Origin of the sequence: Fibrobacter sp. UBA7003, assembly GCA_002449765.1 — a bacterium.
In the GTDB taxonomy this organism is placed as follows: Bacteria; Fibrobacterota; Fibrobacteria; order Fibrobacterales; family Fibrobacteraceae; genus Fibrobacter.
In genome coordinates this window covers 344857-402527 of the sequence record DJXN01000015.1, presented here as the reverse complement: position 1 = coordinate 402527, position 57671 = coordinate 344857, and the positions used below count along the sequence as shown (strand labels likewise).

The 57671-nt window shown below is 48.6% G+C and carries 45 protein-coding genes (2 of these 45 only partly in view); 16 read left to right on the top strand and 29 right to left on the bottom strand.

The genetic code is table 11. The annotated features are described in order from the left end of the window. The 3 genes from B2952_RS13800 to B2952_RS13790 form a co-directional block, all read right to left on the bottom strand. Positions 1-144, bottom strand: the start of a protein-coding gene (locus B2952_RS13800) for a hydroxymethylpyrimidine/phosphomethylpyrimidine kinase (RefSeq protein ID WP_290730514.1). The gene continues 606 nt to the left of window position 1, outside the view; only the first 144 of its 750 coding nucleotides appear in the window; the start codon lies at positions 142-144; its stop codon lies off the left edge, out of view. Positions 145-154: 10 nt separating this feature from the next. After that, on the bottom strand, positions 155-1459 hold the full coding sequence (locus B2952_RS13795) for an MgtC/SapB family protein (RefSeq protein ID WP_290730516.1): 1305 nt from the start codon (positions 1457-1459) through the stop codon (positions 155-157). 88 nt (positions 1460-1547) lie between these two features. After that, on the bottom strand, positions 1548-1748 hold the full coding sequence (locus tag B2952_RS13790) for a hypothetical protein (protein ID WP_173366857.1): 201 nt from the start codon (positions 1746-1748) through the stop codon (positions 1548-1550). Between the two features lie 163 nt (positions 1749-1911). On the opposite strand from B2952_RS13790, the gene B2952_RS13785 reads away from it, so the two are divergent. Together B2952_RS13785 and B2952_RS13780 are read left to right on the top strand one after the other, a co-directional pair. Further along, positions 1912-2805, top strand: a complete 894-nt coding sequence (locus B2952_RS13785) for an FISUMP domain-containing protein (RefSeq protein WP_290730520.1) — start codon at positions 1912-1914, stop codon at positions 2803-2805. Positions 2806-2909: 104 nt separating this feature from the next. After that, on the top strand, positions 2910-6047 hold the full coding sequence (locus B2952_RS13780) for a GH116 family glycosyl hydrolase (RefSeq protein WP_290733726.1): 3138 nt from the start codon (positions 2910-2912) through the stop codon (positions 6045-6047). A gap of 164 nt (positions 6048-6211) precedes the next feature. Here the strand turns inward: B2952_RS13780 and feoB (B2952_RS13775) are convergent, their stop codons facing one another. The 5 genes from feoB (B2952_RS13775) to B2952_RS13755 all read right to left on the bottom strand — a co-directional run bounded on the left by feoB (B2952_RS13775) (position 6212) and on the right by B2952_RS13755 (position 12904). Continuing rightward, positions 6212-8539 carry a Fe(2+) transporter permease subunit FeoB gene (gene feoB, locus B2952_RS13775; protein WP_290733725.1) on the bottom strand — a complete coding sequence of 776 codons (2328 nt, stop codon included), beginning with the start codon at positions 8537-8539 and terminating at the stop codon, positions 6212-6214. Continuing rightward, positions 8539-8778 (bottom strand): FeoA family protein, encoded by a 240-nt coding sequence (locus tag B2952_RS13770; RefSeq protein WP_072799394.1) that lies wholly within the window; start codon positions 8776-8778, stop codon positions 8539-8541. Before B2952_RS13770 ends, feoB (B2952_RS13775) begins: the two co-directional genes overlap by 1 nt. Positions 8779-8789: 11 nt before the next feature. Further along, positions 8790-9209, bottom strand: coding sequence for a metal-dependent transcriptional regulator (locus B2952_RS13765; RefSeq protein WP_290733724.1), 420 nt, complete (start codon positions 9207-9209; stop codon positions 8790-8792). Positions 9210-9370: 161 nt separating this feature from the next. Beyond that, positions 9371-10597, bottom strand: coding sequence for a hypothetical protein (locus B2952_RS13760; RefSeq protein WP_290733723.1), 1227 nt, complete (start codon positions 10595-10597; stop codon positions 9371-9373). A gap of 15 nt (positions 10598-10612) precedes the next feature. Next, on the bottom strand, positions 10613-12904 hold the full coding sequence (locus B2952_RS13755) for a TonB-dependent receptor plug domain-containing protein (protein ID WP_290733722.1): 2292 nt from the start codon (positions 12902-12904) through the stop codon (positions 10613-10615). A 126-nt stretch (positions 12905-13030) separates the two neighbouring features. Between B2952_RS13755 and B2952_RS13750 the strand changes: the two genes are divergently transcribed. From B2952_RS13750 to B2952_RS13740, 3 genes are all read left to right on the top strand, one after another. Continuing rightward, entirely contained in the window at positions 13031-14797 is a 1767-nt protein-coding gene (locus tag B2952_RS13750) for an ABC transporter ATP-binding protein (RefSeq protein ID WP_290733721.1), read from the top strand. After that, positions 14798-16546 (top strand): ABC transporter ATP-binding protein, encoded by a 1749-nt coding sequence (locus B2952_RS13745; protein WP_290733720.1) that lies wholly within the window; start codon positions 14798-14800, stop codon positions 16544-16546. It begins immediately after the preceding gene. A 101-nt stretch (positions 16547-16647) separates the two neighbouring features. Continuing rightward, positions 16648-17679, top strand: a complete 1032-nt coding sequence (locus B2952_RS13740) for a DMT family transporter (RefSeq protein ID WP_290733719.1) — start codon at positions 16648-16650, stop codon at positions 17677-17679. A 19-nt stretch (positions 17680-17698) separates the two neighbouring features. Here B2952_RS13740 and B2952_RS13735 read toward each other — a convergent pair whose 3' ends face one another. The 3 genes from B2952_RS13735 to B2952_RS13725 form a co-directional block, all read right to left on the bottom strand. Further along, positions 17699-18193 carry a helix-turn-helix domain-containing protein gene (locus tag B2952_RS13735; protein WP_290733718.1) on the bottom strand — a complete coding sequence of 165 codons (495 nt, stop codon included), beginning with the start codon at positions 18191-18193 and terminating at the stop codon, positions 17699-17701. 465 nt (positions 18194-18658) lie between these two features. After that, positions 18659-20857: a DEAD/DEAH box helicase gene (locus tag B2952_RS13730; RefSeq protein ID WP_290733716.1), complete on the bottom strand. Its 2199-nt coding sequence runs from the start codon at positions 20855-20857 to the stop codon at positions 18659-18661. Positions 20858-20868: 11 nt separating this feature from the next. Then, positions 20869-22518 carry a site-specific DNA-methyltransferase gene (locus tag B2952_RS13725; protein WP_290733714.1) on the bottom strand — a complete coding sequence of 550 codons (1650 nt, stop codon included), beginning with the start codon at positions 22516-22518 and terminating at the stop codon, positions 20869-20871. An 806-nt stretch (positions 22519-23324) separates the two neighbouring features. On the opposite strand from B2952_RS13725, the gene B2952_RS13720 reads away from it, so the two are divergent. Further along, positions 23325-24281 carry an ORF6N domain-containing protein gene (locus tag B2952_RS13720; RefSeq protein ID WP_290733712.1) on the top strand — a complete coding sequence of 319 codons (957 nt, stop codon included), beginning with the start codon at positions 23325-23327 and terminating at the stop codon, positions 24279-24281. Between the two features lie 59 nt (positions 24282-24340). Continuing rightward, positions 24341-24799, top strand: a complete 459-nt coding sequence (locus B2952_RS14180) for an ORF6N domain-containing protein (protein ID WP_349679813.1) — start codon at positions 24341-24343, stop codon at positions 24797-24799. On the opposite strand, the gene B2952_RS13715 is transcribed toward B2952_RS14180, so the two are convergent. The 9 genes from B2952_RS13715 to B2952_RS13675 form a co-directional block, all read right to left on the bottom strand. Further along, positions 24709-25368, bottom strand: coding sequence for a class I SAM-dependent methyltransferase (locus B2952_RS13715; protein ID WP_290733711.1), 660 nt, complete (start codon positions 25366-25368; stop codon positions 24709-24711). The two genes, B2952_RS14180 and B2952_RS13715, sit on opposite strands and share 91 nt — an antisense overlap. Before the next feature lie 8 nt (positions 25369-25376). Continuing rightward, positions 25377-26570 carry an alpha/beta hydrolase gene (locus B2952_RS13710; protein ID WP_290733709.1) on the bottom strand — a complete coding sequence of 398 codons (1194 nt, stop codon included), beginning with the start codon at positions 26568-26570 and terminating at the stop codon, positions 25377-25379. A 60-nt stretch (positions 26571-26630) separates the two neighbouring features. Further along, positions 26631-28103 (bottom strand): ABC transporter ATP-binding protein, encoded by a 1473-nt coding sequence (locus tag B2952_RS13705; RefSeq protein ID WP_290733707.1) that lies wholly within the window; start codon positions 28101-28103, stop codon positions 26631-26633. Between the two features lie 42 nt (positions 28104-28145). Then, the gene (locus B2952_RS13700) at positions 28146-28832 is read right to left on the bottom strand and encodes an energy-coupling factor transporter transmembrane component T (protein WP_290724057.1); all 687 of its coding nucleotides are present in this window, start codon (positions 28830-28832) and stop codon (positions 28146-28148) included. Continuing rightward, positions 28829-29443, bottom strand: a complete 615-nt coding sequence (locus tag B2952_RS13695; protein ID WP_290733705.1) for an MptD family putative ECF transporter S component — start codon at positions 29441-29443, stop codon at positions 28829-28831. The genes B2952_RS13700 and B2952_RS13695 overlap by 4 nt, the downstream gene beginning before the upstream one ends. A 129-nt stretch (positions 29444-29572) precedes the next feature. Beyond that, positions 29573-30964, bottom strand: a complete 1392-nt coding sequence (locus tag B2952_RS13690; RefSeq protein WP_290733703.1) for a hypothetical protein — start codon at positions 30962-30964, stop codon at positions 29573-29575. 227 nt (positions 30965-31191) lie between these two features. Further along, complete coding sequence (gene feoB / locus B2952_RS13685; RefSeq protein ID WP_290733701.1) at positions 31192-34155, bottom strand: ferrous iron transport protein B; 2964 nt, start codon at positions 34153-34155, stop codon at positions 31192-31194. Further along, positions 34155-34439 carry a FeoA family protein gene (locus tag B2952_RS13680; protein WP_290733699.1) on the bottom strand — a complete coding sequence of 95 codons (285 nt, stop codon included), beginning with the start codon at positions 34437-34439 and terminating at the stop codon, positions 34155-34157. The genes feoB (B2952_RS13685) and B2952_RS13680 overlap by 1 nt, the downstream gene beginning before the upstream one ends. Position 34440: 1 nt before the next feature. Next, positions 34441-34881 carry a metal-dependent transcriptional regulator gene (locus B2952_RS13675; RefSeq protein WP_072799375.1) on the bottom strand — a complete coding sequence of 147 codons (441 nt, stop codon included), beginning with the start codon at positions 34879-34881 and terminating at the stop codon, positions 34441-34443. A 425-nt stretch (positions 34882-35306) separates the two neighbouring features. Between B2952_RS13675 and B2952_RS13670 the strand changes: the two genes are divergently transcribed. The 6 genes from B2952_RS13670 (at position 35307) to B2952_RS13645 (ending at position 41294) form a co-directional block, all read left to right on the top strand. Continuing rightward, positions 35307-36329 carry a helix-turn-helix transcriptional regulator gene (locus B2952_RS13670; protein ID WP_290733696.1) on the top strand — a complete coding sequence of 341 codons (1023 nt, stop codon included), beginning with the start codon at positions 35307-35309 and terminating at the stop codon, positions 36327-36329. A gap of 145 nt (positions 36330-36474) precedes the next feature. Beyond that, complete coding sequence (locus tag B2952_RS13665) at positions 36475-38802, top strand: AAA family ATPase (protein ID WP_290733694.1); 2328 nt, start codon at positions 36475-36477, stop codon at positions 38800-38802. A 14-nt stretch (positions 38803-38816) separates the two neighbouring features. Beyond that, positions 38817-39899, top strand: a complete 1083-nt coding sequence (locus B2952_RS13660; RefSeq protein WP_290733692.1) for a hypothetical protein — start codon at positions 38817-38819, stop codon at positions 39897-39899. Further along, the gene (locus B2952_RS13655) at positions 39884-40495 is read left to right on the top strand and encodes a hypothetical protein (RefSeq protein ID WP_290733690.1); all 612 of its coding nucleotides are present in this window, start codon (positions 39884-39886) and stop codon (positions 40493-40495) included. Before B2952_RS13660 ends, B2952_RS13655 begins: the two co-directional genes overlap by 16 nt. Positions 40496-40506: 11 nt before the next feature. Further along, a complete protein-coding gene (locus B2952_RS13650; protein ID WP_290733688.1) occupies positions 40507-40884 on the top strand; it encodes a hypothetical protein in 378 nt (125 codons plus the stop codon). Then, positions 40884-41294 (top strand): hypothetical protein, encoded by a 411-nt coding sequence (locus tag B2952_RS13645; RefSeq protein WP_290733686.1) that lies wholly within the window; start codon positions 40884-40886, stop codon positions 41292-41294. The genes B2952_RS13650 and B2952_RS13645 overlap by 1 nt, the downstream gene beginning before the upstream one ends. On the opposite strand, the gene B2952_RS13640 is transcribed toward B2952_RS13645, so the two are convergent. The 9 genes from B2952_RS13640 to B2952_RS13600 form a co-directional block, all read right to left on the bottom strand. Beyond that, positions 41278-42315 carry an ORF6N domain-containing protein gene (locus B2952_RS13640; protein WP_290733684.1) on the bottom strand — a complete coding sequence of 346 codons (1038 nt, stop codon included), beginning with the start codon at positions 42313-42315 and terminating at the stop codon, positions 41278-41280. The two genes, B2952_RS13645 and B2952_RS13640, sit on opposite strands and share 17 nt — an antisense overlap. Before the next feature lie 279 nt (positions 42316-42594). Beyond that, positions 42595-43890: an McrC family protein gene (locus B2952_RS13635; RefSeq protein ID WP_290733682.1), complete on the bottom strand. Its 1296-nt coding sequence runs from the start codon at positions 43888-43890 to the stop codon at positions 42595-42597. Next, a complete protein-coding gene (locus B2952_RS13630) occupies positions 43890-46187 on the bottom strand; it encodes an McrB family protein (RefSeq protein ID WP_290733680.1) in 2298 nt (765 codons plus the stop codon). The genes B2952_RS13635 and B2952_RS13630 overlap by 1 nt, the downstream gene beginning before the upstream one ends. Before the next feature lie 263 nt (positions 46188-46450). Further along, entirely contained in the window at positions 46451-47110 is a 660-nt protein-coding gene (locus tag B2952_RS13625) for a hypothetical protein (protein WP_290733678.1), read from the bottom strand. A gap of 16 nt (positions 47111-47126) precedes the next feature. Further along, entirely contained in the window at positions 47127-47798 is a 672-nt protein-coding gene (locus tag B2952_RS13620; protein WP_290733676.1) for a hypothetical protein, read from the bottom strand. A gap of 159 nt (positions 47799-47957) precedes the next feature. Beyond that, positions 47958-50045: a heavy metal translocating P-type ATPase gene (locus B2952_RS13615; RefSeq protein ID WP_290733674.1), complete on the bottom strand. Its 2088-nt coding sequence runs from the start codon at positions 50043-50045 to the stop codon at positions 47958-47960. Positions 50046-50213: 168 nt separating this feature from the next. Next, positions 50214-50438: a DUF1490 domain-containing protein gene (locus tag B2952_RS13610; RefSeq protein WP_290733672.1), complete on the bottom strand. Its 225-nt coding sequence runs from the start codon at positions 50436-50438 to the stop codon at positions 50214-50216. 267 nt (positions 50439-50705) lie between these two features. Next, positions 50706-52964: a TonB-dependent receptor gene (locus tag B2952_RS13605; RefSeq protein WP_290733670.1), complete on the bottom strand. Its 2259-nt coding sequence runs from the start codon at positions 52962-52964 to the stop codon at positions 50706-50708. A gap of 169 nt (positions 52965-53133) precedes the next feature. After that, positions 53134-54459: a hypothetical protein gene (locus B2952_RS13600; RefSeq protein WP_290733668.1), complete on the bottom strand. Its 1326-nt coding sequence runs from the start codon at positions 54457-54459 to the stop codon at positions 53134-53136. A 323-nt stretch (positions 54460-54782) separates the two neighbouring features. On the opposite strand from B2952_RS13600, the gene B2952_RS13595 reads away from it, so the two are divergent. The 3 genes from B2952_RS13595 to B2952_RS13585 form a co-directional block, all read left to right on the top strand. Further along, on the top strand, positions 54783-55619 hold the full coding sequence (locus B2952_RS13595) for a helix-turn-helix domain-containing protein (protein ID WP_290733666.1): 837 nt from the start codon (positions 54783-54785) through the stop codon (positions 55617-55619). 128 nt (positions 55620-55747) lie between these two features. Beyond that, entirely contained in the window at positions 55748-57532 is a 1785-nt protein-coding gene (locus B2952_RS13590; RefSeq protein WP_290781652.1) for an ABC transporter ATP-binding protein, read from the top strand. Continuing rightward, positions 57525-57671, top strand: partial view of an ABC transporter ATP-binding protein gene (locus tag B2952_RS13585; protein WP_290733662.1) — the beginning only. Its footprint extends 1584 nt past the window's final position; only the first 147 of its 1731 coding nucleotides appear in the window; it begins with the start codon at positions 57525-57527; its stop codon lies off the right edge, out of view. The genes B2952_RS13590 and B2952_RS13585 overlap by 8 nt, the downstream gene beginning before the upstream one ends.

Genomic DNA, 57671 nt, shown 5'->3' with positions numbered 1-57671 from the left:
CTCGTTCTGTTCGGTTAGGGCCGTGCACACCGCCTGGCCGTACACGCCGAAATGCGCCATCGTCTTGATGTCGGCAACAAAGCCCGCACCGGCGCTTCCATCGAAGCCCGCCACAGTAAGCGCATGTATCAGTTTATCAGCCATGACCAACCCCCTAGACCATGTAATACCCTATCAAACCCGCGGTCAAAAGGCAAATCAGCACCACTGCAGGCAAAATCGGCTTGCGCATGGATTTCGCACCGAGCGCAAAAACGAGGGCCCCCTTGGTGAGCGTATTGGCAAGGCTTGCGAACAAAAGCGCAAGCACGAGTTCACGCACGCCGAGTCCCGACTTCAGGTTCATGTCGATAACGGAAAACGCCACCGCGTCCATCTCGGCGGCACCCCCCAGGAAGCTGCACGCAAGGAGCGCCCCCGAACCCAGGTAGACGCGAGCCGCATTCGCGACAAACATCACGCAGGTGAACACGATGCCGAATTTGATGGCGGGCAAAAGCTTGAACGGGTTCGAAAAATCCGTACTCTTCTGCCTGTGGTTGCGTGATTCCCGAATCTTGAGATAAAGCGCATACCCGAGCGCGGGCACCACCGGCAAAAGCAACGGCAGCAGCAAGGGCTTTGCCAGCGCACCGCTCAAGAAGATGCAGATAAGGTAGAGGCGCACATACATCACCGCCCAGCTGAGCACGATGCCGAGCGTAAAGTCCGAAGCGTAATCCTCGTTCTCGCGGCTGCGGCCCGCAAGATTGAGTGTAAGCGCGGTACTGCTCGCAAGCCCGCCCAGGAGTCCGGTAAGCCAGATTCCCTTGCCCGGCCCCACGACCTTGATGAGCACGTAGCCCACGAACCCGATGCCCGAGATAAACACGACGAACAGCCAGATCGTATGCGGGTTCAGCACCTCGAGTCCCGGCGGGCCGTAAGCCTGGTTCGGCAGGAACGGCAAAATCAAAGCCGAAATCACTGCGAACTTGACCGTTGCGAGGACATCCTCCTTCGAAAGTTTCTGCGCGAAAGCATGTAGCTGTTCCTTCGCCGACAGCACCCAGAGCATCACGACCATGATGATACAGGATTCAAGCAGGCGGCCGTACCAGCAGATTCCGCCGAGCAGGTAGACGATGACCAGAGCAACACTCGTCGTGATGCCGTCGCCCCCCACCGGAGTATCGCCCAGGCGCGCATCCGGACGACGGTGGCCTATCGCAAACGACACATGCATCGCCATCAGGAGCATGCCCACCACCACGAACCCCGTGATGAACGGAGCCGCGCCACCCATCTGGTCGGAGAGGAGGGCAGCCATGGCCCCCGCAAGCCCCACGAGCGTAAACGTACGCACGCCGGCCGGATGCCGATCCGACTGGTCCGAATACGTATGTTCGCGCTGCATGCCGATAATGAGACCCAAGCCTATCGCAGCCGCCAAACGGTAGAAGATGTTAAAGTCAAGCATAACAGTAATTTACACTCTACATCGCCCAAAGGGATCAAAAACCAGGCAAAAGAATGTTCGCCTTTGGAGTATTAGCCCCAAATCAGCCCTACTTGTGGTCGATTCCGGGGGGCGTCGTGAGGTAATAGATGACACACGGGATTACCACGCCAAACACGGTCACCCCCGCGGTCAGGTACACGAACCACTCCCTAACGGCAATGTCGGGCGGGACGAGGAATGTCTTGACCAGCGCGAACGCCACGATTACCAAAAGGCCGGGAATAAGGAACGACATCAGCTTGTTCATACCTTAAAAATAGCACAATTTTGCCACAAAAAGCGACAAAATGCAGGATTAGCCGATAAAATGAAAAAAATTCTGGGCGAAGATAACTTTTTTATTAAAAAAAGCTTATTTTTCAAGCAAGAGAAAATATATGTTTTCAACGATTCTACCAAGGAGTATTCACATGAATCTGAAAAAATTAGCCATGATTGCCATCGCTGGGACGATGGCATTCGGACTTGCCGCCTGTACCGAAGACTCAGGCACGAACGGCAGCATCGACAACGGAAACCACGGCAGCCTCCGCGACCGGGACGGTGACGACAACACTCCTAGCACAGTCGGCCCCAACGGCTATGACTACAAGGATAGCCGCAGCTACCGCGACTACACAGCCGACCTAACCGTCGGAAGCGTGAAGCACTCCGTCGTGCGCATCGGCGACCAGCTCTGGATGGGCGAAAACCTCAACGACCCAAGCGCAGGCCACTGCTACAATGACGACGAGGATTACTGCAAGCGTTTCGGAAGGCTCTACAGCTGGGCAGAGGCGATGAACCTTGACAATCGCTATAATTATGAGGACGCCACCCTCAAGATCAAGAACAAGCACCAGGGCATCTGCCCCGAGGGCTGGCGCATCCCCACCTCGAACGACTTCAAAAAAATGCTAGACTTCATCTTCTATGACTACGACCACGGCGATATCGCCCAGGACAACGGATTCGACGAGAATGATGACATCTCGGGCATCCAGTTGAAATCGACGAACTTCGACGCCTATGACGACGTGCTTTGGAATTCCAAGAATGGAGTCCCGGGCGAAGACACCTACGGTTTCTACGGTATCGGCACAGGCTATGGAGACACCTATCTCGGAGAGGACGACTACGGCGATACCGTCTACACCTATGAATATTCCGGAATCGCTGAATTTACGAAATTCTGGACGGCTACTCCCGTCGACGGAGCCGATGGCGCCGAAGTGTTCATCCTCACATTCGAAGACAGAACCATGTCCTCCTCTTGGGAATACAAGGAAGACCTTTACCCCGTCCGCTGCATGAAGGACTTCTAACCCGGGCCCCACAAGCATCTTTCAAAGGTTCCGCCCGCGCGGAGCCTTTTTTATTTTGTAATTTTATACTTGTAAAAATTTAACCCCAATTCATGGAATCTACTATGAGCATCAAAGATTACCTCGCCGGCGCCAAACAGGCCGGTTCCGTCCAGAAGCTGATGACCCCGGGCCTCGCCGTGGAATTTATCCAGCCCTGGTACACCCCGCTTTCTACGACCCCCTCTACCACGGGTATTGCTGTCGGCGGTATCGGCTCGACATTCACCGCCACGCCTGCCGGCACCACTCCCGTGATGAACGTGATGCCAGGCGTGCAGGTCCGCACCGAAAAGCCCGCTGACCTCCGCTTCAACAATTTCTTCTTCCGCGAATCCGTGATTGGCGCGAAGGCCGCTCTCGAAATCGGCGACTTCGCCGGCTTCACGCAGATGCTCGCCAAGTACCCGCTCGTGGACGCCAAGGGCGAAGCTCTCTTTACCGCCGCTGAACTGGCCAACCAGAAGAAGGCCGAGGCCAAGCTCAACAAGGCCATCGCCGAAAAGGATTTCTTCAAGAACAACAAGGCCGCGTTTGAACGCTGGCACATCGAATGGAGCGACCGCACCGCGGCTCTCTTGAACAAGGCCGGAGCCGAACTCAACCGCAGCGCCGTCATCGACTTCTTCAACGGTGTCGTGGGCGAAAAGGCCGTGCGCCAGGGCGCCCTCACCGCCGCCTGGGCAAACGACACTGAATTCCTGGGACAGGCCGGTTACGATGCCGCCAAGATGCAGTACGCCGCCCTCTACCCGGTGAGTGAAACCAAGTACGAAGGCAAGGGCGTGCAGATTACCAAAACCCAGTCCAGCTACGTGACCCCGGGTGACGAACGCCTCTCCAGCCTCCCCGTGAACGCCACCGTGTTCACTCTCGAAAATACCACCAAGGAAACCCGCGAAATCACGATCGTGCAGGTGCAGGACTGCATCGCCGGTTACATGGCCAAGAAGGACCGCCAGGGCGTTCAGGACTCGAGCTTCGTGCTCGTGCCCGCCGCACGTTTCCCGAAGGGCGTCAAGTTCAGCAAGCAGGCCAAGGACGGTCGCGAAGTCCGCGGTCTCGAATTTTACAACGAAAAGCCGCTCGCCGAAAGCGACTTCAACGGCTGCATGGGCGTATCCGTCGCCTGGAACAAGAAGGATAACCTGAACGTTTCCGTGAAGCCGATGTTCTACCAGGATGACGCCGCCTCTGTTTTGAAGGGCGCTCTCCGCAGCGGTCGCGTTTGCGAAGCCTGGGTTAAGAACGTTTACAGCGGTCGCGAAACCATGGCCGGTGCCGTCGCTGTTACCGCCGTCTTGAAGCCGAAGCAGAAGGTTTCTTTCCAGTTCAACCTGGTGCTCGACTTCCCCGAAATCAAGCTGAACAAGCTTACTTCCGCCAAGAAGTACACCGCCTTCTTCCCCGAAGCTTATGGCCGCGTGGGCGCCATCCTCGAAGAAGCCCTCGCCGCCGACAAGAACTTTGACGCTCGCCTCAAGGCATTCGAAGCCCTCGTTCCGAAGAAGGCCGTGGCCAAGCTCTACAAGACTGCCGCCAAGCAGGACGAATTCAAGAGCCTCGCCCTCAACACGCTCAGTTTCCTCGCCGAAGCCACCGTGTGGGACAAGGACGACCGCTTCCTCGTCCGCGAATGCGCCGACTATCCGTTCTTCAACTCCCTCGACGTTTACTTCTACGGCAGCTTCAGCCTGATGGCCCTGATGCCGCGCCTCGACGGTGTGGTGATGAAGCGCTTCGGTGATGCAATTCTCGCCGTGAACGACAACCGTCGCCGTCACCACGAATACGTGAACCACCCGTTCGCCGACCTCCCGGATTCGAAACTGGAAGGCCCGCGCGCCGTGCGTGGCGCCGTAATTCACGACCTCGGAAGCCCCTTCGACGCCGAACCCGATGCCTACGACTGGCACAACGTGAAGGAATGGAAGGATCTCGCTCCGAAGTACGTGCTGATGGTTCTCCGTCATTATGTGAAGACGCAGGATATCGAAAACCTGAAGGACTGCAAAGAAGCCGTCTACGCCGCCATGCAGTACCTCGAAAAGATGGTGAACGAAGGCGAAAACTTCCCGCTCACCCACGGTACCGACGACACCTTCGACAACCTCTCCAGCCACGGCATTTCCGTGTACTGCGGTAGCCTCTGGATTGCAGGCCTCCGCGCCGCCGCCAAGATTGCCGAAATCCTCGGCGATAAGGCTCAGGCCGACACCTGGAACGCCAAGGCCGACGCCGCCAACAAGGAATTCGATGAAGCATTGTGGGACGAAGCCGAAGGCTACTACCACTTCTTCGTGACTCCGATGGAAGCGAAGGATGTGGTTGCAGACAAGCTCCCGCAACTGGCCGACGCCATCAAGGACACGCTCGTTATCGACGGCACCAACGTGAAGGCCGCCCTCAAGACCATCAACGAATGGCTCAACTCGGGCGAAATCCCGAGCGACGTGGAACTTTCGAAGAACGAACTTCGCGGCCTCAAGAAGGCTTGGCTCACCGCCCAGTGCAAGGACGCCTTTACCGCCAGCTGGAATGCAAAGATTGCAAACGACTGCGACGATGTATTTGCCGACACGATGCTCGCCGACACCTACCTCCGTCTGCTCGGCCTCAAGCCCATCAGCGACGAGAAGAAGGCGAAGGCAAACCTGCTCCGCATATTCAACACGAACTACAAGGCCAACAGCCCGCTCATCGGTGCCGCAAACCTTGTGCGCAAGGACGGCTCACCGCTCGACGAATTCAACTTCCAGGCTCACGACGTGTGGATCGGCATCCAGTACAGCATCATGTGCGCCATGATGCACCACGGATTGGAAAAGCAGGCTGCTGACATGGGTGATTCCATGATCCGCAACCTCTACGAAGAAGCCCGTATCCCGTTCGCCGCACCGGAAGGATTCAACGGTTCTTGCCGCCTGCACCCGGAAGCCCTCGTGAAGGCATTCGGCCTCAGCGCTACCGCCGCCGACAAGATGCACAAGGAACTCCTGAAGAAGGGCGCCCTCCTTGCCGACAGCCGCATCAGCCCGAAGCTCCCCCGCAACCTGCCCGCCTTTACGAAGGCATTCGGCAGCATCGCGAAGGCCAACAAGGTTGAAACGAGCACGCTGTTCATGCTGCTCCACAGCACGGCCCTCAAGTACACCGCCGGTAAGTACTTTAGGCCGGGTATGGTGTTCGCCTTGCTTTACTAGTGTTTAGCTTCAGAGATGAGCTCGCACGCGAACAAGGACTTGGCCTTCGGCCTCGATTGTTTGTTTAGTGGTTTGTCTCTTCTGCATGATTACAGCAGCAAGCTCCGTTTTTTTCGGATATAAAAAAGAGGTGTCCCGAGCGGGACACCTCTTTTTATTCATTTCTACTCGAACACTTTCTTTTTGCGCTGGTCACGACCAATCAGCACGAGGCTCACGACCACACCGGCGAGCAGTGCCACCGAGGTGAAAATCCATGCGGTAGAATGTCCGCAGGTTACCTGGAAGAACAGCACCGAGAGGCTCCAGCCGATAACCGTCTGAAGCACCATCATGAGCGTTCCGTAAAAACGCCCGAGTTCGCGGAAGGCGGTTCCCATGGCGGCAAGGCACGGCACATAGAGCAAGATGAACAGCAGGTAGGCCAGCACCTGGAAGCGCCCCAGGTTGAAATGCGCCTGCATCGTCTTGTACGCCCCTTCGTTCCCGGCACTTTCGGATTCATCGATGGCATCCTTGACGCCCAGCGGGTTCGCAATCGAGGTAAAGACTTCTACCAGGTTCGCCGGGACACTTACGAGAGCCTCTTTCACCGTCGATTTCAGGCTAAAGCCTTCGTCCGCGGCAGTTTCTTCCGGGGCCGCGCTGGCATCCCCAGCCGTCGCAGAATTTTCAGCCGAGTCGCCCGTACCCTCGATGGCATACAGCGAGTTGAGCGTCCCGACAATCGCTTCCTTCGCAAAAAGCCCCGTAAAAAGCGCCACCGAAGCGGGCCAGTTATCGCGTTCAACGCCGAAGGGCTCGAACACGGGCGTAATCACCGTACCCACGGCACTCAGCACCGACTTTTCGTTGTTATCGTTACCAAAACTTCCGTCAGTACCGACGGAGCCCATAAAGCCGAGCACCGTCACCATAATGAGCACGACCTTGCCCGCGCGGAAAACGAATTCCTTGAGGCGGAGCCACGCGTGGCGGAAAAGGTTGCGCACCTTGGGCAAATGGTAAGGCGGCAGTTCCATGATAAACGTCGATTCCTTGCCCATGAAAACCGTATGGCGCAAGAGCAAACCGTAAATCAACGCAATCACGATGCCCGTCAGGTAAATCCCGAACACGAGCGTCCCCGCGCTTTCGCCGAAGAACGCCGCGCCAAACAGCGCATACACCGGGAGGCGCGCCCCACAACTCATGAACGGCACCAGGAACAAAGTAAGGAACCTTTCGCGCTTGTTTTCGAGCGTACGCGTACCCATGAGCGCCGGCACCGAGCAACCGAAGCCAACAATCATCGGCACAAACGCTTTTCCCGGGAGTCCGAGGAACCGCATAAAGCGATCCGCCACAAACGCCGCACGCGACATGTAGCCGGAATCTTCAAGGAACGAAAGGCAAAGGAACATAAAGAAGATGACAGGAATGAAAGTCGACACCGTCTGGATCCCCGTACCGATGCCGTTCGCCAAGAGCGCCACGACAACGCCCGGAGCCCCAATCTTCGTCAACAGTTCCGTCATGCCGTCCACGAAAATCCCACCGAACAGGATGTCGAAGAAATCAATAAACGCGCTGCCAACCTTCACCGCAAACCAGAACACCAGATACATGGCAATAAGGAAAAGCGGAATTCCCAAAATGCGATTCAGGAAAAGTTTATCGAGTTTGTCGGTTCGCGTGCTCGTATTGGTATTGTCGCGGATGACCGCCTTCGCGATGTCGCGGGCATAGGAGTAGCGGGAATCGGCCAGCGCGAATTCCACCTCTTCGCCCAAGTCTTCTTCAATCTTGTCATGCGGAATTTCGACACCGAGTTCGTCGGCAATTTCCAGCACTCGCCCGCTATGTTCCAGGTACTGCACCGCCGTCCAGCGCGGGCTTGCGCCGAGCTTTTCGGCTACGGGCTTGAGCGGCACCGAAATTTCTTCAATCAGTTTCTCGAGGACTTCGGAATGCTTGACCGCCTTCGGGAGCGGAAGCTCGCGGCTGTTATGCAGCAGCTTGTGCAAGTCGTTCACGAAGCCTTCGCAGCTCTTGGGCGAAACCGCCGTGAGGCCAATCGCCGTCACGCCGAGGATTTCTTCGAGCTTGTGCAGGTCCACATGAATGCCGCGACTCGCCGCGATGTCCATCATGTTCACCGCCAAGACCATCGGCACGCCCTTTTCCATCAGCTGGCTCGTGAGGAACAGGTTGCGTTCCAGGTTCGTGGCATCCAGAATGTTCACGACCAAGTCCGCTTCGCCCTTAAGCAGGTAATCGAGAGCGGCGCGTTCGTCTTCGGAATTCGCAAACAGCGCGTAGATACCCGGCAAGTCCACCACGCGAATCGTGTGGTTGTCGAGCTTGAACTGGCCTTCCTTCTTTTCGACAGTCACGCCAGGCCAGTTGCCCACAATCTGGTTCGAGCCGGTCAGCGAGTTAAAGAGCGCCGTCTTTCCGCAGTTCGGGTTGCCCGCAATCGCAATCGTGAAAACTTCTTTCTCGATAGGCATTAGACTCTCCTCAACTTGAGCACGTTGGCTTCTTGTTTACGGAGCGAAAGCCTGTACGAAAGCACGCTCACCTCGACCGGGTCGCCGAGCGGGGCCACCTGCAAAACCTGCAGCACCACGCCGCGCACAAGCCCCATCGATAAAAGCTTGGACTTGTACTGAGAATCACCCGTGTTGTATCCAATAATTTCGGCCTTGTCGCCTTTTTTAAGCTCCGAAAACTTCGGTTCGTTATTCATACACCAACGATTTACTTTTTCTTAGATTTAGCGGCGTTCGGCTTTTTCGCCGATTCATTGGGCGTGTTCACAAAATCCTCGATTTTCTCGAGAGTCTCCGCCGAAAGAATGTGTTCCATGCAGCAGGCATCCTTGTCGGCAATCGCCTCGGACACGCCAAGCTTGATCAAAAAGCTCTTCAGCAGAATGTGACGGTTCAGAATCTGGGACGCCACGAGCGCACCTTCCGAAGTGAGTTCGATACCGCTGTAGGGCTCCTGCGTCACAAGGCCGAGCTTCTTGAGTTCGATTACCGCCTTGGCAACCGACGGCATCTTGACCTTGAGCGCCGCCGCAATGTCGCGGACACGGGCAATCCCGTTCGCAAGGCGCAGCATGTGCACCATTTCCAAGTAGTCTTCAAGGCTCTGGCTTAACTTTACTTGTTCCATAGGACAGCTCCGATTAGACGAAAAACACACCTTATATATTAGTCAACGCTAAATTTAGAAAGCCTCGGCTAATTAGTAAAGGCTAATCTACGAAAAGAACGCCAAAAAGCCACCCCGCGGTTAAGCAGGGTGGCCTTATTGTATGGTGATTGGACTAAATCTTAGTCTGCCATCGGGACGATGTAGTAGGCGGTTCCGGTGGTCACGTCCATTTCCTTGGAGACCTTGCCACTAGCGATGTCGTAGCGGTAGATAGCGCCGCCCTTCTTGTCGGCATGGCCCAGGAGCACGCTCTTGCCGTCGGCATCCAGGTGAATAGACGGGGCAAACCACGGGATGGTCGGAGAAAGGTCCACTTTTTCGACAGTCTTCTTGTAAACATCGACAACCACAAACTGCCATTCGTAATTGTTGAAGTTGCTCGGGTCGGCAAAGCTGCCGAAGAATCCCATAAACTTGCCGTTCCCCATGTAGGTGCCGCCCACCATCAGGTTATTTTCATTCGTTTTCTTGCCATCGTATTCAGCATCGTGCATGCGGAAAACCCAGTCCTTGTCGAAGTCGGTTTTACCCTTCTTGATGCGGATCCAGCCTTCCTTGTAACCTTCAACGTAGCAGTAAGAGGCGTTGGAATAGAAATAGATATCGCCCTTTTCATCGACAAAGGACATGGTGTTGTTCATGTCGTCCATGCCGCCAACGGCTGCGACCTTGTCGCTAAAAATGGCCTTTTCGACTTTGTCTGTTTTCACGTCGATAATCACCACGGAGGCGCGCGGGCCCGCAATGAAATTGTTGAAGTCAACAAACTGGCTCAAGGTCAGGAACATCTTGCCGTCACGGATTACGGCGGAGCCCGGAACTGACGTCAAAGCGCCGCTTTCTTCATCAATGTACTCGGAAAGATCGATGGTTGCCGTGGTCTCGAGCGTCGTGGGGTCAAGGGCGGTAATGGCGTCGCCCATGGCCTGTTCCACATACATCTTGTTTTCGTCAACGAACTTCATCATGATGGCGCGGGTGCCCTGGAACTTGGCCGTGGCAGAGGCCTTCTCGGGCATGTTGCCGTCTTTGTCCAACTCATAGCGAGAAAGGGTGCTGTTCATGGCGTCGTCGGTAGCGAGCACGTAAACGGAGCCGTTGAAGTAAGCGACGCCACCTGCGTTCGGGGCTTCGATAAAGTCTTCGACAACCTTGGCCTGATCATCGGAAAGAGAGGCTGTTCCGACAAATTGAGAGGCGTCCATCATAAAGGAGAGCAGGTACTTGTCCCCCGAAGAAGAGCCGTTGTCGCCAGCGAAACTTGAGCTGGAGTCGTCACCGCAGGCCGCGAGCATCATTGTGGACGCGATTGCAGCAATCGTTATTTTGTTTTTAAAGAGGTTCATTTGGTTTCCTTTTTGTTATAGTGTAAACTTGACTTTGGTTGCAAAGGCGCGGCCGGGCTTGGATTCACCGTACTTGTCATACACCCGGACATCCATGAAGTTGCGGACTTCGAAATTCCAGGAGAGCGTGTTGGCGAGAATGGAGTATTCCACGCCTAAATCTTGGGTGAACGAACTGGGAATGGTGCGGTCTTGCCTTTTGGAGACCTTCCAGGAGTAGTAATATTCATCGGTGTAGTTGGCAAGCCAGTAGAGCTTGAAAAAGTCATCTCGGTAAATCAGGTCGCCCACATGGAATTCCGCGCCGAAGTTCATGTAGAGCGTGGGAATGTTCGGTACGGTCAGACCCTTGGCGATTCCGTAGGCCAAATCCGCTTCGCGACTTTCAACGCTTTGCTTAGTAAGGTTGTACGAAAGTGAAATGTATTCGTTCACATCAATGCTTGCATCGATTTCAAAGCCGGTCGCCTTGGTGCCGACACTGTTGTAATACGGGCGCGGGACCGAAGCGTAGTTATTCCAATAAATGCGGTCTTCCATGAGCAGGTAGAACCAGTTGAATTCCAAATGCAACTTGAGTAGCAGCGGAATCTGTCTCATATCCAGTTCTGCGCCCGCGGTAAAATTGTCGGACTTTTCGGGTTTCAGGTTCGGGGAACACTGCACATACATGCCGTCGCCAAAAATCTCTTCGCGAGTCGGGAACCGCAAGCTGTGCTGATAACCGCCCTTGACAGCAAACTGTTCGACAACCGACAAATCGTCAATCACTTTAATGCGTAAATTTTCGCTGTAACCGAAATCCTTATTTTCGGCATAGTCGTCTGTCAACTGCTGTATACGCTTTTCACCGTCGTCGTCTGCCTTGATGGAGTAGTAATATCCCTTGACGCCCGCCACATTCTGGATTCGTTCATTCCAGAAGTTGTTTTCAATTGAAAGCCCCGTTACAACGGAATGGCTGTGCCCGGGGAATCCGGCACTGTTAAGCGACTGGCCTTTAGCGGCGCGCTTGTCTTCCGGATCTTGCGATTCGTAGCGGTAAAGGCCGCTCCAGGTGAGAATGTGGTTTTGCGTGAACGCGTAGTCTAAATTCCAGGGTGCGACAATCGTCTGGTTTTCGCGTTCAATATGCGACGCCCCACCCATAGAAATTTCGCCAAAGGCGGTATTCGCTTCGCGAACAATCTCTTTGTCCCAGCCGTAGTAATAAGTATGGCTCGTATCGATGACAGCCTCTTTGCCGAAGGCGTAGCTGAACGAGAGCGCAGCCGAAAGCCCCTTCACAAACAAATTTGCTTTTTCAAGCGAAAGGTTCACGCCGTACGATTGCGCATTTGCAGTCGCTTCTTCGATGCGGTGGGAATTCGCCTGGATTTCTTTATCCATCGCGTTGTAAATCACGCCCAAAGTCGCCTTATCAAAGAAATATTTTTCGAACGAGACATACGGCAACACGTTGTAACTGTAGTAGCGGTCGTGATCTCGCGTTACAACCGTGTCCATGTAGGGCGTGGTGAATTCGTAATCGTTGTCGGAGTAGTTGTAATAGGCCGAAATTCCGGTGGAGATAGCGCGGCTCTTGGCCGAATCAGTTACCCACACGTATTTTGCGTCGAGCGAGGCCTTATGCGTGTTGAAACTTCCGAAGCTGTAAGAACCCATAATGGAACTCTTGGGCAAATCATGCGTCACGATGTTGATGACGCCGCCCATGCCATCGGTCGCGAAGCGTTCGGGCACGTAACTTTTGTAGACTTCGATGCGGTCAATTTTGTCAATGGGAATATCGTTAACCGAGAAGTTTCCGTTGCCGTTATCGACAGGCACACCATCAACAAGCACCTTCACATTTTTGCCTTCCATGCCGCGGATATTGATTTTACTTTCGCTGCCCATGCCTCCCGACTGGCGAATTTTCACGCCCGAAGAACGGTTCGTAGCGTCTGCGATGGTGGCGCTGGAGCCCTGAAGTTCCGTGGCATCCATGACCTTGACCGATTCGGCCTTGGTTTTCTTGTCGACGGGTGCAGCTTCGTTGATTCCTTCGCCCTCGATTCCCATTTCGTCGAGGACTGTCACTCCAATTTGCGAATCATTCGCATTTTTATTTACAGGCGCATTCGCAGCATCATTTATCGCTTGTTCAGATGTTTCCTCGCCAAAAACATCGTCAAAATTCGTGATTTCTTCGGCAGATTCGGCGTTTTCTCCGCTCGCCGATTCCTGCGCACGCGCTGCCACAGTGGCAATCGCGACCATCACCAGCACGAGAGTTGTCAATTTGTATGCAAGAATGTGTTTCATCGCGTCCAAATTGAGAAACAAACGCAAGAAAAATCTACTCCAAAAGGTTTGGCGAAAATCCGTTTGGAGTAGAACCGGAAGCATATTTTTCCAAAATTTGGTTCAGCCCTTTTGGGAGGAAAAGCTATGAAAAAGAAATCTCTGCTCTCTTGGATTTTCCTGTTTGCCAAAAACAAGAAAAAATACTACATCGCAAGCATCTTCTTCGCGCTCTTGCGCGTCGCTTGTGGAATTGCCCCTTATATCATTATCGCAAATATCGTACGCGAACTGCTTTCGGGCGTGCGCGACTGGGATGTTTACCTTAAGGAATGCCTGATTATTGCGGCATTCTGGTTCGGGAATGTCCTGTTCCACAGCATTTCGACGACGCTTTCGCATGTGGCGACTTTCAACGTGCTTGGAAACATCCGCAAGGATCTTTGCGACAAGCTATCGCGTGTGCCGCTGGGATCTGTTCTCGACATGCCTTCGGGCGCACTCAAGAACATCTTGGTAGAACGCATCGACAGCATGGAAACGACGCTTGCGCACGTAGTCCCGGAATTTACTTCGAACTTGATTCTCCCCGTGCTCATGTTCGTCTACCTTTTCCATATCGATTGGCGCATGGGGCTTGCCTCTCTCGGGACGCTCCCGATTGGTATGGCCGCTATGGCCGTCATGTTTGCCGGAGCGCAAAAGTGGTTCGACAATTCTATCCAGAAAACGAAGGCCTTGAACGACACCGCGGTTGAATACATCAACGGCATCGAAGTCATCAAGGCGTTCGGCAAGTCAAAGTCTTCTTACGACAAATTTGTAGTAGCCGCAAAAGAAGGGAGTGACTGTTTTGTCGAATGGATGCGTCGCTGCATTTGGCCGCATTCCCTTGCCATCACGGTCGCTCCTGCCACACTATTGACGGTGTTGCCGTTTGGCGGTTACTTCTATTACAACGGCTCCATTACGGCCGTCGATTTTATCACCGTCATCATCGTTTCGGTGAGTATCATGATGCCGCTCCTCACCATCATGAGTTACAGTGACGACATCAGCAAGGCGGGCGTCATTTTCGGCGAAGTCGGCTCGGTGCTCGAAATGAAGGAACTTGCGCGACCCGCGACAGACAAGCGTAAACCCGCCGACAATTCCATCACATTGAAAGATGTGCGATTCAGCTATCATAAGGGAATCGAAGGCGAAGAAAAGAAGGAGATTCTCCACGGCATCAACATGGTTCTCCCCGAAGGGAGTTTTACCGCATTCGTGGGCCCGAGCGGTTCGGGCAAATCGACGATAGCTCGCCTTATTGCCTCGCTGTGGGATGTTGACAGCGGCGACATCGAAATCGGAGGCGTGAACATCAGGGACCTTTCGCTCGAAGAATACAACCGCCGCATCGCATACGTTTCGCAGGATAATTTCCTCTTTGATATGTCTGTCCGCGAAAACATTCGGCTCGGGCGGCCTTCGGCATCGGATGCCGAAGTCGAAGAGGTGGCGCGCCAAAGCGGCTGCTACGAATTTATCATGAGTCTTGAAAACGGTTTCGACACGATTGTCGGTGGCTCGGGCGCCCACCTCTCCGGTGGCGAGCGCCAGCGCATCGCCATCGCCCGCGCGATGATGAAAAACGCCCCCATCGTCATTCTGGACGAAGCGACCGCCTATACCGACCCCGAAAACGAAGCCATCATCCAGAAATCCGTGGCAAAACTCGTGCAAGGCAAGACGCTCATCGTCATCGCACATCGCCTTTCGACGGTCAAGGACGCCGACAAGCTCTACGTCATCAAGGATGGCAACATCGACAGCTGCGGCACGCACCAGGAACTGCTCGAAAAGGGCGGCCTCTACAAGTCCATGTGGCAGGCCCACATCAGTGCCAAGGATTCCGAGGAGGATGCATAAATGTTCGATACTCTCATCAAGTTCTTCAATTTCTGCAATGCAGAAAACCGCCACAAGTTCTACGGCTCTATCATCGTAGGAATTTTCAATTCCTTCTTCATGGCGCTCCGCATCGGTGCCATGGCTGTCATGTTGCAGGGCGTCATTCGCCATGTGCAGGGAATCGCGCCGTTTACCATGGACACCGTCCGGCTTTCGCTTGGAATCATGGTGGCAAGCCTTATCGGAGCAACCGTCACCAAGCGCGTCATGAGCATGTGGCAAACCGAAGGCGGCTACCGCACTTGCGCCTCCAAGCGCATCGAAATCGTCGAACACCTGCGCTACCTGCCCATGGGCTACTTCAACAAGAACAGCCTCGGTTACATCACCTCCGTCACCACCAACACCATGGAACAGCTTGGCGATGTGGCTACCCGCGTTGTCATGATGGTCACGCAGGGCATTCTCGACACCATTCTCATCATCGTGATGATTGCCTTCTTCGATTGGCGAATTGCGATTGTCGCGACCATCGGTTTTGCGATTTTCCAGTTCATCAACACGCTCATGCGCATGAACGTCCGCGCCGTTTCTCACGAAAAAGTGGAATCCGACAGCAAGGTAGTCGAAAAGGTTCTTGAATACATCCAGGGAATCGCCGAAGTCAAAGCCTACAACATGACCGGCAAGCGTTCCAAGGAACTGAACGAAATCATTGACAGGAACACCAGCGCCAATATCGGCATGGAACTCAAGTGCGTTCCGCTTTCGAACTTGCAGACTTTTGTCGCCAAGCTCACGGGCGTTGCCATCATGATTTTCTCGATTCATTTCTACCTGAACGGCAGCATGGAACTTGCCAACTGCGCTGTCATGCTAGTGTGCTCCTTTATGCTCTTTGCGGCCCTGGAGCTGGGCGGTAGCTACGCGGCGCTCCTCCGTGCCGTCGACATCTCGGTCAACCGCGCAAACGATATCTTGAACAAGCCCACCATGGACATCGATGGCGAAGATATTGCCCCCGCCAATCACGACATCAAGGCCGAAAGCATCGATTTTGCCTACGACAAACGCAAAATCATTGACAACGTGACGCTTTCCATTCCCGAAAAGACGACCACGGCTATCGTGGGCCCAAGCGGTTCGGGCAAGACGACGCTTTGCCATTTGCTCTCTCGCTTCTGGGACGTAAACGCTGGTTCGGTGACATTGGGCGGCCGCCGCGTGCAAGATTACAGCATGGACAGCCTCATGAAGAATTTCAGTTTCGTATTCCAGAACGTGTATCTGTTCCGCGATACGATTGAAAACAACATCAAGTTCGGGAATCCGAGCGCCACGCACGAGCAAGTCGTAGAAGCCGCCAAGAAAGCCTGCTGCCACGACTTTATTGAAAAGCTCCCCGACGGTTACAATACGGTCATCGGCGAAGGCGGCGCAAGCCTCAGCGGCGGTGAACGCCAGCGCATCTCGATTGCACGCGCCATCATGAAGGATTCCCCGGTCATCATTCTGGACGAAGCGACCGCGAACGTGGACCCCGAAAACGAACGCGACTTGATGCTTGCCATTCAGGAGCTGACCCGCGAAAAGACCGTCATCATGATCGCGCACCGCTTAAAAACCGTGCGCCACGCCGACCAGATTATCGTCTTGGACAAGGGCCGCATCGCAGAACAGGGCAAACACGAAGAACTCGTGAAGAACGGCGGAATCTACGCCCGATTCATCGATTCCCGCCGCGAAGCCGTCAGCTGGAAACTGTAATGAATATTGCCGCTCCCGGCGTGATGATGGGGGCCGGCGGCGAGTTCCTTTCGCAGGCGACTCGTTTGGACGCGCTCCATCATAAAATTCTACATTAAATCATGAACAAGAATGGCATTGCGATTGGTTATGCGATAGCGGCGGCCGCATTTTATGCACTGAATGTCCCCTGCTCCAAAATGCTGTTGGCCCACATTTCGCCTGTATTCATGGCGGGGCTGCTCTATATTGGCGCGGGGCTCGGCATCGGCATTCTCTTCCTGTTCCATATCAGGCGCGAGCCCCAATCAGAACGGCTCTGCAAAAAAGATTTCCCCTACACGCTGGGCATGGTCCTGCTCGATATCGCAGCGCCCATATTGCTCATGTTCGGTGTCAAGTACGGAACGTCCAGCAACGCCTCCCTGCTCGGTAACTTCGAAATCGTCGCGACAGCGCTGATTGCGCTATTCATCTTTAGAGAAAAGGTGTCTACGCGTTTGTGGATTGCCATTTTATTTATAACGACATCCAGTTTCATTCTCTCGTTTGAAAATGCCGACGGATTCAAATTTTCGATCGGCTCCATCTTCGTTCTCGGCGCGACCATCTGCTGGGGGCTAGAAAACAACTGCACCCGCAAAATTTCGGACAAAAGCACATACCAGATTGTGACCATAAAAGGCCTCTGTTCCGGAATCGGCTCCATCGTCGTTTCGCTTACCACAGGCGAAATGCATTTTGCCGTAAAATACATCCCGCTCGCCCTGCTGCTCGGCTTTGTGGCTTACGGTCTGAGCATTTTCACCTACATCCGCGCGCAACATTACCTGGGAGCCGCAAAGACTAGCGCCTTTTACGCATTCGCGCCCTTTATCGGCGTTCTTTTTTCTGTCGTGCTCTTGAACGAAAAAATCACGTTGCAATACATCGTGGCGTTCCTGGTCATGATCGCCGGAACCATTTTTGTGGTTTACGATACGCTTGTCTGCTCGCATGCGCACATGCATCAGCATATTTTCACGCACACGCATGGCGGCATAACCCATACACACGTTGTTACGCATTCCCATTTGCACAACCATGTCTTCTCCGATGCAAAGCACGGTCACAGCCACAACATCAAGGACCTAGAGAAAATCTCAACACACTGATGAGGAATTTAATCGCCGATTACCCCTGCGAGTTCTTTTTTTTTGCCCTGTATGCGGCCTTGCGTTCACCAACGCAGTTCAAGGCAAGCGTTTTGTTCATGTAGTTCGCGCGTTCTAGTTCTATTGCGTTGCGCAGAATGCTTGTAAGAAAATCGTTAGGACTTGAGCTAGTCTCGGTCGCCAACTTTCGTACTGTTTCTTGCAAGTCGTAAGGAACCTGGACGGTCATGCTCTTCATCGGAGTTACGTATAGTTCGCCGCCGACGGCCTCCGACATTTTCAGCAGCTGCTTGTACGAAGGGTTCGTTTTCAAGGACGCAATACGCGAGATAGCGCTTTGCGTCGTGCCCATCTTGTCGGCGACATCTTGCTGCGTGATCCCCAAGGAATCTTTCAGGAAATCAAAATCCGTCAGGAAGGCCGACAGCGCCTCGTATGTCTTGGCGAACAAATCCAGACCTTTGTCTTCATTTTCGAGCGAAGACATAAAATCGATGACTTGATTCTTTTTCATTGCATAACTCCCTGATTGACAAGTTCTCTGTATTGCTTCAGTTTTGAAACTATAGCATATTTGCTATATTTAGTCAATATTTTTTTGAAAAAAAGAAATTTTCTAATGAGAAATTAGCTTTACAAGTTCGCTTTGCGCAGCGGGGTTGTTTGCGTAGTTCCGCATGACAGATTTCATGTCAAGGAGAATGCAGTGGATTTTGTGGTAATCTTGACCACGGTCTTTTCAGTCACCATAGATGTAGCCGACGCGTTTCATTGCATAAACGTCATTGCGAGGGAGCTCCGCGACCGCGGCAATCTCATCCCATTTCCCAGCATCCGCACAGTATGGCATTATAAAGGCGTTGTATATGTCGCTCGATGTCATCCCTGCGAAGGCGAGGATCCTTTTTACACAAAAGTCCCGCGAAAAAACGCAGGACTTTTCCATTTAAATGTCTTTCTAAAAAAAGTAAGATGCAGATTATCCTAATACATCTTCCAGCAATTCCCAATCGTCACTATCGATATCGTCGGAATAATTCTCAATACAGATGTAAAGTTCCATATCATTTTTGTTTTGACGAACAAATCCACCCTTGAGATTACGCTTTGTCAAATATTTTTTCAAAGCCTCGAACTTGAACTTTGAGAACCTGTCAATATCCTCGCTGTCACCTGAAGCATTGAAACCACCCTTGGTTTCTATTATCCATGTTTCGCCATCAGTCGTTCCGATAATGTAGTCAGGATAAAACGACTTCAGTTTTCCAAAGTTGTCCTTGTAGACGATAGAGAAATATTCGCTACCCTTATCCCCATTTTTATAGAACCACTTAACAGAATTACTTTTTTCCAAATGTTTTTCAAATAGTTTTTCGGGTGCAGAGCGCGGTGCTGCAGAATTCAAATAGCCTTCATACACATTCTTTTTACTCGTTTTGGGTGTTTTTGCCTTTCCATCGTAAGTAAATAAGAAATCCCGAGGAATTATAAAATCAAATGTTGTGATTTTTTCTGGATTCGGCATTTGAATTTGTGTAAGATAATCGGACATTGAATCTACAATGTCAAATCTCAATTTATCGCTATTGTTAAGAACAAAAGCGTACAACTGTTTAATTTCGAGAGACAAGATTTTCTTGGAAAACGAGCTTTCTTTCCCAAACAAGCGGCGGACAATGAGATTCATCTGGTCATACGGCAAGCCTATTTTCAAGCCGATATTCGAAAGTTCATGATGGAACATACGACCGTGTTCGTGAGTATCCAATTTCGTGATGTAGTCTAATTTATTAAGTTTGTCAAAATCAGATTTTTGCGTAAGGCGGACTTCACCTGACACTGTATGCTTTACGATATTCTCGCTAAAAGCATATCCATGAGCTTCAAGAATTTTCAGATTCTCTTTAACACTTTTACTAACCTTGTATATCTTCTGGAAATGTTCCGCGATTGCTTCTATCGCAAGCCTTCCGTCACGAGGAACATTTTCCAAATCAGTCTTGTATTCGCCTTTCAGCGTAAAGTTCCTAAATTCTGGTTTGAGATACAATTTCGCAGCATTTAGTGCACCTTCGCCAAGTTCTCTCCGAGCTTCTTCTGTGAATTTTTCATCAAAGGTGTATAGATAACAGTTATCAAGTAAGTCGTTTTCGTAATGTTTTGCTTCTGGCATACGGCGAATCCTTCCGATAGTCTGGATTTCAAATGTATCATTCATATGCTCGCGCAATTTGACAAGTATATGTGCCCTAGGACAATCCCATCCCGTAGCAATCGCTTGCTTGATGATGACTGCAATTGGAGTGGCATTTAGATTTTCAATACCGTCGAGATTTTCTTTTTTATCGCTAAGCCATACTGCAAGCATTCCATTTTCATAAGATATTTGTTTGTTTTCAAAAAAACGTTCAACCTGATCAAGAGAAATATCGTCTTTATTAGGAATTTGCACAACAATCAATGGATTGATGTAGGCATGTATTTTCAAAAATTCACTTCTCAATGCTTTCTGTTTCTCAATAGCTTTTTCAAGAAGAAATTCCGTTATATTTTTGACATTTTCCTTTTGTTGAATATCCTCGTTTACGATAAGAAGTTTCTTGATAAGACCTTCTGCAATAACATCTTCTTCTTTCACTTCTATTAGCATCGCGTCTGTCACGTTTTTTGGAGTCGCAGACGCGCGAATGATTTTATCGGCTCCGAACAGGTCTATAATTTCTTTAGCCTTGATGCTGTCGTTCTGATGACTTTCATCAACAATCACCTTGAAGATTAAACCATTTTCACGAGCAGTTTCAACATGTTCCTTGAAATTCTTGCGTTCACCCTCTTTTAGAGCATTGTTGCCGCTTTTGGTAAGCATTTCCCAGTTGATAAAGCAACAGTCGTTTTCTTCGAACCCCGCTGTCATCACATCGCCAATAAGTTTTGTATTAGTGTTTGGGAAATACATATCCATTTTCTTTTTGCTCTGTTCTTCCAAATTGCCCTTGCCAGGAGTGAGCCAGACAAAAACAGTTTTGGGGAAACTTCGACAAAAGTCGTTCATAAAGTAGGTCAGCATCAAAGTCTTACCACTACCGGTAGGACTTTTCAAGACGACATTTTGCACAGAAGTGTTCATAGCGTCTTTGAGTTTGAGAACCGTTTCGTATTGAAAATTCTTAAGTTCCATAATAAGCCCTCCTACTTTTCAAGTTCCTGATAGTAATAGTCAGGGATGACATTGAGCTTGATGTTGCGTTCTTTCATAAACTCGGCCTGTGCGCCAGAAAGCAAGACATTGTGGCCGTAGTAAACCTTCTTTATGTCAAGGTTCTTTTTCTTATTTTTGACAAATTCAGCCATTTCTTCATCGGTGAGAATGATGGCAATTTCGGTGTTGTTGTTTAGATTGATTCCGTTTTCAAGTTCCACCAATTCACGGATATGCAGAAGCAATTCATCGGCATATTCATAGTAAACTTTTTCGGAGATGGGAACATAGTCTATGCGGAAATACTTGAGAGAACCAGGAAGACCATCAGAATATTTTGATTTATCTTTTCTTTTCCCTGTGATAACCGTTTTCAGACGCTGATATGTGATATCTCGGCAGATATTATTTTCATTATTCGTACAAACAATAAACTTTCTCTTTCCACCATAATCCACATTTGCTTCTAGAACAGATTGGGCTGTTGTTCCGCTACCTACAAAAAAATCTAATATTGTAGAATTATCATTTGACGCTTGGAAAATCAATTCTTCAATCATTTGCGTTGGTTTAACAGTTTCAAAGCCATGGTCTTTTTTATTCAATATTGCGTCAAGTTCCCTTTTGGCAGACTCAGCTGTTCCAAATTGTTCTGCAAAGAATAACGACCAGAACGGCTTTATACTATCAAAAGATTCATCACCAGGTCGAACTTTTCTATATACTTTCCCATTTTTCTTAAAAATATCTTTTCTCTCGATTAATTCTAAAATCGTATCTTTACCAAGTTTCCACTGATTTCCTTCATTTGGAGATATACCCAGAATCGGAAAAATCATACTTGCTCTTCCACGTACTCCACTTTTTCCCATCTGTCCAATTTCTTCAATTCGATAAATTCCGGCTTCATCTTTTTCGGGATAATCTTTTTGTCCTATCACATGGCAATTAAATTCGATTCTTTTGCTTGTATTTTTGTAAACCAAAATGTATTCGACCTTCGGTTGCAACATTTTTTTTGCCGTTTTAGTATTCTGACATTTTGTTCTTTTTTCCCACCCAATCGTTGTCAGAAAGTGAGATTCTGAAAAGATCTCATCACACACAAGCCTCATTGTACTTTGCTCTTTGTCATCAACAGAAATAAACATGATGCCATTGGGGGAAAGAAGTTTTTTGGCTATTGAAATTCTTTCACTAATAAAGGATGCGTATTTACTATGTTTAAATGCATCATCATCACCAATTATATGATCATTATAGATGAAGGTTTTTCCCGTATTATATGGCGGATCAATATAGATAACGTCAATCTTTCCTTTGTGAGTTTTCTCCAACAACTTCAACGCAGCAAGGTTATCACCTTCAATCAAGAAGTTCTGTTCACCGCCATTATCAACGAATAACTTTTCTTCTTCGACCAAAACAGGGATATGCGATTCCAATTCTTCATCAATCGCTTCGCGGTGTTCTTCAAAAACAAGACCATATTTCTTGCCCTTCACATCCTTTGCGATTTCGTTTAAGTAACGAAGCAGGTTGGCCGAATTTTCATCACGGCTAGATTTTTCAATGAATTTGCGAATCTGAGAAATTTTGTCAAGTAAGTCGTCCCGATGCAACTTCGAAATATTGGCCATATACGTGCGCTCCGTGTTGAAAGTGAACGAGTTCACTCTCGCGGGAGCGGTTCTGGCCGATTCGTTTGGCTAGGGTACGGACAAAAAGAAACGGCGGGGAGCCGACTCACTCCTCGCCTAAAAGCGCGACATTTTCAAAAGAATACAATATACCCGCAAAACCCGAGCGGATACAGTACGCCCAGGGTACACTACGCCCGTGCAATCCACGGGCTGTGGCGAGTCATTGTCTTATTCTCGTTGCTGAAAGTGTCGAAGTTCCAAGTAGAGGACAAGAGCAAAACTCAGCGAGTCCACCCCTGTTCTGCACTTCTTCAGTCTTTTTCGGAAATAAAAAAGGCGTGAAGTTGAATGCGTTTACCTACTTGAGGCCTTCGACTGCCCGCAACGAATAAACACAAACAACTCACGCCCCAAAAGGCCGCTTGCATACAGGCAAACTGCTATTTAAACAATAGACCATGTAGCAAAACGATGCGACAGGCACGGGCCGGCCGCAGACGTGAGCGTTCGTCTTGTTCTCGTCGCAGAAATTGTCGAAGTTTCAAGTAGAGAACAAGAGAAAACTCTATTTGCAAGGAAATATAGATTATTCCGCTGTCAAAAGGTGACGCCACGCCCGGAAGGCGAGAAAAAAGCGTAAAAACGCAGAATTCAACCGCCTGCAGGGGTCAATTTTCCTCAAAATTGCCAAAATTTCCGCGAAAACCGCCAATTGTCATAATGTGACATCCGAGGAATGTATATTTGTATCGAGAACACTTTACCCCGCCTTTTTTTTGCTTGTAGGCGGATTGGAGTAGAAGATGAATGAAAAAGAGATTGCTGTTCCGAACCTGCTGGAGGAATCGGGCGTAGAAAAGATGATTCTGGTCATTCGTGGCAAGCAGGTGTTGCTTGATCGCGATTTGGCGGCGCTTTACGGGGTGGAAACTAGGGCCATAAATCAGGCCGTCAAACGAAATATGGAAAGGTTCCCGGAAAGGAACTGTTTTCAATTGACAGAACTGGAATTTTCAAATTGGAAATCACAAATTGTGATGTCCAATTCTGAGAAAATGGGCTTGCGTAAGATGCCGTTTGCCTTTACCGAGCAAGGAGTGGCAATGCTTTCAGCTGTTTTGCGTACCAAAACGGCAATTAAGGTGTCTCTCGCTATAATGGATGCTTTCGTGCAATTGCGGCACCTTATGATGGGTAACGGCGGTCTTATCAACCGTCTTTCAAATGTAGAAGCAAAGGATTTGGAACAGGACAGCCGCTTGACCGATCATGACGAACATCTGCTTGATCATGACCGAAAATTTGACGAACTTTTCGAGGCGATGGACCGTGGCGAGCTCAAAACCAAGGGCTTATTTTACAACAACCAGGAGTTCGATGCCTATGTATTTGTCTGCGACTTGATTCGCCAGGCAAAGAAAAGAATCGTACTTGTCGACAGGTACGTGACCGAGAAGACTCTGGCCATGATGCTCAAGCGGGAAAAAGGCGTTTCCGTGACAATCTACACCTATGACAAAAGCAAAGTCCTTGAAATGGACCTAGCCACTTACAACGAACAATATCCTGACAGCCCGATGCAAGTCTTGCCAAGTTACGGAATGCATGACCGATTCTTGTTCATAGACGATACGGCCTACCACTTCGGGGCTTCGCTCAAGGATTTGGGCAAGAACACCTTCTTCTTTACGCAGGAAGATTTCACGCTGCAAGAAGTGTTGAAGGAATCGCAGAAAATTCAGGCAGAAAAAGAAAGCTAGGCATTACAAGGTGACAACGTACCCCGCCTTTTTTTGCTTGTAGGCGGAAGGAGTAGAAGATGAATAACGAAAACACGTTTTCGATTTTAATGCGCAATGTGGCAGACCGAATTGCATCCGTTCGAAATCATAAAATCATTTCGGATGCCGATGTCGCTTTGTTATATGGTGTAGAGACAAAGCGAATCAATGAGGCGGTCAGGAACAATCCTGACAAGTTTCCCTCGACATATATGTTCCAGTTGTCAAAGGATGAAGTTGAAATTTTGCGGACGAAAATTTCGTCCACAAATTATTCGGCCAAAAGCAGATCTTTACCCTACGCTTTCACAGAAAAAGGCCTCTATATGCTTGCGACAATCTTAAAAAGCAAGACGGCGATTAACACAACTTTTGAAATCCTTGCGGAACGGGTAAAAAATATCCATCATGCGACAGTGTCTCGCAAATTCGAAACGCCGCCGGAATTATTGGAATGTATCAAGGGGACCTGGATGCCAAGGATGCACTCTACATAAATCAAATCAATTCGGCCTTCGATAACGCGGTCCATTTTGATTTTCCAGCCGTTCGATTCCAAGAAGGCCTTGTATTCTTTTTCGGTCCATTCGTGTGCGAAGCGGATGCCGACAAGGCTCAGGAATTTTTGCCACAAGTTCTTCTTGCCGCCTTCGCGGAAAAAGAAATTCGGGGCAATCAGCAAGCCGCCATCCTTTAAGACGCGACGAATTTCTTCAAGCGCCTTTTCCGGATTCGGTATAATGTGGAGTGCGTTTGCAATCACGACAATGTCGAAGGAATTGTCCGCAAAGCGTAACGAAGTCGCGTCTGCAACTTCGAAACTCAGGTTGTCTGGATTCTTCGCCTTGAGTGCGGTTTCAATCATTTTTGGCGCAAAATCCGTTGCCACCACGGACTTTGCGGCAGGCGCAATATGCCGCGCAATCATCCCAGGGCCCGTTGCCAGTTCAAGAACATCTTTGCCCTTGGCGACTTCGGCAATCCGCGCATACAGAAAATCATAGATATTCTTCTGCGTGCGCATCGAAAATTCATAAACCGGTGCGAAAACGTTCCAAATGTTCATACTTACCTCTACCGAGGCAAAATATAGTTATAAGCGACTACCACATTTTTACGGGCCACCGCATCGTCGAGGAATTCGAACATCGTGCGGTAAGCGAAATCGCGAACTTCCTTACGGGAAAGGAATACGTCGTGCATTCCATCTTCAACAGTCACTGTCGTAACATCAGGCCCTAGCTTGGGAGCCCATTTTTCCAGGAGATTCACATCGAGCAAGCAATCGCAGCGCATGTAGTCTTCTTCCCATTTAACGTTGTTGACCGTGCATCCGCTACGCATCATAAGTATGGGAGACTTGATTTGCATCCCGTTATGGATCCACTTGATTCCCCTTGTGGTCGCGCGAAGGAAACCGAAGTATTGCTGCGGCCATTCGGCGCTCTTTAATTCCGTGTTGAATTCCCATTCTCCCCTTTCTGTTTTCAAAAGAGACATATTGTACTTGGGGGATTCCTGTTTTGGTGCCGGAGCATCGGGCATGAGGAGCGCAACGTCCGAAAGAACGGGGAATGCCACATTACGGACAAACCAGCTGTTTTTGTAGTCGAGGAAGGGGCTGTTCAAGACAAACGCCGCAAAATCTTCGCTATTGCGCTCATTCAGGTAATTCGGCGTAATCAAGCCACCATTGGAATGCGCGATAATGACAAACGGCAGATTGCTCGAAATGGAATTCCCAGCAATCTTTTTACTGAGCGCCACAGCGGCATCCAATTCGGCATAGTATTCCTTGACGCTCCGCATGTCGGAACGCGGTTCCCCAGCGCGGTACGAACGGCCGTTGTAATGCAAGTCTATCGCAAAGAACGCGAACCCGGCAGAATCGGACTTTTCGGCCAATTCTTCTTGGAAAAAGTAATCGTTGTATCCGTGTACGTACAAGATAATTCCACGTGGGCTAGAAGTCATCGCAACCGCACGCGGCGAACTTCCGAAGGGATATTCGATTAACGTCGAATGGAAAACCTTGTCGTAGGGTTTCACCTCAATCGGGTAAACCGTATAAGGCGCACCAAGTTCCGGATCAACCGACTTTTGCGTCAGGGAATTATCAACAAGGGTCTGCAAAGCCGATGTCGTAAGGGGTCTACTGTAGGCCTCATCACGTTTCTTTTCTTTGCAGGCGGCAAGGCAGGCGTTAGCGGATGTGGCAGAAAGAAGTGCGACCAAGGTCGCGGCAATGAGTATTTTTGCTTTAATCATACCAATACGATAAAAAATCGTACAAACTAACTCTACTCCAATTAGGCCAAACAAAATCCGCTATGCATTCAGCATAGCATCAATTAGCTTTTCCTGATTGCCTTGCAGCAGGTACTGTTCTGCGATTTTTCCGTGTTCCATGCGAATCACGGACTGGCAACAATTTAGAATGAATTCAGGATCGTGCGTAATCACGAGCAACGTTTTTCCGCTTGCAGCAAGTTTTTGGAGAGTTGCCGACACGGCAAGCATCTGCTTGTAATCCAAGCCGCTGGTGGGTTCGTCGAATACGACAATTTCGCGACCGCTAGAAACGCCGCTGCCGATAGCCACGCGTTGCTTTTGGCCGCCCGAAAGCGCCATCGGGTGGCAGCTAGCATAATCTTTCAGGTTAAGCCTTTCAAGGATTTCAAGGGCGGCGTTTTCATCTTGCGAATTCATGCCCAGCAAGATTTCGTCAAGGACGCTTTCCGTAAACAGCTGGTGGTTCACGTCCTGCATAATCAGGTACGCGCCGTATTTGCGGGCCTTGCGCTTTTGTCGCCAAGTTCCGCGGAGCCCGCACAGCACCTGGGCCAGCGTTGATTTGCCCGCCCCGTTATGGCCGATGATGGCGGTGATTTGATTGCGCGGGAGCGAAAGTTCCGGAATGTCTAGAACCAGGAATTTGCGGTTGTAGGCGAAATGGAGGTTGTTGAAGAGCAATGACTCTTTAAGAGATTGCTTCGCAGGCTCCTTCGAACGTTTCGGCCCTTCGGCAAGCTCAGGGGCCTTATTCTTAAGCTGTTCCAAATTCATGCAGCGCAGTCCGAGGCTTGCCGCATATTCCGGGCCTTTCGCCTCGAGTTCCGCTGGAGTCCATTCGTCTTGAATTTGTCCGTCTTTTACGTAACAAATTCTGTCGGCAATGTCGCGCAGGTAATGGATGCGGTGTTCCACGATAATGACGGTCTTGCCACGAGATTTCCAGAACTTGATGATTTCAGCGAGGTCCGCGACGGTTTTCAAGTCAAGATTAGCCGAGGGCTCGTCGAGAACGAAAATTTCCGGATCGATCGCAGAAACCGAAGCGCAGGCGATTTTTTGCTTTTCTCCGCCAGAAAGGTGGAAGATATTTCGGCCCGCCAAATGTTCTATGTGGAAATCCTTCACGACGCGATTCATGCGTTCCCGGATTTCTTCCGGATCCATTCCCAAGTTTTCGCAGCCAAAGGCGATTTCACTGTCGGTATCGATGTTGAAAAACTGCGAACGCGGATTTTGGAAAACGGAGTCCACATGTCTTGAAATTTCGGCAAGCGTCATGTCGGCGGTATTCTTGTCGCCGAGCAATACGTCGCCCGCCATCGTTCCCGATTGATAAAGCGGAATAAGCCCGTTGATCAGCTTAGAAATAGTCGTCTTTCCGCAACCCGACTCCCCCACAAGCACAACGCATTCGCCAGACTTGATTTCAAAATTCAAGTTCTTGATGACGGCATCGTCAAGGGATTCCGTGTAGGAGAAGGAAACGTTTTTTAATGTGATAGTCATTTCTAACAAGCAAGGAGATTCCCGCCTTCGCGGGAATGACAATTAAGGGACTGACCAAGAACAGAATAAAACTACAACAGCCAAACAATAAACAAACACGACAACATCTTGAACGTGGAATCCGATTTTGACAATGCAACTACGTCTCGTTTCTGGCGAAAGTCCGCGCGTCGTCGCCGCCACCGAAAGCTCGTCACCGATTTTCGTGAGCGACACCAGCAGCGGAATAAGTCTGTATTCCAAAATGGCAAGCGGGTTCTTTAATGTCCGCAGGCTGAACAGGCGAATGCCCCGCATGCGCATTGCATTCCCGATATCGCGGGCTTCATCGAATACGGTCGGGAAAAAGCGAATCATCACCGCCAAGGGAATCGTCACTTTGTTAGGAATGTGCATCTTCGACATTCCCGCCATGAACTCGTTCACCTTGGTGGTCGTCATGACATAGTAAAAAATAACGCTTATCGGCATCACATGCGAAACAAGCATCATCGTTGAGACAAACAGCGTGCCCGCCAGTCCGACATCCATCGTTTTTAAATAATCAAAACTGAATGCAGATATTGCGTACAAGAAAGAAAAGAGTAGGGAAAAACGCCATCTTTTTTCAAGCACCAATAAAACCGCCGGCAAAACAACAATCATGGCGCCGTAAATCACTGGTGCGGAAAGAATGATGCTGTTCCCTGCAATCGTTAAGAACAGTTTTGTCCGAGGGTCCAATTTCACCGGGCAAGACCAATCCGTTCAAAATGCTTTTTCATGATGCGGCGGGCCACAAGTCCACCGATAACGGCACCCAAGATGCCGAAGGTGTAAATTCCGACCAGGGGCCAGATACTGTTAGAAAGTTCCGCCAACTTCGCAACGTAACCTTCGTCGCACATGCCACGGGTATATTCCAGATATTTCTCGGTATAAAGCCAAAGCGGAAGCATCATCGAAGAACTCATTAGGCTCAAGACAATGTTTGCCATGTACAAGCCGGCAAAATTTTTCCCTATGATTTTCAGAATTGTTCCCGACAGTAGCCCAACTGCAAGGCTTATCGCAAACATGATAACGCTCTGGCCCATCACCAGCATTGCTCCCCCGAAAATGCCGCAAAAAAGCATACAGCACAGGATCGGCCTTTCTATTTTCGAATAGAACAGGAACATGGGAACACTCGTCACAAGCGCAATGCTCGCGGTCGAAAAAACAATAAGGGCGGGAATGTAGCCGATGCTCGACGACATAAAACCAAGCACGATATAAAGCGCCGCAAAAACGCCCACGTTCACCAGGTCGCGGACCAACGTATTCGATGTTTTTTTTCCGGTCGATCTTACATTACTCATAAAAGTCTCCAATAGCAAACAAATGCACGCCAAATAGAGTTTTTTGATGCGCTTTTTTCTACTCCATTTAGACAGAAAAAGGACCGCGGCAAAAGCCACAGTCCCTTTATTGGGCATTCTATGAAGTAATTAGAAGCTGAATACGGTTTCGAGACCGAAGCGCAGCGCGGTATCGTCCTCGTTATCCTGCACGGGAATATCCACCATGCCGAAGGCCGTGATTTCGAGGTTTTCCACCGGTGTAATGTAGGCACGGGCACCGACATCGAACGTAGCGGCGGAATCATCGTCATCATCCATTGTATTGGTGTGGTATTCTACAGGAATGCCGAGCTTGATGAATTCGGCAAGCTTGAAGGCGGGTTCGGCATACACGAAGAAGTATTCCGGAATTTCGCCGTTATCAAGGTCGCTCGCATCTTCGTCGGCATCGCCCCTATCGACAATGGCATAGAAGGCGGTCGTCTTGATATCGAACATACCCACTTCAAAAGTCGGCTCGACCAAGAAGGCGTGGGCAGTAGAAGTCCAGTCCTGACCATCGACCACGTCGCCGTCGTCACCCAGGTAATCGGCATGGAAGCCGTACACGGCCCTAAAGCCAAAGCCACCGATATTCAGGCCCGCCTCGACACCGGCATGGAATTCGTTGTGCTGAGCCGTCTGGAAGCTCTTGTAGTCAACGAACGGACGCAGGTGCTGACCGGCGATATCGAAATCGTAGGCAGCGTGAATGTCGTAGACCTTTGCGCCTTCGTCATCGGCAAAATCATTATCGCCACGACCAAAACCGAAACCGAGCACAAGGCCCGCCAAGTCAATTTCAAGACCGCGAATATCGTGTTCCTTCATGCCCGCAGCATTGTCGGCCGGATCATCGTAGCCGTAGTAGGCATTGAACGCGCCTTCCGAGAAGGTCAGGTCACCCAGCTTGACGGCGAAGAAATCGGCCGGCTGGTACTGAACGTAGGCGCCGTTATAGACCGCAGCGGGGCTATCCGTCTCGCCATCGGCTTCGAGGCCCACGAATGCAGACCACTTTTCGTTGAACTTCACTTCCACATTCAGGTCGAACGTAGATGCGTATTCATGGTTCAGGTCGTCATCGTTCAAGACATCGCCCGTATAGGCGTCGAATTCGACTTCGCCGGAGAACTTAACTTCCATGTTGGCGGCAGAAGTTGCTTCACTCATGCTTGCCTTGAGCATATCGAGAGCGTTACCTGCAGCGGCAGCAACTTCACCGGGGTTCGTGTTTTCGGCAGGAGCCTTTTCTTCAGCGGGAGCCGGTTCTTCGGCCTTTGCCTGTTCTGCGGCGGGAGCTGGAGCAGCCTGTTCTGCAGGTGCTGCGGCAGGGGTTTCCTGTGCAGGGGCCGGGGCAGCTTGGGCAGGAGCTTCAGCAACGGGGGCTGTAGCAGGGGCTTCGGCAGCAGGGGCGGCTTCCTGAGCGAATGCAGGCATCGCAAACACGGAGGCGGCTGCAAGGCCGAACAAGAGATTAGACGTCAAACGGTTTTTCATTTTTTTCTCCCTTGACGGATTAATTTTCTGTTTTTGTAACACTCCGTCAGGTTTTTTACAAATAGTGCTACAAAAACGCTTGGCTATCACTTTCTGTGTACTAACGTTGCAAAATGCGTGCCAAGAGGTTTTAGTTTAGTTTTAAAAATTAGACTAATCTAATTCAAGATTTTTAATAAAGGGCTGGCAGGTTTTGGGCCCACCAGCCCTGTTCTTGATTCCAAAGGTTAGTCTTCGAAACGCTTTTCTTTATTCGCCTTCATGCCGAAGAGCTTGAGGAAGATTCCCGTACCCACGAGCACCACGATGGCAGCGACAATCCATGTCATGTTTCCGCCAACGGGGACCTGGTAGAGGAGCACAGCAATCGCCCAGGCAAGGATCGTCTGCACGGTCGCCATCAGGATGGCGAGACCGAGGCCGATTTCACGGGTAACCACGCCCATGGCGGCAAGGCACGGCACGTAAAGCAAGATGAAGATGAGGAACGCAAACACCTGCCAGCTAAAGCCATCCACCGGGTTACCGTTCTTGTCCGGATTGTGGAAGTAAGAGCGGAGGTTGGCGTAGATGTCGGCGGTTTCAGAAAGGTCGCCTTCTTCGAGAGCGCCCATTTCGTCTTCGGAGAGTTCGAGGCCGGCGGCAGCGAGCTTTGCGAACACAGCTTCGCGGGTCTTTTCGTCTTCCTCTTCTTCGCCGAAGGTTTCGATGGCAGCGAATTCTTCGCAGGTCAGCACCTTGGCGTTGGTAATCTTGTCCAGAGTTTCCTTCTTGAGTTCGGCGGCTTCCTGGCCTTCCAATTCGCCGGAGGTTCCCAGCGGGTCGGTAAGCGAACCGAAGACTTCGGCGAGGTTAGCAGGAATTGAGCCGAGAGCTTCGAGCACGGCGCCCTTGATGTCGGGTGCGCCACCTTCTTCCTCTTCTTCGACGGGACATTCATCAATGCCGGCGATAAGCGGCTTTTCTTCGGCAGGAGCGGCTTCGGCAACAACTTCTGCGGATTCAGCAGGTGCTGCGGCACTATCGGCAACCACAGCGCTATCAGTTGCAGCGGAATCAGCAGCGGCGACTGTCGAATCAGCCTTCACGCTATCTGTAGCAGCAGAGTCAGCAACGGCAACTTGTTCCGGTGCGGGTTCTTCAGCCTTTTCCTTTGCGACGGTCACTTCGGCAGGCTCAGTGACCTTATCGGTTGCGGAGCTTGTCGAACCATCTGCAGGAGCATCGGCATTCTCCCCCACCATGGAATAGAGGGAGTTCATGGTACCGATAACAGCTTCCTTGGCCAACAGGCCAGTGAACAGCGACACGGATGCAGGCCAGTTTTCTTTTTCGACACCGAAGGGTTCGAATACCGGCGTAATGGCCTTACCGATTATAGAAAGCAAGCTGTTTTCGGAGTCGCCGTTACCGGCAGTGAACTCGTTTGACTTCACCACCTTGGATTCGTCAACAACGAAACCTTCGGGGAGAGCAACATTTTCAGTCTCGCCTTCTTCATTTTCCTTGACCATCTGGTAACCGTCTTCGGCCTGGACAATTTCGGTCGTCTTGCCGTCAACATCGACATACATCTTCTCCACAATACCAAAACTGTTGAGGAACCCGAGCACAGCAACGGCAAGCGTAATCACCTTACCGGCGCGCCAGATGTAGTCGCGCAGGCGCTGCCAGCAGTGAATCATCAAGGACTTGAACTTGGGCAAGTGATACGGCGGAAGTTCCATCACAAAGTTGCTGGCCTGGCCCTGGAAAAGCGACCTCTTCAGGAACAAACCGTAAGCGATGGCGAACAGCACACCGGCGAGGTAAAGCAGGAACACCACTGTGCCCGCCATCTTGCCGAAGAATGCCGCCGCAAACAGTGCATACACCGGGAGGCGTGCGCCGCAGCTCATGAACGGCACCAAGAAGATGGTGAGGAAGCGTTCACGCTTGGATTCCAGCACGCGGGTGCCCATAATGGCCGGCACGCCGCAACCGAAGCCCACCATCATCGGCACGAAGGCACGACCCGGGAGCCCGAGGAATCTCATGAAACGGTCTGCAACGAAAGCCGCGCGGGCCATGTAACCCGAGTCTTCCAAGAACGAAAGGCACAGGAACATGAAGAAGATGACCGGGATGAAGGTCGAAACCGTCTGGATACCGGCACCGATACCGTCGGCGAGAACAGCCGTGACAAAGGAGGGGCAGCCGAGTACATCGCCCAGCAGGTAGCCGAGGCCATCCACGAAAATCGCACCGAACAGCACGTCAAAGAAATCAATGAACGCAGAACCGATCGTCACCGCAATCCAGAACACCAGATACATGATGACCAGGAAAATCGGGAGAGCCGCCCAGCGGTTCAAAAGAACGGCGTCAAGCTTGTCCGAGAAAGTCTTCTTGGCGCGCGCAGAAACAATCGCCTTCCCCGCCACCTCGTGAGAAATGGAATAGCGGTTTTCGGCCATCGCAAATTCCGGCTCTTCGCCCAGAATCTTCACGACTTCGGCCTTGTCAAGCTTCACGCCCGCTTCAGCGAATTTGTCTGCATAGCTCTTCTGGTTGCCCAAGTACATGAGCGAAACCCAGCGAGCATCTGCATCCAAGAGCTTTGCGACCGGAGCCACCTTCGGTTCCAAAACCTTCACGGCCTCTTCGACCTTGTCGCCGTAAACCATCTGCTTCGGGAGCGGCATCGGGCTCGCAAGCACGTGGCCCATCTGGCTAATAAAGTTAGTGACGCTCTTTTCGCTCACGGCAGAAAGCGGAATGCACGGCACGCCGTAGAAATCAGAAAGTTCGTCGAGATCCAGCTGGATTCCGCGATTTTCGGCAATGTCCATCATGTTGACGGCAATCACCATCGGAATCTTCATGTCGGCAAGCTGGCTCGTAAGGAACAGGTTGCGTTCCAGGTTCGTCGCATCGACAATGTTGATAATCAGGCTCGCTTCGCGGCTGAGCAAGTAATCGACAGCAGCGCGTTCGTCTTCGGCATTTGCGAACAAAGCGTAAGTACCCGGAAGGTCCACCAGGCGAATCTGGCGGTCGCCCAGTTCAAAGTAACCTTCCTTCTTTTCGACCGTCACGCCAGGCCAGTTACCCACATGCTGGCGTGCACCCGTAAGGGCGTTAAAGAGAGCCGTCTTACCGCAGTTCGGGTTACCGGCAATTGCAATCGTCAAAAGTTTTCTGGCAGCCATTATACCCTCCTTAACTTGAGAACATTGGCTTCTTCTTTACGGAGCGAGAGCCTGTAAGACAATACGCTTACTTCAATCGGATCGCCGAGAGGGGCCACCTGCAAGACTTCCATTTGAACGCCACGCACAAGGCCCATGGACAGAAGCTTCGACTTGTAACGGGAATCGCCTTCGTTATAACCGACGATTTCTACCTTGTCGCCCTTCTTGAGTTCCGAGAACTTGGGCTCGGTACTCCACTTTTTCGTTTGCGACTTTCCGCCGCAACCACAATTACAGCTCATGTTACTTTTCACCTGCTTTTTTGCCGTTTTTCGCGGCGGGTTTTAATTTTTTAGCCGACGAAATCGCGTCCGTCGGCTTCACAAAATCCTCAATCTTACCGAGAGTCTCCGCCGAAAGGATATGTTCCATGCTGCAGGCATCCTTGTCGGCAATCGCTTCGGAAACGCCCAGCTTAATCAGGAAACCCTTCAGAAGAATATGACGGTTCAAAATCATGGCGGCAACGCGTTCGCCCTCTTCGGTGAGTTCCACGCCGCTGTAGGGTTCCTGCCTCACAAGGCCCATCTTCTTGAGTTCCACCATGGCCTTTGCAACCGATGGCATTTTCACGCCGAGAGCCGCGGCAATATCCTTGACGCGGGCAAGCCCGTTCGCCAGGCGCAACATGTGCACCATTTCCAAGTAGTCTTCTAAGCTTTGAGTCAGTTTTGTATGGTCCATATCAACTAGCCTTATTTAGACGAGGCTAATATAGTTTAATAAAACTAATTAGGCAAGGCTAAAAATATTACAATAGCCATACTTTTTTAGACAAATCTAACTTTGAAACGGAAAATTTACATTATTTTGACTTTTTTGCCCTTGTTTTTGCAGTTAGATTTATCTAACTTTTAGTTAGACAAGTCTAATTCTAATTGTTGCCATAGCTTTTAGACCCGGGCTTGTCTGGTTGAAGCAAAAATCCAATTCCCTCCTTGTGTCTCTTTGGGAACGATTGCGCCCCCGCTCAAGTAGCTCTGAGCAGGGGCGTTTTTGTTTAGACTTCCGCAATTATACAGCTTTACATGAAAAAAAAATGAAGTAAACAGGGACACAACGACATTATTTGTCGCAATAATAATATAATTTCTTTTTAGAGGTTTATTATGGCAGATATTACCCGCGCAGACCGTGTATTACAATTATTCGCACTCCTGATTTCGAATCCAAGCAGGAACTATTCTATCAGCGACCTGATGGCGGCTCTGGAAATCCCCGAAAACGAGCGCCGCAACGTGCAACGCGACATGCAAACACTGACTTCCGCCAACGGGGGGGCCTATATCCGCATAATAAGCGACCATCGCGCTTTTCGCTACCAGTCGGCCGTAAAATCGGCAGACAACCTTCTGTTTCCGAATTTCGAAAATACCATGCTGCATTTCGTGTTTCTGCAGCGCATTGCGAACATGTACCCCGCCGCAAGCGAGACTGTCACGGATCTGCTCGAAAAAATCCAGAAAAGCCTGCCTTCGAACGAAAAAAAGGCCGTGGAACAGCTCGCTCAAGACCTGAATTCGCGAATTCTTTTTGCGGGAACCCCTCCCATGTTCGAGGAAGATTCCAGCGAAAAACTCAAGGTAATTCTGCGGGCGATTCACGAACGCCGCAAAATCCTCGTCACCTATATCAGCGAAACTGGTAACATCCCTCGCATGCGAATTCCGCTGATGGTCATTTTGTACCAGGGCGAAATCTACATCGGTTGCGAGTCGCAGTCGCACCCCGGCGAAACCTACACACTCAAGTTCCGCCGAATCCAGAAGGTCGAACTCACCAAGGAAACCTTTCAGGACAACCCAAAGACGCTAGAAATGTTGCGCAAGCGTGTGCGACTCGGTTCCGCAATTTTTGGGCCGCAAGACCCGAAAGCCGAAGACGTAGAAATCGTGTTCAGTAGTCATGCGCAGCATTACCTTGAGGAAAAGCCGTTCCAACGCTCTATGAAAGTGGAGAAAACGTGTGACGGGCGACTGCTCGTCACGATGAAGGCCGTTAACGACGAACTCTTGTTCCGCTGGGTGCTCTCGTACGCCGACAGCGCCGAAGTCATCAAGCCCATAGCCCTCCGCAAAAGACTCCACGAATTCTCGTATTTCCTCGACAGCACCTACCGCAGAAATCATTAGCGATAAAAAGTAAAGCTGCAATGATTAAACTACCCATGCCCGCTATGTGCGGGCTTTTTTTCTTTAAAAATACCGTTTTAATCACGACATTATTTGTCGCAGTAAAAACCTAATTTGAGGATAAATCGAAATATGGAGCAAAAATATGAAAAAAGGATATTTTAAGGACGTTTTTAAATCCCTGCAAAAGAAGACCGAAAAGAAATCTTTGGGCATCAATTTTGTAAATCTCAAAGGCTACGAATACTGGATTCGTATGCTGAGGATTTCCAAAAACTATCCCGATGCAGACGACAGCATCGGCATATTCCCTATAGAAAACGCTTCCCGAATTTTGAGGGGGATTACAACGCATTTTGAACTCCTGAACAAGGCAGAAGACAGACTGTCCAAAACCAAAGCCCCAAAATCACGTTCCCCACGAAATAAAATCGACGAATGCTTTTACGGGATCGAAGAAGATGAAGGTAAATCAGAATCCTATCGCAACCGCAAAAGAGCCGTCAGCAAAATTCGCGACACTATCAAGAATAGCGGCTCCAGCGAAGATATAAAATATGTCACCCACAGCACTCTTGTTGGCGAAGATATCTTCAATGGCCCTGCCAAAAAGATTTTTTACGAGGGTATCATCAAGGAACTTATGGACATCCTCAAGCATCAAAAGAATATCTGTGATCCATACTTAAAGCGCCTTGACATTGTGCAGAAAGCATTCAACCTAGATTCCGTTGAAATGGAGATCCTGATATTCTCGTGGATTTTCTTTAAAAAGGACATTTGCGAGCCTCTCCGTGACATGATTGGTTCGCGAAGATTCGGAGATTGCGTTTTTGTCGATGTATTCGCATCCATTTATCCTGAACTTGATATAGAAAAGGCATGTTCCAACAAGTCTTCTCTCAAGCGGATGGGACTTGTCGATAACGACCTGGAAATTTCAAAGAGAATAGGGTTGTTCCTAGATGGGGTCTCAGGAAACGACCTCGATTCGCTCTATTTCAAGATTTACGACGGCAATAACGTACCCTATAAAAAACTGTGCAACAACAACCCGAAAGTAGAAGTTGCCTTTGACTTGTTGAAACATGTAAAGCCGAATCAGGGAATCAATATTTTCTTCTACGGAGTCGAAGGTACCGGTAAGACTGAACTTTCGAAGGCCATCGCAAAAGAACTCCGACGTCCGCTGGTTCTTACCAATATCAGCATTGATGGCGTTCATAGAGAAAGCAAGGAGGATTCAACTATCCAGGAGCGCTTGGGAAGCATTATGTTTGCGGCGACCAAGTACCAAAACAAGCGTGTCATTCTCTTGGTGGATGAGGCCGATGTAATTTTGAATTGTTGCGAAAAGGGTGCCCTCAACTTTTTCCTAGAACAAATAAAAGTCCCCGTTATTTGGATCTCAAACGACATCCGATTTATTGAAAATAGTACCCTTCGTCGATTTGATTACTCCATCGCATTCGAAAGGCTTGATTCTGAAAAAAGATTGCAGATTTGGCAGTCCGTCATTAGCGAGCAAAACACCGATAAAATACTTGGACCCTTGACGGTGCAACAGTTTGCCGACACCTACCCCATTACTGCCGGTGGCGTGACCCAAGCTATTGCCGGAGCGAAATTATTGCAGGAGACAGGCAGTAAGATTCCGCCAGAACAAGCAGTCCGTATCATCGCAGAAGCACAAACAAATTTACTTTCTTTAAGTTGTGAATACGCCAATCGCGATAAAGAAAGCCATGCGCCCAAATATATCCTTGACGCATTGAATGTCGAAGGAGACATGAACCGTATTATGAAGGTGGTGCAGTCTTTTAACACTAAATGGGAAACCATGCAGGAGATGGATTGTCCGGAGTCTTTGAACATATTGTTCTATGGTGTTCCCGGTACGGGCAAAACAGAACTTGCAAAACACATTGCAAGAACACTGGACCGCAAATTAATCGTCAAGAAAGCGAGCGATCTCTTGGATTGCTATGTGGGTGAAACAGAAAAGAAAATCCGCAAAATGTTCCGCGAGGCAGAAGAAAAGAAAGCAATTCTCTTTTTGGATGAAGCCGATAGTATGCTCAGCGAACGCGCCGGTTCTGAACACAGTTGGGAAGTGACGCAAGTGAACGAACTCCTGACGCAGATGGAAAACTTCAAGGGGATATTCATCGCGGCGACCAACTTCAATGAAAATTTGGATGCCGCCTCACGCAGGCGCTTTGCGCTTAAACTCAAATTCAACTATCTAAAACCCGACGGAATCGAAAAGGTGTGGCAAGCATTCTTCCCGAAAGTAGAATGCTCCACAGCCGCACGAGACCTAAAGGCTCTCGCTCTGGGCGATTTCAAAGCTGTTTATGACACCTTCAAATACTACGAAGAAAGCGAAGTAACCACAGACAGCATCCTGGAGGCCCTCCGTCATGAAATAGAATGCAAAAATACTCGCGAAGGCCGTAGGATGGGACTATAAAACAAGGAGGCTGCATGAATATTTGTGTAGACTGCGACGCCAGCAGCCGACTGGCAAAATTTTTCGCAAAGGACGATGAGGAAAGATGGATTTGCATTCCTAGTCTAAATTTGGGAACATTATCTACCCCCGGCAACGAAGACACCCCCGTTCATCCCGATTACTCCGCAGGAATGACGCTTTCTGTTGGCTCTGGAAAATTGCGAATATTGACAGATATTTCAAACAATGTTGATTGGAAAATATTGAGACAATTGGTTGCCACGAAAAACATCGAAGTTCGTCATTGCAGATGTATTGATATGAACTTATTTCTTCTTCCTCAAAAGCAATATGGTATGGTGCTTGTAAAAGAATACAGTGGTGGCTATTGGAAAGGTTACTTTGAAGATGAAATTGTCTTATTTGAAAGTGATGCTTATGACGGACAAAAAAGCAGTCGATTGTTTTCGATGTTCGTTGAATTATGGGAATGGGCAGAAACCATCACGTTGCAGAAACTTGAGATGTTTTTGACTTTTGCTCAGAAATTTCCAAATTTTTCGCTATCGGAGGATGAAGTTCCCGCAGGAACATATTTGCTTCTATCCAGTAAAGCGGATGAGGCTTGTTATCATGGTGTATTTTGTTCTCGATTAAAAGACGAGTTATCTTCATTAGAGGAAACAGTCTCGTTTCCGTATATGATGGGATTAGATATTCCAAAGAATGCCAAGTATATAATCCACTGCGATTGGATTGCAGAATCAAAAAGATTATCTGTCAATTGGATATATGCTGTAGATGCATCAAATCCGCTTGATTTTGATAATTTTCTATGGATGCATGTTGACGGCAAAGATGGAGAATTTGTCGTCATCAGGCCAAATTATATTGATGACGATTCTTCAATATATCCTACCCGGACATTTCATTTTGAATCGCCTTCCCCCAAAATGGGAGCACGAAAAATTTTCATGCTGTCCGAAGTCAGGTGCCGAAAGCGAGACGAGAAGCGCCTTGAGACCCTACTGAACAGAAAGTTTAAGATGGAAAACGGATTTAAGGATTGCCTTTTAAATAAACCATATAGGGGTACACAATGCAGTTCGATTTAATTAAAACTATTGGCGAAGGTGAAGAACGGGTTGATTACGGATTCGTCTTTGGTGGTGACCGTCAGAAGATTCTGCTGATAAAAGCGGGACAAGACGGTTCCATTTATGGGTATCGCAACAAGTACCTGAAACTTGCCTGCGAAATGCGCGAGCTGTGCGGGTTCTCGGTAGTTTGCGCGTCCACTCCATCATCTGACATCAGCCAGATGGCGCAATTCGCCGAAGTGGTAAAATCAGAATTTGAAATCGGTGGACATACCCAAATCTACTTTATGGGAATGTCAATGGGCGCCTCCATCGGGTGCATTGGTCGATCTCTATTTCCGGAAATCAGCCGATTCCTGTTGGTGAATCCCCCGCTCATGATTAACACGACTCGGATATGCCGCAGCGCCAAGGCATTTGACGGAGACATGATGACATTCGTTTTCGGGAGTCTTGATTCTTCAGCACATTTAGCAGGGCTTCTTAAGCTCCACGAACGTGAAAACATGCACGTTGTGGTTGTGCCAGGGCAAGACCATCATTTTTCAAGAAATGAATTTCGACTAATAGAGTTGATGAAGCTGCTAAATTCTGAAGATAAATTAAAATAAGGAGTGCTAATATGAACATTATCATGACACCGACACAAAAATACAACGACTTGAAATCGCTAGTAAAGCGTTCGTATGCAGACGAAAAAGAACGGAACGAGATGTGGGAATATATCGCAGGCTACATTCTTGCGAACAATGGGAACGAGATCCAGGAAAACAATTTAGAGGCGTTTTCGCGGCTTACCGAACATGAAGGGCTCCTTATCCACATCGACATCGTTGTCGACGCCACGGATCTTGACAAAAGAGCCGTAGAAATGGAAAAAGCCTTCTTAGGCGCCATTGACAAGGCGTGGCCCAACCCGTGGGTTCTTATCTGCTATGGCAAAACCATCGGAACCGACCACGAACTGAACCGATTCTTCTATATGAAAAAGGAGGGGTGATGAAAGTTTTCATCTCCGGTTCAAAATCGATTTCAAAATTGTCCGAAAAAGCCAAATCTTTACTTGACGAGCACATCGCCTTGGGTACAGAATTTCTTGTAGGAGACTGCTACGGCGTTGATGCGGTAGTACAAAAGTATTTAGATTCCAAAGGATACAGCAACGTAATCGTTTACTGCAGCAGTGAAACACCAAGGAACAATTTTGTTACGGGAGCAAAAGTATGTTCTTGCGCAGAAGCCGCCAAAGGCCTTACAGGCAGCGCATTCCAGTATGTGAAAGACATCCAAATGGCGCAAGACTGCGATACGGCTCTCATGGTTTGGGACGGAAAAAGCAAAGGCACCGCAGAAAACATCCGCCGCATAAAGGAAATGGGAAAACCGTACAGAATTATAAACGAGGATTGACTAATAATTTTTCCATCAGTACATGATAAATTTCCGTGTTTTCAATCTGCATGATGGTAGTGATTTTGTTGCCCGCATCTTTACTTGATGCGCCGCAGTGGAAAAGTTTTTCGCCTTTTAAGCCATAATCCAAAAAGATGTAACGGTCGTGGAACTCATCATTCGTCCTTTTCTTGTCAAATTTAACATCTGGGCGAGCCTTCAAGAAATCCTTCCGAATCTGTTCAGTCAACGATTCGTAACCATTTTCATCGCTATAAATCGTCACAGAAACGCCCCTGGCGATTCCTCGCAAAAGGTCAAGCGTCTTGACCCCGACATAGTCATCGATAATAGTGATGGACTTCTTCGCCATACCGTAAATCTGCGTATAGGCGACATCGGCGTCCAGCTTCTGCCCGTTCAGAATCAAGAAATGCTTGAAAGTCGAAGGATCGACGAAGTTTTCCATGACCTTCTGAAGGTCGGACTGAATGACCGCAATATCCTTGGTATTCCGTTCCGTTTGCACGGCAATTTGGGCAATGCCGTCATAACCCAATAAATTCCGATTTTCGGCAATGATGTAGTCCTTCATTTGCTTGAAAAGGCGGATAAGAGCCTTACTTTGCGCCGTCGCCCGTTCGCCCTTAAGAACCGTCATGAGCATATAAACGCCCTGTTCGGTAAATGCGTATGGAGCATACTTTATGTTTGAACCGCGAGAACCCTTGTTCAAGGTCAAAAATTTTGACCTTGAAGATTCGATGTTTTCAGATTCCATGTTCAAGGTGCAAATTTTGCACCTTGAAAGTTCTTCAATTTCCTCCGAATTCAACTGAAAGCGAAAATCTTCATCGAATTTTTCGATGTTGTTTTTAACCTGCCGATTAAAAACTTTAGTGCTATATCCATAAATTTCCGCCAAGTCGGCATCAAGCATAACCTTGAGCCCACGAATAGTATATATCCGCGACTTGAGCATATTTTCGTCTATCAGGGAGAACTCTGGTTTGGCAATCGCCGTTACATCTTTCTTCATTTAAATTCCTTCTCGTCTACATGCAAAAAAGACGAGACTACACACTTGTTCACTACAAATATAAATTCATGGATGACGATTGTCAAGGGGAACAACAATTAAAGGTGAAAATTTTGCACCTTAGAAACTTGAAGCCGGAATTTCCGACTTCAAGATTTTTCTTGCAACTGAATCGTTATCGGAAACGGGATTTCTTTCACGAAGTTTTCCGTTTGTTTCAAGATACCTTGCAAAGCCGGGTTCGTTCTAGGTAATACATCAAAAAGACAACCGTTCAGGCTATTTTTCTTCCTTCAATTGTGCTAGAAGTGTAGAAAAAGCATCTTTATCTCCCAGATCTAAACAATATATACTTACTGACAAACCATCGTTCCTATCTTTAAATTCTTTATATTCTTTTATTTTCCCATCCATATCTTTATTTTTGGGATAAATAAGCCAGATATTTGGACAATTATATTTATGTCCATAGGCAAACATCTGGTACATATCTTGCTGAGAAATACCATAATTTAGAGAATCGTCATTTACAAGCCGTTTCCATTTTGTATCTAAAATGATATTGATTTTATCATCCTTTTTCATTACGATGTCTGGGCGCATCTGAAATTTATTTGAAGGAACTTCAAATAAATATTTTGCACCATATTGCGAACGAACATTCCATTCTCTCCAATAATCGTCTTCCGTCTCCTTGATGACCGCTTTACGCAATTTCTTCGCTACATATGCTTCAAAAACTTTTTCCATCGGGAAAAGAATTGATCTTACAGAGGTGCTTCCAGAGAATGTTGAGAAGCTTTTATTTTGAAGAAAAACTCGCGCCCATGCCATTAGGTTTTCATATTCGGTCGTATTTCGAGTTTTTATCACTTTTGAGAAATCTGCTTCATAATTGACAGATGCATCAACCTGTTCAAAGAACATCAGTTGCCTTCGAATTTCTGCGAGATTAGAATCGCTGTTTGATTTTTTATTGAGATATAGTAAAGTTGATTTGACGAGTCTGTTTTCGGGGCGATTCAATTGGAATTCATCATATTCTACATAAAAACGCTCTTGATGAACAAGATTTTCTCGTATATTCTGCGAGACTAGTAATTTACCCTTAAATGTTTTAGAATTTTCCTCTATATGAACATAACCAGATTTCAAACCCACGCGAGTTAGCTTCTGTACATCATTCAAAAACATTTGGATGAAAATTTCGAACAAAGGCATTTTGGATGTGTTCAAATTCGCAAAATCAGATACTTTGAACTGATTTTCATCCATACATTGTAGCATTTTCAAGAAAATGCTCCTAGTTTTATCGAAATTTTCGTCATCTTGCGCTAGATCAATTTTAGGCAAAACTTCTATGCGAAAACCATCAGGTAGTTCAATAACTCCAACATAATTTTGAACCTTGATGGCTTCTTTGCCATTTTTTGGTACGAGTTTGAAAAAATCAGGAGCACTTTTTTCAGAATCAAAGACAAAATCTCGGAGCAATTTAAATTGACCGCTAGAGAGTTGCCCTTCAGCATCCCCTTGTTCAATGATTTCAAACTCTTTTTTTATCAGTGTTTTCATCAAATGATATCTTTATAGCTATTAGGATCTTTAAAAGCTTTTTGATTTATCCGATATGTATATTTCTCCGTATTCAAATCTTCGTCACGACTATTCTTCTTGAAAAGGTCTTTTGGGGGAACAACCTTTGTTATGAATTGATGTTCTTCATCCTTTTCATTGTCTCCTAGCACAAGGCGAATCTTTTCGTAATCGTCATAGAAATATTCTTGTAGTAGAGGGATAACCTTGTTTTTAAAGACTGAAGACAATTTTTCAGGAGAATCTACTCCAATAAAGAACGCGTGGCCGATAGTATGTTCTCTGTCATAGAGATATTCGATACGCTCATTAATGGTTTTTAGCGTTTCACAGATGTTAATAATAACACCTTTATACTCAATCTCTTTGCCTTTTAATGGTGATGATTCGCTAGTATCCGGCATCATTTCAACAAAATTAAATCTACGACGAAGAGCTGTATCCATCATTGCAATGGAACGATCCGCTGTATTCATTGTTCCAAGAATATAAACATTATTCGGAACACCGAATTCATCTCCAGAACAAGGGAGCGTTACTTTCATCCATTCCCTTTCGCCCAAACGCTTAGAAGGCTCGATGAGCGTTATCAGTTCTCCAAAAATTTTGCTGATATTGCCACGATTGATTTCATCTATGATAAATACTCTTGCATTACTTGGTAAGTCATTACTTTCGTTGCCATTGAATTCTTTCAACCCGCATTCTTTTTTCATATACTCTACAATGGCCTTTCTGTAGTTGTCATGCCCACCTTTTTTCACACCAGGTTTTTTCCTGTATATATTTTGCAGTTGTTTCTTATTAAAGAATCGATGAGCATCCTTAGCCTTTAATCCATTATGAGATACATTCCATTCAATAGCAAAGGTTTTGTTTTTATCGCTAATATAAGGTATTTCAAGGTATTCCTTATCTTCATCATCTAGTTTGTCGCACAACACACCCCATGCTTCTTCAAAATTACCGGATATTTTATCACAAAAAGCCTTGAAACATCCTGTTTCCAACTTGTATTTCAACATTCCTGCAGAATCGTCAAGGTCTGGTTTAATTCCTTCAATAAAATCCTCATAGCCATACGATTGATGGAAGGTCACAAACTCGATGCGTCCCTCATCCTTAAGAGCATCATATCGTTGCTTTACGGATTTAAAACCCGTTTCTTCCTGCATTTCTCTTTTTATATCTTCAACATCTTTATCTTCGCAAATAGCTACGGCGTAGGCCATGGTGTTGAATGTTTTGCCTGTTCCCGGAGGTCCATAAAGAATTGTATTCAACGCAATTTCTTCTTTGTTCGTTTCTGACGCACTCATTTTTTCTTCCTCACTGTTACTATTCTCCGAAGGAATTTCACCTTTACTCTTTTGAATTAATTCTAAAATTTTGGGACCATATTGTTGTTCAAAGCTAAGCATTTGCTTTACAGCGTTATTCGCAACATCGCCAACATCTGTTCCAATAGGAATTTCTCCATATTCCAATGTTGTTTTTTTTGCACCAGGTTTGACTTTAATCAGTTGTTTTAGGCTTTCTTCTTTTTGGGCAAACTCTTGAAATTCCTTTTCGAATTTAAAATTGTCTTCACAATGAAAACATATTTGTATATAGTTTGGTACATAGTTTTCATCATAGCCACCACAAAACTCATAATGGCATTTTTTCTTACCCCAATCATTTTCTTTTGCATTAAACGGTTTATATTGCAAACAAGCCTTACCTTCATCAATAAATTTCAAAGGATTATATTTTTCACCCATTATTTGCATTATGCTCTCAAACAATGCATGAAATTTTCCATTTCCATTTTTTTTCATATTATCCCTCATATCGCAATATACACTATACAATTTATTTATATCCTGATTTAATTCATCCACAGATTTCCTATCTGGGTAATAGGCGCAGAAACCTTTAAAAAAATTATCTTCACCACAGATGTAATGATTCACTTTTTTTAAACTATCATATTTAATTTCAGATCCAAGTTCCTGTTGTATTTTTTCATAATATTTCTCTAAAAAAGACCGCCTTTTTGCAATTTTTTCCTTTCGATCTTCCTCGTTTTCCTTTTCCCAAAAACGTAAAAATATATGTGAATCTTTAACACCTAAAGAGACATAATCTAATAAGCCGTGTCTTTTCGATAAATAACAACCATAATCACCATTTGAGATTTTTTTGTAATCACGCAATTCACCAATTTTTATTTTTTCATTCAGAAAACTTCTTACAAATTTTTCTTTTTCTTGATTATTTTTAAAGACTGCCATATTTTTCCTCTTTTTTCTCCTAAATCTATACTCATTTCTCTACAAAAATCCAAGAAAATTACTCCAAATTGGAATGTTTTATACATTCTGCGTTAGGCCTCCAGCCACTTGGCAACTCGTTGCCTTAGTGGCTATGGTCCCCTTTAGGGGAGACAGTTACCCGCAGGGACGAGACTTGCGTTAGCAAGGCTCGGTGAGTGCGCCGTTAGCGACGTGCGAGTATGGCCCGACCCGCTAGGGGAACGCCCAAAGGAATTTTGTCACTACGGTTCTAGTTTGTTGTAATTAGGGATGGGCAAATCATAGGGCAGAATGCGGCTATCATCGTCTCCTTGGACTTCGTTGTTGAAAGCCCCGATGACGCTCATCCAATTATTTGTGCATTTGTCGCTAAAAATGCTCCTGCATTTTGTTTTCAGGAACTTCATGAGCATCTTTTTCTCGTTGTCGTCCAGGAACCAGACGGATTTGTTATACGAGGTGCCCAGTTCGTATTTGGGTTCCAGAAAGGAGATGCGCGCGCACTTGGTCGCGAGTCCTCGTTTCCAATGGTTGTACAGCGTGAAATAAGGCTTTTTGCCGGGGCCGGTGTCGATGACGGCGCGAAGGTCTATATTCAGTTTTTTGCTCCACGCCCCGTTACAGGACATCATGTTGAATTCAGAAAGCTGCAATTTGCCATCGGGCGAATAGACGTTGATTCGCCGCTCGGATTCATATTCCAAATCGTCATTGACGGGCAGGAACATGATGGAATAGCTATAGACCGGGCAATAAAAATTTCCACTCTCAACATAATCTCGCAGGATTTTTTCGGCAGTGCGTAGCGACGTGAAAATTCCCAGATCATGGTCAACGGTGTCATTGCCCAGCCCATTCGGCAGAATCGTTGCCGCCAGCTGATAAATGTATCGTCTTCTCATAGAACCTCACTTTTGTTTAAAATCTCAATGTGTAGCACACTTCGAATTGTTCCGGTTTCATACGGACAATGTCGTGGAAGGTGTAGAGGCTTGATTCGCTGTCGTAGAGGAGCGAGTCGAGTTCCCAGGTGACGCCGTCTTTGACGAACTTATCGATGAGCAGCATTTGTTTCCAAGCGGGAACGAGGTAGACCTTGTGGCGTTCGGGGTTGTGTTCGTTCGTGCTTGAGCAGATGTTGATGGAGCCCCAGTTCGCGTACCAGAAAAGCAAATCGCTGATGTATTCGTGTTCGCCGGGAATGTCCCAGTCGTTCGCAGGGCAGATTTCCGATTCGAGTTCGTATTCCCTGTACCATTTGTGATTTTGCGCAGTAAGTGCGGCGATGTCCCTTTTGGTCGCTTCGAAGGTGCGGGCGATGCTCCGGTGCAGTTCCCTGAAATACTGGTCGAGCGCGATGAGCTTTTTCATGTTCGCGTAGGTCCAACGGAAATTCTTGTTCAGCATCTTCTGGCGGTCGCGCAGAAATTCGGTGTGGATTTTTGTTTCGAAAAGTTCCTGTTCAAACCTGCTTTGGGGCATTTCTTTTTTCCACTTCTCGACACAGCCGCGCTTGCGGCCGTTATCGAAGTCGCGATAGAAATTTCGGAGAATGTCCCACCGCGGTGCACGTGAAAGGTCTGTTGTCATTATGGCTCTCTTTTTTGCGAAAAAACATTGATTTTAGTAAAATTCGTCATCCACTAAAAATACATAATGACTGCGACAAATAGCGTCGCATAAGAATGCATCCGTAAAAACACGAAAAAGGTGGCATTACACCACCTTTTAACGAGATTTTGTGGAATTTTAGGGCTGATTCCGCTTCAACGGCGTCATGCTCTTGGCGCAAATCGCCATGGTCGAGAGGTTGTGCAACAAGGCCGAGGTCGAGGGGGCCAAGAAGCCAAAGAAGCCTGCCGCGAGTAGCGACGTGTTGAAGGCGACGATAAAGCGGTAGTTCGCCTGGATGCGTTCCATAAGCTGGACGCTCAATGTACGGAGTTCCGCAAGGTCGCGCAGGTCTTCGCTGCGGAGCGTCACGTCGGCGGTTTCGCGGGCAATGTCGCTGGCATCGCTCATGGCGACCGACACGTTCGCGGCGGCAAGGGCAGGAGCATCGTTGATTCCGTCGCCCACCATAATTACGCGGCGGCCTTCGGCCTTCATTTTTTCCACATAGCGGTGCTTGTCTTCGGGCAGCACCTGCGCAAAGAAGGTATCGATTCCCAAAAGTTGCGCCGTGCGTTCAGCGGCCTTCTGGCTGTCGCCGGTAATCATCGCCACATGCTTGATCCCGCGTTCGCGCAGCATGCGGATGGCTTCGGCAGCTTCGTCCCGCGGAGGATCGCTAATGCAAAGCACGCCCGCAAGGTTCCCGCCAATGGCAAGGTAAATCACGGATGCGGCTCCGGCGAGTTCATCGATCTTTTTCTGTTCCACCTCGCCCACTGCAATTTTTTCGTCTTCGACGACGAAATGCTTGCTGCCGATAACGGCGCGTTCACCGTCGAGAGTCGTCGCGATTCCATGCGCCACGATGTACTTCACGTCAGCATGTTCTTCTTCGTGGTCAATTCCCCGCTCGGCGGCACCACGCACAATGGCGCGGGCCATGCTATGCGGGAAATGTTCCTCGATGCAGGCCGCAATGCGGAGGATTTCTTCTTCGCTGCGGTTTCCGAACGGAATCACGCGTTCGAGTTTCGGTTCCGCCTTGGTGAGCGTTCCCGTCTTGTCGAAAACAATGGTGTCTGCAAGCGCAAATTCTTCCAGGTACTTGCCGCCCTTCACGGTCATGTTGCGGTCAGCCGCTTCGCGCAGTGCCGAAATCACCGAAATCGGAGTGGAAAGTTTGATGGCGCAAGAATAGTCCACCATTAGAATCGAGACGGCCTTGGTGATGTTGCGCGTAAACAGGAGCGTGAGCCCGAATCCGATAAAGCTGAACGGTACAATTCCGTCGGCAAGGCGTTCGGCGCGGCTCTGGATAGAAGCCTTCAGGTCTTCGGAGCGGTCGATGAGTTCGATAATTTTCTGAATCTTGGTGTTGCCGCTTACAGCCCGCACCGACACCACAATGGAACCTTCGTCTACGACGGTGCCCGCAAAAACGGACTTCCCGACTGTCTTGTGCACCGCCTGCGATTCGCCCGTCATGGTCGCCTCGTTCACAAAGGCATCGCCTTCGGCAACGGTTCCGTCCACCGGAATCATGCTGCCGGAACGCACGCGCACGAGGTCGCCCACTTGAACATCCTGCATGCGCACCTGAACGTCGATGCCGTCCTTGACTACCCACACGCGGTCTACCTTCACGGCAAGGCTTGCGGTAAGGGCCGTGCGGGTGCGCGCCTTGGTGTAATCTTCCAGAAGGCTGCTCACGTTCAGCAGGAACATGATGGTCCCAGCCGATTCGTAATTGCGCTGCAAGATGCTCGCCCCGATGGCGGCACCGTCCAACACTTCGACAGAAAGCTTTCCTTCGCCAAGGCAATTCAGGCCTTTCGCCACAAACCTGAGGCCCCTGTAAATCAGGTGCGCCGTGCGGATGGGAGGCGGAATAAACAACTTGGCAAGGTAACGCCGCGCAATCATGAACGCGAGTCGGTTCTTGAATTGCGTGTCGAGTTCCTGCAGTTGGTATTCGGTATCGGGTTCAATTTCCGGAAGATTAGCAACGTTTAGATTCCGGACGAAATCAATCACCTGTTCACGATAGCCGTCTTCGTATTCCAGCAGAATGCCGCCGTTTTCCGAATGGACTACCGCTTTCTGGACATAAGGTTCACTCACGCATGCCTTGTGGATGCGCGGTTCATGCATTTTTTCAAACGCGTAGGCCCCCGCCCGAAAGCGGATACGCCCCGGCTGATCGTAAACGATGCGAAAATTCATATTATTACAAATAATGGATTAAACTTTTTGTCATTCTGAGCGAAGTGCGTAGCACGAAGTCGATATAGAATTGTGAGCAACTTGTTGCTCGACAATTCTTAGGTTCGAAGGAGCAGAATCTATGCTAAAGATCCTTCGATGCGCTTCGCTTACTCAGGATGACACTTCTTATTTCACGCCAGCCTGATTCTTCGCGTCGTTGCAGATGTCGGCAGCTTCGTCCTTCATATCTTGGAAAGTGGCCTTGGCGTCGGCAGTAATCTTCATGCCTTCGGCAAGTCCCTTGACGGCATACTCGCGGGTTTTGGGAGCCTTGAGAATCTTCTTGATGATAGCCGGGCCAACGACACCAGCCACCACGCACCAGAACTTTTCATTTTTCCATACGGACATAGCTTACTCCTTTTGTTCCGCCCTAATGTCATCCCCGACGTGGTCGGGGATCTTCATTAAAGCTTTGTTGTTCTTTGCTTAATAATCTACCTAAATTTTCATCAAAAAGCAACTTACATACAAACTAACAAGCAGACTTCAAGCCCAAGTCCTGTAAGGCTTCCGTGCGACTAACATTGTTGCAAATTTGCAAATTAATTTACGATACACAACTTAGTTTCCGTATAAACAACTTAGTTAGCGTAAACTATCCGAAGTTAGATATATCTACCTGAAACTGTACCGGATCTTGGTTGCAAAAGTGCGTCCCAGTTTAGATTCTCCGTACTTGTCGTAAACGGTTTCGTCCAAAAAGTTGTCGACCTCAAAACTCCAGGCGAGCTTATTATCCCACACGGAATATTCCACGCCCAAATCCTGCGTGAACGAGGCGTCTATTTTCCGGCTCTGGCGGGAACTGATTTTCCAACCGTAATAATATTCATCGGTGTAGTTAGCAGCCCACCAAAACTTGACAAAATCGTTCTTATTGAATATATCGCCCATGTGGAATTCAGCGAGGTAGTTCATGAAGAATCGCGGAATGTTCGGGATAATCGCATCTTCAAGAATACCCTGCTTCGCATTGTAATCTATATTGCGCAAATCCTGGAAAGTCCAGTTCGTCCCAAGCAACACCCATTCATTCACATCAAGTTTCACATCGCCCTCGTAGCCCCAGCCGCGAATCGGGTCCATGTTGAAATACGGCACCGACATCTGAGAAGCGCTCATATAGTGAATGCGGTTCTTGTAATAGGAATAGAAAACGTCGCCATCAAATCGGAACCGCGCCACCAGCGGGATTTCTTGCAAATCAAGAGACAAGCCGACATTAAAATTATCCGCTTCTTCGGGCTTGAGGTTTGTCGCAGCACTCACGCGAATTCCATCGCCAAAGAGTTCATCGGGCGTGGGCAGGCGTACCGCATGCTGGTAAGAGCCCTTGACCGCAAGAGGCTTTACAATCCGGAACATCAAGCTTTCATCGTAACTAAAGTCCGTATAATCATTCTTTTCCAATACCGCCTGCTGTATCATACTTGTGGAAGTATTAGAAATTTCAGCCTTCATGTAATGGAACTTGAAACCCAACAGGTTCTGGAGTCTCGAATCAAAGAAATTGTCTTCAAGCGAAAGCCCCGTCGTCACCGAAATCGTCTTTCCCGGATACCCCGCCGTATTGAATCCGACCATTTCGGAACCCACGTCATCTTCGGGATCTTCCTTGTGGTACCGGAAAAGCGTATTCCAGTAAACAAACTGATTCTTAATGAACTGGTAATCCAAATTCAGCAAATCGTTGAAATCATACGCCTGTACTGTTCTCAGTTTCGGGAGTCCCATCATCGTCAACTCACCCACATTCTTTTTGGCCGTATCGCAGCTATACCAGTTGCGGCAATGAACGCGGCTCGTGTCAATGGTTTTATTTTCACTGTACCCGAACGAAAAATGGTTACCGAAATTCAAGTCTTTTACAAAGATATTTTTCTTATCCAGGCCGAATGTCGCCCCAAAATTGTATCCTTCGGCACTCGTTTCGACAATGCGGTTCGCATCCCCCTGAATTTCCTTGTCAAACGCGCCATAGCTTGCACCAAGCGAAATCTGGTCGAACCACGCATTCATCAAGTTCGCAAAAGCCTGCACGTTGTAAGATGTATAACGGTCATGGTCGCGAACTACGCTCGTATCCTTGCCCGCAGAACTCTTCATGTAGGGAGACGTGAATTCGTAATCGTTATCGGAATGGTTAAAGTAGCCCGACACGCCTACTTCCAAGCCTGCCCCACCCACAATACTGTCAATCACGTGGCTTGCCGTTACAGAAGCCTTGTGCGTATTGAAACTCGAAAGGCTATAGGACGCATCTACCGAATTGGCGGGGCGCTTTTTAGTAATGATATTGATAGCACCGCCTGCTCCATCTGTCGCAAAACGCGCGGGGACATAGCCCTTGTAAACTTCAATGTCCGCAATCTGGTCGATAGGAATATCGTCAAGGCCCAAGTTTCCCTGCGTCTCGACGGGGACACCATTCACCAACACCTTGATGTTCTTGCCTTCCATGCCGCGAATGTTGATTTTGCCTTCGCTGCCCATGCCGCCGGACTTGCGCACTTTCACGCCCGAAGCGGAATTGACCGCTTTTGAAACGGTCTTGCTTGTATTCTGCATCTCGGCCGCGTCAATTGTCGCGACAGATTCCGCCTTTTTTGCCTGCTTCGCCTGTTCCGCTTCTATTTCAGATTCCACCGAAAGTTCGTCCAGCTGCGTAACGCCCGAGGCATTTGCCGCAGATGCATCTGATTGCGCCGTCGCGCTGTTTGCGTTGTCAGTTGCCGCATTACTTTCCGGAGCAGATTCTTCAAGAAAATCGTCTATCGAGGTAATTTCATCATCTTGAGCACGGACCGAAACCGCACCAACCGTTGCAAATATAAGGGCAAGCGTTGCCGCCTTATAAAAAATCATCTTTTTCATCGCAGCGCAATTAAGCAATTTTCAGACTATTTTTCTACTCCAAACGGGCCTTTGAAAATCCGAATGGATTTATCCTGTACCAATAACAAAATCCGCCCTTGCTTGAGCAAGAACGGAAGTTTGTGTTTATGAGGACAATATGTACACCGCAGATTTGCGGCAATTTCACTTACTTAAGCGGCACAAGCCACATCGGAATCTGCTTTATATCGGCGATCTTTTCCGCCTTTTCGGACTTGGGATCATAGCGGAAGTAGGCGTTGCCGTCTTTTTCGGTAGAGACCGCAAAAATCACGGTGCCGTCGTCATCGATGTACTTGCCGTAGCTAGCCCAGCTAGAAGAATAATCAATCGGGAGCGCCTTCATGGTTTTCTTGGCAAGGTCAATTTCAACCGGCTTGCACGTGTTATTGTGGTAGCTATCCATATCGGTCCAAACCTGCTGCAGGTCCACCATCACGTTCAAGAAGGAATACACCTTGGTTCCATTGGCGGCGGTAGTGGGGCTCAGGTATTTGAAGTTGTCTTTCTTGGTGACACCGTCGATGGCGACATCCTTGGTCACGAGCCACTGATAATCCTTGTCGAATTCGGTTTCACCCACCTTGATGCGCAGGAACCCGTCGACCTGGCCCGGAGCGTAGCCCCAGGAAGCATTGCTGTAGCAGTAAATGTAACCGTCAGCAACGATAAACGACTGGTTCTGGGAATCATCCAGGGAGCCCACTGCCGCGACGCGGTCATCTTCAGCCACGGCAATCACGGAATCCTTCTCGATGTCAATAATCGCAACCTGGGCCGTATTACCGGTAGCATAGTCGCTCACGTTCTGCAACAGGCCAACATAGAGCCGACCGTCCACGATTACGCCTGTACCCGGGCTCACCACGAGAGCATCGTCGTTCTTGTATTTGGACAGGTCAATCGCGCCCGTGCGCTTCATGGTCTTCGGGTTGATGATGAGCAGCGAGTCAAGCATGCCGCCTAAGTAGGCTTTTTCTTCATTCACGAAGTAAATGTGGTTCGCCCATGCGCCAGCAAGCGAAAGTTCAGCCGTCTTGCTACCAATCTTGTTGTTTGCATCGAGACTGTAGCGTGCAATGGTTCCCACATCAAGGTCGGCAATGAACAGGGAATTGTCGTAATAGACAACGCCTGCGCGGGTTCCGACTTCGATATAGTCGGTGCCGATATCATCTGTATGGTCCAGCGACATCGTGCCGATAAACATCGTTTCGCCCGAGGCAATCGCAGTTGCAAATTCGCGTTTGTATTCGCCTTTTTCTTCCTTCTTGGAACTGCTGGAATTATCCTTGCTATCGCTAGACTTGGCATTGCTGCTGCTAGATTTGTTTTCGCTGTCACCAGACTTTTCGGACGAAGAACTGGAAAGTTCCTTTTCATCGTCACCGTTAGCAGAAGAAGAGTTGTCGTCGCCGCAAGCGACAAGCATGCTGAACGATACAGCAAGAGCCGCCAGAAAACGTGTTTTCATATATACTCCTTGATTGAGATGCGGGAAAACCGCGTTTGTTAATTTTGCGGAGCATTTTAGAAAAGTCTCACAAACGCCTCTACTCCAAATAGTGACGAAAAAATCCAAATGGTTTTTAAAATATCATATCATTTTTTTTCATCATCCAACTCTCATTTAACTCCATTTAGTCATTTTTCAATCCATTTAGACAGAATCGTATTCAAAATATGATAAGCCCAAAATAAAATTAGCCTTGACAAAGTTTTGCTTACTTGTTAGATTTGTCTTACTTTTTAAGATTCAGCTAACATAGTCAATCTGAATTGATTTATGAGGAAAGAATGCTAGACATTAACGGAATTGAATGGCTCCACAAAGTCGGGTGCTACCACACGACACTCGAAAGAGACCCGATTTTGGTTCTTGAATTTTGCCGAAAGGGGCAAATCAGTTGGGCAGGTGGTGCCCTCCCCTGCAATCAGTTGAATGCCGGAGAAATGCTGGTTTACGACGCTTGGACTTCTGGGGCGCTGACGCGTTCTACAGACTACTGCGGCGACCGCATCTTGTTCTACGAGGAATCAGCAAAATACATCCAGGAACATTTCGCAGGTTTTGCACTCGACATCAGGACTCTTGCGCAAAAAATGTGCCGTCCGGGCCGACCGTTCATCGTGCACACCAAGGAAGAGGTGGCTCGCGCATTCGAGAAAATCGAGAACAAGTCCGAAAAAACGCAGGCAGAATACTGCAGACTCGCCATCTTAGAATTGTTGCTCACGTTAAAAAACTTGGACACTCAAAGAGAATACGCCTGCCGCGAGTGCAATTTATCTTCGATGCAAATAGAAAAGATTTACTGCATCCGTTCGTTCATCTGCGAAAACATGGACAGCCATTTTACCATCGAGGAACTTTCCGACAAGTTTGACATGCCGCCCACCGCAATGAAGCTCTGCTTCAAGAACGTGTTCGGTTTGCCGGTATTCACTTACGCTCGCCGCGAGCGCATGAAACTGGCCGCCAAGCAACTTCGCGAGTGCGACCGCGGGATTCTCGAGATTGCAGGCGAAGTCGGTTACAATAACGGGAGCAAGTTCGCCCACGCCTTCCAAGATGTGATGGGCATGACCCCCAAGGAATACAGGAAAAAATACAGGATGACAAACGTCGCATAACCAGATAAAAAGAAAAAGTGTCATCCTGAGTGGAGAACCGTCAGGTTCGAAATCGAAGGATCTCTTACCAGGATTCTTCGACTACGTGCTTCGCACTTCGCTCAGAATGACACATTAGCGATTAATTTATGAAAAAGACATTCTCTAAACTCTACGCATACATGGGTTCGCGAAGACCGCTGTTCCCGCTAGCATTGATTCTCTCGGCATTGAGCGCCATCGCAGGGCTCGTGCCGTTTTTACTGATGTGGCTCATTGTCCGCGAGGTTATCTCTGGCGGCGACATGACGAACATCAAGATATTCGACTACTCCATCGGGGCGGTTCTCGCCTCGGTCGCAAGCGTTCTGCTCTACTTTGCGGCCCTCGCCTGCTCGCACCTGGTAGCATTCAGGCTCGAAGGAGACCTGCGTCGATTCGCCATGAAAAAACTGATGAGCGCGCCTCTCGGATTTTTCGACAAGAACCCGACCGGCAAACTCCGCAAGATTATCGACGACAACGCCGCGATTACGCACACCTTCATTGCGCACCAGATGCCCGACATTTCGAGCACCATCTTGATTCCCGTCGTGGCGCTCGTGATGATGTTCAGCTTTGACTGGCGACTTGGCCTCGCCTCTTTGGTGCCTATCGCCTACGCCATGTTCATTTTAGGCACCCTAGGCCGCAGGGGAACCAAGTTCATGGAACGCTACATGCAGGCCCTCGAAGAAATGAACTCCGAAGCGGTGGAATACGTGCGCGGGATACCCGTAGTCAAGGTTTTCCAGCAGACGATTTTTTCATTCAAGAGTTTCTACAACAGCATCGCGACCTACCACAAGATGGTCACAGCCTATTCCGACAATTGGAAAGTTCCTTACTGCATCTACACGACCCTCGTGAACGGTTTCGTACTGTTCCTGGTGCCGACGGCAGCGCTCATTATCGGTAACGACGGCGATGTAAAACTCACCATCGTGAACATGATGATTTACGTGCTGGTGACGCCGCTGTTTTCGCAGTGCGTCATGCGCAGCATGTACCTAAGCAACGCTACGAACCAGGCGGGGCTTGCCATTGACCGCATCAACGATATTGCACGCACCAAGGATTTGGAGGTTTGCGAAAATCCCGTACCGATGCAAAAGTTCGATGTGGAATTCCGGAACGTGAACTTCACCTACCCCGATACCGACAAACAGGTACTGAGCGACATCTCACTCACGGTACCGGCGGGCCATACGGTAGCACTTGTCGGACCTTCGGGCGGCGGCAAGAGTACGATTGCAAAACTCCTGCCACGATTCTTCGATGTCGATAGCGGTGAGATTACTATTGGCGGTGTTCCCGTAAAGCAGATTGACCCGAAGGAACTGATGAAGAATGTTTCGTTCGTGTTCCAGAATACGCGCCTTTTCAAGATGAGCATTTTGGATAACGTTCGCTACGGCATGCCCGATGCGACTCTCGAACAGGTAAATAAGGCGCTTGACCGTGCGCAGTGCCGCGAAATCATCGACAAGTTGCCCGGCGGTATTGATACTGTTATCGGGAGCAAGGGAACTTACCTTTCAGGCGGCGAGCAGCAGCGAGTGGTGCTTGCGCGCGCTATCTTGAAGAACGCTCCCATCGTGGTGCTCGACGAGGCGACCGCCTTTGCAGACCCCGAAAACGAACGCCTAATTCAAGAAGCCTTGCACAAGCTTGCCGCCGGCAAGACCGTGCTGATGATTGCCCACAGGCTCACCAGCGTAGTGAACGCCGACCAGATTATCGTTGTGGAAGATGGCGAAATCGCCGAGCGCGGAACGCACAGCGAATTACTTGAAAAGAACGGCATTTATGCCAAGATGTGGGCCGAATACCAGCAGTCCGTCACGTGGACCCTCGACAATTCCAAGAATAATGAAGGAGGCGAAAATGTATAAGTGGGTTCAGAATACTTTTGCTCTTTCGGAAGAAGGCTCGCGCACGTTTGTCCGTGGCGTCATTTGGACATTTTTGCACTTTGTTTCGCTTATGTTCCCGATGATGATGCTCTTTTACTTTTTGATGGAGCAGATGGGC

Coding starts and splice junctions, on each gene's coding strand:
- B2952_RS13625 (WP_290733678.1), bottom strand. CDS start 47,110: ATGAGAAGACGATACATTTATCAGCTGGCGGCAACGATTCTGCCGAAT.
- B2952_RS13620 (WP_290733676.1), bottom strand. CDS start 47,798: ATGACAACAGACCTTTCACGTGCACCGCGGTGGGACATTCTCCGAAAT.
- B2952_RS13740 (WP_290733719.1), top strand. CDS start 16,648: ATGAACAAGAATGGCATTGCGATTGGTTATGCGATAGCGGCGGCCGCA.
- B2952_RS13640 (WP_290733684.1), bottom strand. CDS start 42,315: ATGAAGAAAGATGTAACGGCGATTGCCAAACCAGAGTTCTCCCTGATA.
- B2952_RS13590 (WP_290781652.1), top strand. CDS start 55,748: ATGAAAAAGACATTCTCTAAACTCTACGCATACATGGGTTCGCGAAGA.
- B2952_RS13665 (WP_290733694.1), top strand. CDS start 36,475: ATGAAAAAAGGATATTTTAAGGACGTTTTTAAATCCCTGCAAAAGAAG.
- B2952_RS13785 (WP_290730520.1), top strand. CDS start 1,912: ATGAATCTGAAAAAATTAGCCATGATTGCCATCGCTGGGACGATGGCA.
- B2952_RS13710 (WP_290733709.1), bottom strand. CDS start 26,570: ATGATTAAAGCAAAAATACTCATTGCCGCGACCTTGGTCGCACTTCTT.
- B2952_RS13715 (WP_290733711.1), bottom strand. CDS start 25,368: ATGAACATTTGGAACGTTTTCGCACCGGTTTATGAATTTTCGATGCGC.
- B2952_RS13795 (WP_290730516.1), bottom strand. CDS start 1,459: ATGCTTGACTTTAACATCTTCTACCGTTTGGCGGCTGCGATAGGCTTG.
- B2952_RS13670 (WP_290733696.1), top strand. CDS start 35,307: ATGGCAGATATTACCCGCGCAGACCGTGTATTACAATTATTCGCACTC.
- B2952_RS13725 (WP_290733714.1), bottom strand. CDS start 22,518: ATGGCCAATATTTCGAAGTTGCATCGGGACGACTTACTTGACAAAATT.
- B2952_RS13735 (WP_290733718.1), bottom strand. CDS start 18,193: ATGAAAAAGAATCAAGTCATCGATTTTATGTCTTCGCTCGAAAATGAA.
- B2952_RS13730 (WP_290733716.1), bottom strand. CDS start 20,857: ATGGAACTTAAGAATTTTCAATACGAAACGGTTCTCAAACTCAAAGAC.
- B2952_RS13750 (WP_290733721.1), top strand. CDS start 13,031: ATGAAAAAGAAATCTCTGCTCTCTTGGATTTTCCTGTTTGCCAAAAAC.
- B2952_RS13720 (WP_290733712.1), top strand. CDS start 23,325: ATGAATGAAAAAGAGATTGCTGTTCCGAACCTGCTGGAGGAATCGGGC.
- feoB (WP_290733701.1), bottom strand. CDS start 34,155: ATGGCTGCCAGAAAACTTTTGACGATTGCAATTGCCGGTAACCCGAAC.
- B2952_RS13790 (WP_173366857.1), bottom strand. CDS start 1,748: ATGAACAAGCTGATGTCGTTCCTTATTCCCGGCCTTTTGGTAATCGTG.
- B2952_RS13595 (WP_290733666.1), top strand. CDS start 54,783: ATGCTAGACATTAACGGAATTGAATGGCTCCACAAAGTCGGGTGCTAC.
- B2952_RS13770 (WP_072799394.1), bottom strand. CDS start 8,778: ATGAATAACGAACCGAAGTTTTCGGAGCTTAAAAAAGGCGACAAGGCC.
- feoB (WP_290733725.1), bottom strand. CDS start 8,539: ATGCCTATCGAGAAAGAAGTTTTCACGATTGCGATTGCGGGCAACCCG.
- B2952_RS13755 (WP_290733722.1), bottom strand. CDS start 12,904: ATGAAACACATTCTTGCATACAAATTGACAACTCTCGTGCTGGTGATG.
- B2952_RS13615 (WP_290733674.1), bottom strand. CDS start 50,045: ATGAATTTTCGCATCGTTTACGATCAGCCGGGGCGTATCCGCTTTCGG.
- B2952_RS13765 (WP_290733724.1), bottom strand. CDS start 9,209: ATGGAACAAGTAAAGTTAAGCCAGAGCCTTGAAGACTACTTGGAAATG.
- B2952_RS13695 (WP_290733705.1), bottom strand. CDS start 29,443: ATGAGTAATGTAAGATCGACCGGAAAAAAAACATCGAATACGTTGGTC.
- B2952_RS13760 (WP_290733723.1), bottom strand. CDS start 10,597: ATGAACCTCTTTAAAAACAAAATAACGATTGCTGCAATCGCGTCCACA.
- B2952_RS13650 (WP_290733688.1), top strand. CDS start 40,507: ATGAACATTATCATGACACCGACACAAAAATACAACGACTTGAAATCG.
- B2952_RS13745 (WP_290733720.1), top strand. CDS start 14,798: ATGTTCGATACTCTCATCAAGTTCTTCAATTTCTGCAATGCAGAAAAC.
- B2952_RS13780 (WP_290733726.1), top strand. CDS start 2,910: ATGAGCATCAAAGATTACCTCGCCGGCGCCAAACAGGCCGGTTCCGTC.
- B2952_RS13630 (WP_290733680.1), bottom strand. CDS start 46,187: ATGGCAGTCTTTAAAAATAATCAAGAAAAAGAAAAATTTGTAAGAAGT.
- B2952_RS13675 (WP_072799375.1), bottom strand. CDS start 34,881: ATGGACCATACAAAACTGACTCAAAGCTTAGAAGACTACTTGGAAATG.
- B2952_RS13680 (WP_290733699.1), bottom strand. CDS start 34,439: ATGAGCTGTAATTGTGGTTGCGGCGGAAAGTCGCAAACGAAAAAGTGG.
- B2952_RS13635 (WP_290733682.1), bottom strand. CDS start 43,890: ATGAAAACACTGATAAAAAAAGAGTTTGAAATCATTGAACAAGGGGAT.
- B2952_RS13705 (WP_290733707.1), bottom strand. CDS start 28,103: ATGACTATCACATTAAAAAACGTTTCCTTCTCCTACACGGAATCCCTT.
- B2952_RS13655 (WP_290733690.1), top strand. CDS start 39,884: ATGCAGTTCGATTTAATTAAAACTATTGGCGAAGGTGAAGAACGGGTT.
- B2952_RS13645 (WP_290733686.1), top strand. CDS start 40,884: ATGAAAGTTTTCATCTCCGGTTCAAAATCGATTTCAAAATTGTCCGAA.
- B2952_RS13600 (WP_290733668.1), bottom strand. CDS start 54,459: ATGAAAACACGTTTTCTGGCGGCTCTTGCTGTATCGTTCAGCATGCTT.
- B2952_RS13610 (WP_290733672.1), bottom strand. CDS start 50,438: ATGTCCGTATGGAAAAATGAAAAGTTCTGGTGCGTGGTGGCTGGTGTC.
- B2952_RS13660 (WP_290733692.1), top strand. CDS start 38,817: ATGAATATTTGTGTAGACTGCGACGCCAGCAGCCGACTGGCAAAATTT.
- B2952_RS13690 (WP_290733703.1), bottom strand. CDS start 30,964: ATGAAAAACCGTTTGACGTCTAATCTCTTGTTCGGCCTTGCAGCCGCC.
- B2952_RS14180 (WP_349679813.1), top strand. CDS start 24,341: ATGAATAACGAAAACACGTTTTCGATTTTAATGCGCAATGTGGCAGAC.
- B2952_RS13605 (WP_290733670.1), bottom strand. CDS start 52,964: ATGAAAAAGATGATTTTTTATAAGGCGGCAACGCTTGCCCTTATATTT.